This is a genomic window from Almyronema sp. (assembly GCF_052168255.1).
Lineage (GTDB): Bacteria > Cyanobacteriota > Cyanobacteriia > Phormidesmidales > Phormidesmidaceae > Sphaerothrix > Sphaerothrix epifaneia.
Window position 1 is genome coordinate 57,672 of the sequence record NZ_JBQLZL010000031.1, and the last position, 57,671, is coordinate 115,342.

Here is a 57,671-nt window from a genome sequence, read left to right on the forward strand (position 1 = left end):
ACCTCTGTGGAAGCAGTCGTTTTTTGGGTGGTGAAAGTGAGTGAGCCGTGGCTTAAACTCACCTGAATAACAGAGCCTTCGGTAAACGTATTTTCGAGAATCTTGGTAGCAATGGGGTTTTCTAGCTCTCGCTGAATGGCTCGCTTTAGCGGACGGGCACCATAAACCGGGTCGTAACCCACTTCAGCAATATGGTTGAGAGCAGCACTAGACAGCTCTAACGTAATCTTTTGGTCGGCTAGGAGGCGGTGCAAGCGGCGAATTTGAATATTCACGATTTGCCGCAGTTCAGTCCGGCTCAGCGGATGGAAAAGAATCAGATCGTCAACGCGATTGAGAAATTCAGGGCGAAAATGCCCTTGCAAAGCGTTCATGACACGGCGCTGCATTTCGCTGTATTTAGAGTCGTCACCGGCTACATCCAAGATATGCTCGCTGCCAATGTTGCTGGTCATGACAATGACCGTATTGCGAAAGTCTACGGTGCGACCTTGGGAGTCGGTGATGCGGCCATCGTCTAGCACTTGCAGCAGAATGTTAAACACATCCGGGTGGGCTTTTTCGACTTCGTCTAGTAAGACCACTGAGTAAGGCTGGCGACGAACCGCTTCTGATAGCTGACCGCCCTCTTCGTAACCAACATAGCCGGGAGGTGCCCCCACCAAGCGCGAGACGGCATGTTTTTCCATGTACTCAGACATGTCAATGCGGATAATGGCGTCTTCAGCATCAAATAAAAATTCGGCCAAAGCCCTGGCTAACTCGGTTTTACCTACCCCGGTCGGCCCCATAAACATAAAAGAGCCAATTGGGCGACCTGGATCTTTCATTCCGGCACGGGCGCGACGAATAGCCGCTGCAACAGCCGCGATCGCTTCGTCTTGGCCGATCACCCGCTGGTGCAGATGTTTTTCGAGTTGCAGTAGCTTTTGCCGCTCAGATTCCATCAGGCGATTGACGGGAATTCCGGTCCACTTGGCAACGATTTCAGCAATGTCGGCTTCAATTACCTGCTCTCGCAGCAGGGTTTCTCCCCGAGCCTGAATTTCTACTAGCTTGGCTTCTTTAACTTCGCGATCGCGCTGTACGCCTTCTAGCTCACCGTATTTGAGCTGAGCAGCTTTGTTGAGGTCGTAGGCACGCTCGGCTTGCTCAATTTGTACCCGTAGCTGATCTTCTCGTTCTTTGAGCGTATTGATGGCTTCTAGGGTTTGCTTTTCGGTTTGCCACTGAGAATTTAGCTCTTGCTGCTTTTCAGAAAGTTCTGAAATTTCTTGCTTAATGCGCTCTAGACGCTCTTGCGCCGGACGATAGGCAATCCCCGTCGCTTGGCCTTCGCCTTCAAGCGAGAGTTTTTCCATCTCTAGCTGCATCAAACGGCGATCGATGGTTTCTAGCTCAACGGGTTTGGAGGTGATTTCCATTTTGAGCTTGGCAGCAGCTTCATCAACGAGATCAATCGCCTTGTCTGGCAAGAAGCGATCGCTAATATAGCGATCGGAGAGAGTTGCCGCCGCCACCAGCGCTGAGTCTGAAATTTGAACGCCGTGGTGGACTTCATAGCGCTCTTTTAGCCCGCGCAAAATTGAGATACAGTCTTCAACGCTGGGCTGGCCAATATAAACTTGCTGAAAGCGACGTTCTAAGGCCGCATCTTTTTCAATATTTTTGCGATATTCATCTACCGTTGTCGCCCCAATGCAGCGCAGTTCGCCGCGGGCTAGCATCGGTTTGAGCAAGTTGCCCGCATCCATAGTGCCTTGCCCCGCCCCAGTGCCAACTACGGTATGCAGCTCATCAATAAATAGAACAATTTGGCCACCAGAAGCTGTGACTTCTCGCAAAACTGAGCGCAGCCGATCTTCAAACTCACCCCGATACTTGGCACCAGCAATTAGGCCACCAATATCGAGAGAAATCAACTGTCGGTTTTTGAGCGACTCTGGTACGTCGCCATTGATAATGCGCTGAGCCAGTCCTTCGGCGATCGCGGTTTTGCCCACACCGGGTTCTCCAATTAGTACCGGATTGTTCTTTGTGCGGCGTGAAAGTACCTGAATCACCCGACGAATTTCTTCATCGCGGCCAATTACCGGATCGAGTTTGCCATCTCTGGCTTGTTCAGTTAGATCGCGACCATACTTTTCTAAGGCTTCATAGCGAGATTCTGGATTTTGTGTCGTTACTTTTTGACTGCCTCGCACGGTTTTAATGGCCGTCATCATCTCGGCTGACTCAACATTAAAACCTCGGAGCAGCCGCCGCCCGATGCGCTCATCGTCTACAAATCCTAAAAGCAAATGCTCAATCGAAATAAATTTATCTTTCAAGCTCTCTCTGGCAGCATCTGCCTTATCTAAAAGGCGATCGAGGCTTTGCCCAAGATATAAATTGCTATCACCCGTGGCCCTTACCCTAGCCTGCCGCTGAGCAAAAACGGTCAGTTCTCGCAGCATCACGTCTGGGTCAAGCTCAAGTCGCTTCAAAATCGAATGGGCTAGCCCTTCTTGTTCCAGCGAAGCCACAATCACATGTTCGGCTTCTAAATACTGCTGCTTGAATCGACGAGCGACATTTTGAGCTTCAACAATCGCTTCCCATGCTTTGTCAGTAAATTTGTCGGGATCAGTTGGCTGCATGGTCTAGGGTTTAGGTGTAACAGTCAAAAAGAGATTAAAGTTTTGTAAAAATTTGGGGGTCTTTAGTATAGCAATTCACCTCAGGCTCCCCCAAACAAAAATTGGCTATCCCAAGCGATTGATTGCAAGTCCATTGAGAAGTCAGTGACACCTCGATTGCCCAGACTTCTCAGATGTTCTCACAGAGCTAACCAACCACCTGTGAAGTCGCCGTTTGCCGATCACTCACTGTGTTTGGGCCGCTCTTTTGGATTAGCTCTACTTTATAGCCATTAGGATCTTCGACAAAGGCAATCACTGTCGAGCCATGCTTCATCGGGCCAGGTTCGCGAACAACTTTGCCGCCCTTGTTGCGAATGGTTTCGCAAGTGGTGTAAATATCTTCGACACCTATTGCAATGTGTCCATAGGCATCACCGAGTTCGTATTGGTCACGACCCCAGTTGTAGGTAAGTTCTAGCACCGTATGGTCAGCTTCTTCACCATAGCCGACAAAAGCTAATGTAAACTCACCCCCAGGGTAATCCTTCTGGCGCAGTAGTTTCATTCCTAGAACGTCACAGTAGAACCGCAAAGAAGCTTCTAGGTCTTTTACTCGCAACATGGTGTGCAGTAGTCGCATAGTTTATCCAGTAATTGACGATTCGCTACCTCTTCCTATTCTGAGACAAAAGTTAGAAGACAGACAGCTAACCCTGAGCAAACGCGCGGCGATTTGCCGTTCGGCTCGCTGGAGGCTGATAGACCCCTAGTCGAGATCCCAAAGTGTTTTTGAGATTTAGGCTGAATTTATCGCTTCACCTTATGCTTAACTATCGTATTGACTGAATAAGAAAGCCTTTGGGTAAACCTGTTGGAACAGAACTGCGGTTGCTCAGAACAGTGGCTCAAAGTCAGCTACTTAAAGTTCTTGTCCATTAGGTCATCATCCATCAGGCGATCGCCTAGCGTCATGCCGTCAATGAGGAACGAGAGAGATGATTGACACGATTGATACTGCCATTGAAGACATCCGGGCTCGTGAGATTCTAGATTCTCGGGGACGGCCTACGATTGAAGCTGAAGTTTATTTATCTGATGGGTCAGGGGGGTTAGCGCAAGTCCCTAGCGGCGCTTCGACGGGTAGCTTTGAAGCCCATGAACTACGCGATGGCGATAGCAGCCGCTATGGTGGCAAAGGAGTCTTGAAAGCGGTTGAAAATGTCGAAGAAGCGATCGCACCAGAACTGATTGGCCTCAATGCGCTAGAGCAAATGGTGATCGATCAGACCATGATTGATTTAGACGGCTCTGCCAACAAATCTAAGCTAGGCGCTAACGCTGTTCTGGCCGTTTCACTAGCCAACGCTAAAGCCGCAGCGGCAGCATTGGGCATTCCGCTCTACCGCTATCTGGGTGGCCCTTTAGCCAACGTGCTGCCCGTACCGTTGATGAACGTCATCAATGGGGGTGCCCACGCCAGCAACAACGTAGATATCCAAGAATTTATGATCGTGCCGATTGGAGCGTCTTCTTTTCGAGAAGCGCTGCGCTGGGGGGCTGAAGTCTTTGCCACCCTTAGCAAGGTATTGGCCGATCAAAATCTGCTGAGTGGCGTAGGGGATGAAGGGGGATATGCTCCCAATCTAAAGTCGAATCAAGCAGCTTTAGATCTTTTGGTAGCAGCTATCGAGCAGGCTGGTTACAAGCCGGGTGAAGAGGTTGCCCTAGCGCTAGATGTCGCTGCTAGCGAATTTTATCGGGATGGTCAGTACACTTACGACGGCGCAGCCCATTCGCCGGACGAGCTAATTCAGTATCTAGCAGGCTTGGTTGACGCTTATCCTATCATCTCGATTGAAGATGGCCTGCATGAAGATGACTGGCAAAGCTGGCAAAAGCTGACGGCTCAGCTAGGCGACAAAGTCCAACTGGTCGGCGACGACTTGTTTGTTACCAATCCCACCCGTCTGCAAAAGGGAATTGAACTAGGTGCGGGCAATTCTATTTTGATCAAGCTCAATCAGATTGGTTCTCTGACAGAAACCATGCAAACCATTGATTTAGCAACCCGGCGGGGCTATACCTCCGTCATCAGCCACCGCTCAGGAGAAACAGAAGATACCACCATTGCTGACCTGGCCGTCGCTAGCCGTGCCGGACAAATTAAAACGGGTTCTCTCTGCCGCAGTGAGCGAGTCGCAAAATACAATCGGTTGCTGCGGATTGAAGATGAACTGGGTGAACAAGCCGTCTATGCAGGCCAAGTGGGGTTAGGGCCTGGGCAAAGCTAAAGTCAGGATGTCACCATCTATAACAAGTACCCAGGCTTGGCCTGGGTATTTTTTTTGGGGACAGAGACAGCTAGAGCTACCAGGGTTGAGACGCTCAAAGACGGCTAAAGACCAAAGGTTGAGGGCAAAAGGCAAATCAGAGCCACCGTGCCCTCATGGTTACAGATGGGAAACTCTGTTGGGGCAAACGGCTTCTAATACAATAAGGTTAGCCAGAGAGGTAGCGCTGATGAAAGAGAAAAAAGGGAAGAGGCTCTCTTGTAAGACGCTGGCGATCGCTGCCTTAAGCTTGTTTGGTTTACCGTCAGCCCAGGCAAGTTCTCCTAGTCAAGCAATCAGCCCTCAGCTCTACGCAGATATCAACATTTTTTTACCCGGTAGGGTAGAACTTGAACCTGTTCGTGAGGTTGTTGTTGAATTTGTCGCTTTGGGTGATGACTGGGCTTCAATTTATCTCAACGGTCAGCGGGTGATCCGACAGGGCAACTTTAATCGGCGGGAGCAGATAGTTTTGGCAGAAGGAGCCTATTATTTGCAGATTGCCGGGATTACCCGGTTTGATTCTTGGGCTTCAGGCTATTTAGACGTAGGGCGATCGCGATCTAACGTGCTTGTGATTGTTTTTTCCAAAGAGGGCGGCATTCAGTCTATTAGCGATCCGCTGGCCTGGATTCCAGACTTTCCCAACCGTTAGTGTCAGATGGGAAATCCTTACGATTGGATAGCGCGATCGCTTGACACGTTGCATAAAGCTCACTGGCACCGAGCCGTACAAGCAATAGACAACACTGGCCCAGTGATTACACTGGCAGGTCAGCAACTGCTCAATTTTGCCAGCAATGACTATTTAGGGCTAGCAGGCGATCCGCGTTTGGCTGCTGCTGCGATCGCGGCGGTGAAAACCTATGGCACAAGCAGCACTGGTTCTCGCTTGTTGAGCGGCCACCGCCCGCTGCACCAAACTCTTGAACACGCGATCGCCCAACTCAAGCAGACCGAAGACGCTCTCGTCTTTAGCTCTGGCTACTTAGCCAATTTGGGCACAATTGCAGCCCTCGTAGGCAGCAAAGATCTCATTCTTAGCGATCAGTACAATCATTCCAGCTTACGTAACGGCGCAACCCTCAGTGGCGCAACCATTACAGAATATCGCCACTGCGATATGGCCGATTTGAAACAAAAGCTAGCAACCCAGCGCGATCGCTATCGTCGTTGTCTTTTGCTCACCGATAGCGTGTTTAGCATGGATGGTGACCTGTGTCCGCTACCGACGTTGCTGGCGCTAGCTGAACAGTATGAGTGCATGGTGTTAGTAGACGAAGCCCACGCCACTGGCGTGCTTGGAAAAACAGGCGCAGGTTGTGTAGAACATTGGCACTGCACGGGGCGATCGCTAGTACAAATAGGTACGCTCAGCAAAGCCTTGGGCAGTTTAGGGGGCTACGTAGCTGGCTCAGCAGCCTTAATTGATTATCTGCGTAATCGAGCAGCCACCTGGATTTACACCACTGGCCTATCTCCAGCCGATGCCGCCGCCGCCTTAACGGCGATCGCAATTGTTCAAGCAGAACCAGAGCGGCGTCAACGGTTGCAAAAAAATAGCGACTATCTACGTCAACAGCTCGCCGATGGGTTAGGCCATATCGCTGCTCAACACATAGGGGTTAAGCAGCTACCCTCTTGTTCACCGATTGTTTGTTTGCAGGTACAGGATGCAGCCACTGTTCTACACATTGGCAAGCAACTCAAACAAGCAGGCATTTTTGCCGCAGTCGTCCGTCCCCCTACAGTGCCAACTAGTCGGCTACGCTTCACCGTGATGGCCAATCACACATCAAAGCAAATTGAAACCCTGATTACAGCACTCACCCAGATAGAAGGGTAGAGCCAGCAAGAGGGCGTCGATAGCTCCTGATTCTCAACTCAGAAAACTTGAGGGTTGTTTTTAGCCAAGTTCAAACACAACTGAGCGATAAAGATTGACGATCTAGAAACGCACCCTAACCGACAAGTACACAGTGTTATTACTGAACTCTTTTGTGTAACGAATTGAGAGTTTGACAAAGTATTTGGGTAATTTGTAAGCAAATATCGTAATTTTAGTGTTTGCTCAGGAACAGATCCAGGCAAAGCCATAAATTCTAATAGAAATGGAGGATGTTGATCAGTTATTGACGAAGTTAATTATTTCTAATACGGCTGTAGTCGCCAGAATCGAGATACTTGAGTTGCTGCAAGCCTCTTATAAAAAACTTTCATTCTATCTTTTGCCTTCAGCCACAGCTTTTTCTTGTATAGTCATTCAGATTTATGTTGGTGTGACTCGTCGAAAACATTTTTTGAGCGCTTATTCAAAATTTAAGTGGATCAAAAAATATTAAAAGCACATGTTTTTATTACAAAACCTCTTAAACATCTACTCAATAGCAAAGAGCAAAGCTTTTAGATACTCAATAGTCAAAAATATTTTTAGATAGGGCATTGCGAGGTAACCGTATAGTGGCTGGTGGAAGTAACAAAATGCTGATCAAAACGTGGCGTCCGCTATCCAGCTTAGGAGTAGCTGCTTTGTCATGGGTCTGCTTTGCCTCCTCAGCTTTTGCGGAAGGAAGTTATCAAATTAACACTAACTCAAACGGAGGCTATCAGCATTTATATGAATACGAAACCAGGCTCAGCGCGGGGGTTACTAGATTTGCTCCTTATGATCGCCCTCTTTATGTAGATATAAAAACAAGCGGCGAAGTTATTAATGTTTTTATTTGCGCTAGAGACACGACGACGAGTACGGCTGTAGATCGAGTACGGGTACAAATCTATGCGCCTAATAATGGCCCTTTGGTCTACGACTCTAGTGCTGACGTCAGTATTCCAACTCCTTTTTTAGGCAACATTGTTAGCAGTGGCGATGCTGATGGCTGGACTGATAGCAACGGCGGCACGAGTGACTGCGCCACAAATAGCCTGTCTAGTGCCTTAACCAGACCGATTAAATACATAACAACTACCACGGGTGCTTATGAAGTACGTCTGCTAAACGAGACGGACAATAGTACCAACTTAACGGCTGTTAGTGCAGATACGGGTCTAATAACGCTATTTGATATTACTGTCACCCCTAATGTTTTGACCTCACCGAATCCTAGAGAAAATCAGGGTCGTTTGTGGTCTTACAACTGGGGATTTTACAGTGCTTCTTGGGACGATGCCAACGCGACTGACCAAGACTACTACGTGTTAGTTCCGGGTGGTTTTCCAGGAACTAGTTTTGTGTGGCAGCTAGATTTAAACAACTTAGCTGGTGGCATCTATGAACTCTTGGCTAACAATGCTGGTGTTGACTCGCCAACATTGCGCGGTTTGAGCGTTCCCTTTGCTGGAAACACCGTTTCTCCTGAATACAGGCAATACCTGAGTTATCCAACAGGAATAACGATTGTAGAGCCTACGCAAGTCCCCGTAATTACCAATTTTCGCTTCGAAGATGCGGCGGGTGAAGATAATACCATTTCACCTGGAACCACAGTTGGCGTGCAGGATAGTGGATTTTTTAGGTTCACAACCGACACCGATGGCACCTATGCCGTCATTATCGATGTGGATGATGATGGTCTTGCCAGCACGGGCTTTAATCCTGACGGTGTTTATGGCATTGGCGATATTTATCTTCGTGGTGATACCGTTGCCGGGGTGGAGACATCCATTGCGTGGGATGGCAAAACTAATTTAGGGGCTTCTTTACCTGAGGGTCGTTATCAGGCCAGACTACAGGCGATTACGGGTGAATATCACTTTGTTGCGGCTGATGCGGAAAGCAGCGGTGGTAACGAATTGGGATTAACTATTAATCGGGCGACACCGACAGGTAATTCTGCCGTAGAAGTTTATTGGGACGATATCACTGGTTTAGAGCTGGCAACGACTGCTTCGAGCCGACCTTCTAGCAGTTTGATCCCCAGTTATAACAGAGTTGGGGCAAGGCACACTTGGGGCGGTAACCCTGCTGATGGCGGGGGAAACGGAACAACTGGAGCACCGGATAACAGCTCTACCGGATACGGCGGTAATGGGGCTGGTTTTGGGGATGTCAGGTTTTTAGACACTTATGTTTATGGGAAAGTCAGCATTGCTGAAACGCCAGCAATTTTGATTACCAGTGGTAGTAATCCTGATGCGCCGCTGATTGATTTGGGCGATGCACCCGATACCTACAGCACTGACCAAACAGTCAATAACAGTAGTAGTGGTAACGACGGGGTGGGGGCTGGTCATAATTTTGATCCGATTGACCCCAGGCTTTATTTGGGTAGCAACCCGCCTGATGGGGAAAGCCTAAGAAACTCCCCTACCTTAGAAGGCACCGTAGATGATACGAGCGGCGATACGCCGGATGATGAGGATGGCGTTAGCAGCTTTGCACCTTTAACCACAGGTAGCACCAGTTATAGCGTTACGGTTAGTCTTGCTAATACCACGGGGGGCGACGCTTATCTGGCAGGCTGGATTGACTTTAACCAAAATGGTCAGTTCGACACTGCGGAAGGGGTACGTCAGCAGGTTGCTAATGGAGCTACGTCAGCGACGCTAACTTGGACAGGCTTAAGCGGACTCACAGCGGGCAATACTTATGCTCGTTTTCGTTTGACGACTGATACCAATATTGTCAGCGCAACAGCAGCGCTACCTACGGGTATAGCCACTGATGGTGAGGTAGAAGATTACCCAATTGCGATCGCTGCTAGCCCTAACTACCAAGTTTCTCCTTTAGCCGGACAAGTCATTATCAACGAGGTGCTGTACAACGAAACTGGGGCAAGTGCGGTTGAAAATGACGAATTTATTGAACTCTACAATGCTTCTGGTGCAGCCATTGACTTAAGCAACTGGCAGCTAGCAGACGGCAATCTTATCGCTAATGACACTGATGGAATTGGCTCAATTACAGGCAATAGTGCAAATCCGGCCTATATTTTTCCACCAGGGACAAGCTTGGCGGCGGGGGAATATGCCGTTATCTGGATTGGAGACAACACAGCAGACCACCAAGCGCCTGAAGCTGCCATTCAAGTTTGGCTTGGCAGCCCTTCCAAGCTCAACAATGCGGGGGATGATGTTTGGCTCTATGACGACCAGAGCCGCATCGTTGATTACATCGCCTATGGCAGCGGCAGCGCCGTCAATCAAGCCCCCCCGGCAGCGCTCAATCTATGGACAGAGACTTATCAAAGCGACTTGGTAGGGGCTGGCGATGGCCAGTCTATTAGCCTTACCCCCAATGGACAAGACGACAGCACAAGCGCCTGCTGGGAACTGACGACAAGTGGTGACGCCAACGGTCGCTGTGCCGGATTTTTACCCACCCGTGATACCAACCCTAGTAACCGTGTGATCAGTGCGGGGGTCAGCAATAATGGCTTACCCAACGTTACGTTAGTGAAACGAATTACGGCTATCAATGGCGGTGTTTCTACCCTCAATGGCGACCCGCTCAATGAATACGTCAATGACAATAATGATCCAAATGACGATGCCAGCAACACCTGGCCAACCCCGATTGAGAACTATTTGGTGGGTGCCATTGAGGGCGGTCGAGTAATACCAGGGGATGAAATAGAGTACACCATTTACTTTCTGTCGAATGGCGGTACAGATGCGCAGAATGTGTTGCTTTGCGACTACATTCCGACCCATACCACTTTTGTCCCTCATGCTTTTAACAGTAGCCCTGCGGCTGATCCAAGCGGTTTACCAACAGGCGATCGCGGTATTGTCTTAAGCCAGGGAACCAACACAGTGGCTCTGACGAACCTGTCCGATGGCGACAAGGGGTACTATTTCCCCCCAGGGATTGATCCAGCTACTACGTTTCCAGGTATTGACTGTGATGGCGACGGCAATGGCAATAATACCAACACAAACGGCGCAATTGTTGTCAGCCTTGGTACCTTGCCCTATGCCAGCTCAACAGCCCTGCCGCCCGCCTCAAATGCCTATGGTTTTATCCGCTTTCGAGGGCAGGTCAAATAAACCTTAGAGGCTTTCTCAAACAACATCGATACATTGCATTCGAGCCACGAAATGGGAGAATAGAAAACGGCGATCGCAACACAAGACAAAAGACATCATGACTATGCTGAAGCGAATAGCAGCTTTGCTACTGGTGGTAGTTGCCCTTAGCTTACAGGGCTGCATTACGGCAGGCAGCGGACTCAAGAGTTATGTCGATAGTTCGAAGGGTTATCAGTTTCTTTATCCCACAGGCTGGCTAGAAGTGGCGACCAATAGCGCTGACGTGGTCTTTCATGACATTGTCAACGACACTGAAAATGTCAGCGTGGTGATTAGCGATGTGCCAGCAGGGCAGACGCTGCAAGATTTAGGCGATCCAACCGAAGTAGGCTATAAGCTCTCTAAAAGCATCAACACCATCGCAGGGGACGATCGCGATATTCAGCTCATCAGCGCTCAGGAAATTCAATCGAACGACGAAACCTACTACATTTTGGAATATTTAGCCGATTTGCCTTCTGGTCTGCGCCACAACCTCGCCAGCGTCATTGTGCGCCGAAATCAGCTTTTTACCTTTAATGCCTCTACCGACGAAAGCCGCTGGGAGAAAATGAAAACGCTTCTGAAACAGTCAGTGGCTTCGTTTTCGGTCTATTAACCTGCTATGATGCCTCAATTTGTTTTGGCCTCGGCTTCGCCAGCTCGGCGGCAGCTACTGGTAGCAGCTGGCATTCAGCCTTTTGTCTGTCCCAGCCATTTTGATGAAGATCAAATTCAACTGGCTAACCCGGCTGAACTGGTACAAGCCTTAGCCTTGAGTAAGGCAGAAAGCGTAGCACCACAGTTTGCCGATGCGCTGGTTTTAGGCTGTGATTCTGTCTTGGCTTTTGGGGGGCAAGTCTACGGCAAGCCTGAAAGTGCAGCCGCCGCGATCGCCCGCTGGCAAAAGATGCGCGGGCAGGTGGGTGAACTTTACACCGGGCACGTTTTAATTGATACACGCCAGCGGCAGAAACAGGTTCGTTTTCAAGTGTCGCGAGTATTTTTTGCACAGGTTAGCGATCGCCAGATTGAAGCTTATGTCGCTTCTGGCGAACCGCTCAACTGTGCTGGAGCATTTACGATTGATGGCAAGGGGAGTCTTTTTATTGAAAAAATTGAAGGCTGCCACACCAACATTATTGGTCTGAGTATGCCGCTGCTGCGAGAAATGCTAGCAGACCTGGGCTATAGCGCCACAGACTTTTGGTAGCCGTTTGAGCGGTGGTTCAATCCTTCCGCTGCGGTGACTGCCTTTCTTCGGTTTGCCCAGCAACCTAGCTGTCAACTATCAGGCTCAGCCTGACAAAGGCTGCGGAAAATACGGCTCACACGCTGTAAAGAATAACAGCACTAGGTTTTTAGAGTTATGTCGCTATCTCATCGTGTTCCCCACCTGGCTTTGTTAGGTTTGCTGCTGAGCGGACTCAGCCCCCATCTAGCCCAAGCTCAAATTGAAGCAGAGTCATTAACAACCACCTCTGGCAATGTCAGCGCCGAGTTTGTAGCTGAAGCCAGCGACTTTTGTGTTGAAAATCCCCAGTTAACCATTACCCGCGCTGGTAAGACTTACAGCGATGGCTTTTTTCCACCTCAGCTTTTAGAAGATGGTTGGTTTTGTCGGGCTTTTGAACTGGCAGCTAGCGACCTAGATGGCGACGCAGAGCCAGAAGTTCGGCTCGAAATTTATTCGGGGGGCGCACATTGCTGTTCGTCAACGCTGATTTACGACTATGAAGCGACCAGCGATCGCTATCGCTTGGTTGAACATTTTTGGGGCAATGGTGGCTATCAGCTTCAAGATTTAGACGGTGACGGCATTCCCGAATTTCTGAGCCACGACGACAGCTTTGCTTATGCTTTTGCTTCCTATGCGGCTTCGCGCTACCCGGTGCAGTTTTGGCGCTATCGCGCTGGGGTGATGGAAGAGGTAACGCGCGATTTTCCCGATCGCGTTTATAACGATGCCTATGCCCATTGGCAAGAACTACAGCGGCTACGGCAGGGCGAAATTTTTGAGCAGCCTTACAGCAACGAAGATGACTATATTTACGCTGAATACGAAAAGGCAATCTTAGCGGCTTACCTGGCAGATAAATATTTGCTTGATCAAGCAGAAGACGGTTGGCAGCGAGTCAGACAAGCTTATCAAAGAAGCGATCGCGACGAGTTTTTTAGCGATCTGCGCGACTTTCTGCGGCGAACAGGGTACGCACGCGAGTCTTTTACCCAGCGACTGGAGTTTGCCCCAGAAGCCGACAGTACCTACATTAGCGGCGCTTTAGCGACGGGTAAAGAGCATGGCTATCTGGTTAACTTGCCTGCTCAGCGATCGCTGAGCATTGAAATTTTAGCTGGTGCAGTAGAAATCAACTGGGTTTCTCCTGGTGGCAACGTCATTGAGACAATGACGGGCGAGGCCGCTACCTGGACAGGAGAACTGCCCACCCCAGGCGACTACCTGCTGGAGGTGCGCCCGCTGCGCGAAACTCGCTATAGCATCCTGCTGAGTGTTGAGTAAGGGCGGAGCCTATCGCTTGCCTTCAAACTTCTGGTACCAGATAAAGTGGCCCAGCACGGTAATTAACAGGGTAAGGCCGCCGCCGACCCCCACTAGCAGCGGATTGTAGCTGCCACGGCTGAGGTTGGTCATCCACAGGTGGGTTTGCGCCGAACCCACTAGCTGATCGGCTATGACCGGAAACAGGTACATCAACGAAGCGCCAACAATCAGCCAGCCGACCATAGCCATCAGCAAAAAAATCGTTTTGGCGGTGGATTGAGTACCCATAGGCGATCGCACTTTAGAACATCTGCCGCTTGTGTCAGTCTGGAAAAAATTAACGAATTTACGTCATTTTAGCCTACAAGAAACCCAAGATTTTCTCCAGGTTGCGAGAAGAGGGTTATGGGCTAAGGACAGAAGGCAAGCTGTTCTGTCAGCGGCTTTCGGCCAATGAAGTGTCTAAACTTGGGTGGCTACAGCTATACCCTCCGCTTTAGCACTCCATAGCGGCTGCTCAGTCGTTAAAGCAGTTTGAAATATCAACAGGCCACCGCGCCATCGCTGGCCTAAACAGATCCTTTGGGTTTACTCCCTCGTAAAAGAAGGTGACAAAGTTCAGGCGGCGGCAGCGCTAGCGCTGAGCCATACGGGCGATCGCTCGTCACTGCCAGTCTATCAATGTTATCTTTTGTTAAAGATTCTCAACTGACAATGGCCGACTCAGGTTAAGCATTCAACGCTACCCCCCTTCTCAACTTCACCCCAAGGGCACCGTGATGACGCCGTGCCCTTTCCCTTTATGGAGTCAAGCTGAGAGTTCCCCGCAGGAGACAGATATGGTTTTCAAACAGCAGCCTCGCCGCCCTTCTTCACGGTTAGTCGTTCGGGACGGAGAAGTTCCCGATGTGGTTCGTTTAGGCGATCCCCATTCTCAATGGCGCGATCTGTACCATCTGCTGTTGACCATTCCCTGGACAGGTTTTATCGGCCTTTTGAGTCTAATTTATTTGTTGATTAATGCTTTATTTGCGATCGCGTATTTAGCAGGCGGAGATTGCATCGCCAATTCAGACGGGTCGTTTATGCAAGCCTTTTTCTTTAGCGTGCAGACAATGGCTTCTATTGGTTATGGCAGCATGCATCCTGTAACCACCTACGCCAATTTACTGGTGGTTGTCGAAGCCTTTGTGGGTCTGTTGTTTATTGCCATGGCAACAGGTCTAATTTTTACCCGCTTTGCTCTGCCCACAGCCCGCATTTTATTTAGCCACTATGCCGTTATTTCATTGCACAACGGTGTGCCCACTCTGATGTTTCGTACCGCCAATAAACGGCGCAACCGCATTCTCGAAGCTCAGCTTTGGGTCACGCTAGTACGCGACGAAATTACCCTAGAAGGCGAACATCTACGACGGTTTCACGACTTGCATTTGATCCGCTCCCACACCCCCCTGTTTGCCCTAACCTGGACAGCTATGCACCCGATTGACCCTAGCAGTCCACTCTATGGCGAAACACCTGAGTCACTAGCGGCGGCTAATGCGGAGATTGTCGTCGCGTTGACAGGGTTGGATGAAACCGTTTCTCAAACCATTCACGCTCGCCATTCTTTCGTGTCAGAAGAAATTTTGTGGGGCTATCGACTAGCAGATATTCTTCTATGGACAGACGACGGGCGGCGGGCGATTGACTACACCAGCTTCGATCGCGTTGTGCCTGTGTCTTCTCCGCCTGAACTAAGCCGATTAAGCAACAGCGATCGCGCTAGAGATAGTTCAGCGCTGTAGCTGCTTTAGGCTTAGCTCAACTGGACGGCGGCGATGACAGGGGTAAAGAGCGCGATCGCGGAAACTGCTGCATCAACTGTCTGACCTGCTCAGCCTGATAAGAGCTGCGAGTGAGGGGCGAAGCCACTACCTGCAAAAATCCCATTGCCTCGCCCTGTTGCTGCCACTGGGCAAACTGCTCTGGGGTGACAAATGTCTGCACGGGCAAATGCTTGGGGCTAGGTTGTAGATATTGACCAATCGTCAGAATATCGCAATCTACCCGGCGCAAATCAGCCATTACCTGTTGAACTTCGGCAGCCGTTTCACCTAAACCCACCATCAAGCCAGACTTGGTATAAATCCAAGGGGCGATCGCTCGGCTACGCTGCAACAGTTCTAAAGTTCGCGCATAATTGCCCTGAGGGCGCACCCGACGGTAAAGGCGGGCGATCGTTTCAGTATTGTGGTTTAGGACATCTGGCTGAGCGGCCAGAATAGTTTCTAGCGCAGCCCAATTGCCGCAGAGATCCGGAATGAGTACCTCAATCGTCGTTTGCGGCGAAGTCTGACGAATAGCTGCAATACAAGCCACAAACTGAGACGCGCCGCCATCGGTCAAATCATCCCGATTGACCGATGTAATCACCACATGATTTAACCCCAAGCGCTGTACTGCTTCCGCTAAACGTAGCGGTTCACTTGGATCAAGCGCTTTAGGCTTTTTCTCAAAGTCAATATCGCAGTAGGGGCAGGCGCGGGTACAGGCAGGCCCCATAATCAAAAAAGTAGCGGTTCCAGCGTTGAAGCATTCGCCAATGTTGGGACACGAGGCTTCTTCACAAACCGTGTTGAGACCCAAATCTTGCAAAACCGCCTTGACATTGCCAACGCGCTCCCACTGAGGAGCTTTGACCCTGAGCCAGTCTGGTTTAACTGCCACTGAAAATTTGCCCTAAAGCGTCCAAGCCCCATCTTAGCAACTCTTGGCTTACCCTCAACGCTAAGCAGATTAAGCCAGTCTTCTTTTTAGAGGCTTACCATTGCAGGCAAAGACTCAATCGAGACACTCTGAAAATTGAGCTTCATTGGTTTGCAGACTTTTCAGCTTTAGATTGTCTTGAGAGTATGAGCGTGAGCAAGATCAGCGAATGGTTAAAGAGCCGCTGCGACTGAGCAAGTTACGTAAGTTCTTAGATATTTACAAACTGTACCACTCGCTTTAGACATCCTCACCAGTTCCTCAGATTTGCCCCCTATTGTCTAGGGCAAGTGGACATGCAAATGGCGCTGGCAACGAAACGCGATTTTGCGAGAAGCGCCCATTTGGCTCTGTAGATTCAAAGTGAACACTCGAACACAAAAACTGTTTTAACAAATTGAGGCTGCTATGACGTCTTGCCCTTACTGCTCAAGCAATGTGCTCCGCCACATCCGGCACAATAAAGTTTACTGGTTTTGCCAACACTGCTGGCAAGAGGTGCCTGAACTGTCGCAAGCCATAGAAAACAAACGTTGGCAACCCTCGGCAGTTTTAACCACGCACTGCGCTCAATTGGCTTTACCCCAGCGAGTTTCGCTGGCGATATAGGCAGGCAATTTTTAGTTTTTGTTAGCCTTTTAGCAACAGTTCTACGGCATCAATGACGCGCTGAGTCACCCCGGTTAAAAACTGAAAGTCGAGGGTTTCAGCCGTGTCAGTAGGCTGATGATAATGAGGATTACGGAAATTAGCGGTATCGGTGACCAGCACGGCACCGATACCTTTTTGCCATAGTGGGGCGTGGTCACTCCGGAGCAGGTCTGCAGGCAAGCTGGGGCTAAGCGGTATCGGCAATGTAATGGCTGGGGGCAAATTAGCCCGCTCGGTCGCTTGAAAAGCACTCAAAAGCTCTGGATGACCTAAGTCACCAATCACGCCAATAAAGTTACCGCGATCGCTGGGTAAGGCAAAGGGCAGATCGCCGGGATAGCGCTGACAGCCTGCCGTATCACAGCTATAGCCCAGCATTTCCAAAATAATTGCGCCCATTGTCTTGTCCAGGTTGGCCGCATTTTCGGCGTAGGCTAAGCTGCCGAGCAGTCCGCTTTCTTCTTGGTCAAAAAAGACAAGCTGTAGCGATCGCGGATGTGACTGGCGACCAAATAAGCGGGCAATTTCTAACAAAGCAGCAACAGCGCTAGCGTTGTCGTCAGCGCCAGGAGAGTCTTTAACCGTATCAAAATGGGCACCCACTACTAGCCTCCCAGCTTCAGCATCGGTGCCCGGTTTATCAGCAATCAGGTTAGTCCCTTCTGCAAAAGACGCTAGCTGCACCTGCCAACCAAAAGACGTTAACTGTTCAATCAGATAGCCTCTGGCTCGGATACGATCGACTTCATCAAAGCGAGGATAAGCGATCGCTGCGACATGCGCCGCCAAACGATCGGCATCGGCGGTTAGCATTACCTGGGCAAAGCGCTCTGAAGCTTGAGCAACGGTGTGAATAGGTCGCGATCGCAACGCTGGTAGCGAAGCAGTAGAAAAAGGGGTGATGTCGAAAATTGAGATTAGACTCAAAGTTGCGATCGCCACCAAGCCTAGACCAATGATTTTTCTAATTTGATGAGACATCACATCAACTATTTGAAAGGTTGTCGCTAACGTCAGCAGGCCAAAAACAAAAAGTAGAATGAAAGGTTTTCTCTTAGCAGCTTTCAGCAATTTACGGGTTGCGACCCTAGTGGCACAGCGATAACGGTCAAGCAGCCATCACGCCAGCAACGGTAGGTCAAACCATACTGAATATGTCGTTATTTGTGAATTTGTATCAATCTTGTCATAGAGAAAATAAAAACACATTAAAGTTATCGTTTTTTAGCCATTTCGTGTTAAGAAAAGTGGTCTACAATTCATTTTTCTCACTTACTTACGATAGGATTTAAGCGTAAGCAGAAAGCCCTTTTCTGCACCTAGACCCCAAGGCTTTTTACAGGTTTGGATGTTCCTTTTGTCCGGTCATCTCTTTAATTCGAGGTGTTTGCATGAACATTTTTAGAATCATCAACGGTGTGTTTCAGTATTTGCTTGAAGCGATCGGGCGGATCTTCAGTCCCAGTGACGATGCTTACCCAAATACTGGGGTACAGCCGTTTACAGGAGAGCCGCTTTCAGAATGGCTAGATGCTGGCTTCGGTCAATAAGGTACCGTAGATTTTGTCAAGGGTTCTTTAATGATTTAGCTGAAAATGCAGTCTCACTATGGTTAACCTCCAGAGATTCTGGAGGTTTTTTAATTAAAACCCCCAAAAGCGACGGGGACCCGTATCTAAATGCAACAGATTGGGGATTGTACTGTAAATCCCAATGCCACCTGGCCACCAAGACATCACAACATTGGCTAAGCGCCGACCGCTATAGCCTTCGACTTGTAAATCTGCCGCTTTGCCGGTTAAATGGTAGCTCTGAGAAGCGCCGCCGACCGCCCGATTGACGGCAGGTGGACGGTACCAGGAATTTACTTGAAACGGCTGTCCAATTTGCTCTCTAGCCCGCTGTAATTGCCGCGCCAGACCAATAATATTGTTCACAATATTTTCAGTAGGCGGAATGCGAGTTCCGTCTTTAGTCGCCTCACCCCAGGTAAAGCTACCACCCGGAATAATCGGCTGATCGCTATAAAACGTGCTGATATTGCCCGGCAGCTTAAAGCTTCTACCTGTATAGATAGGGGTAGAAGGGGTCGTCGGCTGCGGCAGAGGATAAACAACTTTGCCGTTGCGCTCGACCTGAGCATGTCCTTCATACACATACCAGGTACTTAGCTGCTTGATGTAGTCTTGCTCGTAGCGCAGCGCAAACTTGATGTGATTGTTAAAGTCACCGTTGGCGTCGGCGTAGGCATAAGAATGCAGCTTTAAAACGGTGCCTGCCGGAATTGAGTACGTTTCTTCGCTAGACAATGCCGTAGACTGAAGCGGGCGACGCTTCAGCAGCGTATTTGCGGTAATACGCAGTACAGGTGCATTGGGGTCTTCGGGCGGATAAACAACCTGGCGATCAAATTCAACGTAAGCATGTTTTTCGTAGACAAACCAGGTGTTTAACCCTCGAATATAGTCTTGCTGATAGCGAAAGGTAAACTTAATGTGACTGCTAAAGTCACCCTGGGTATCGGCATAGGCATAAGCCAGCAGCGCATAGCTTTGATTAGGGGCAGCAGCGGCTTTTTCATCTTCAGGCAGCATGGCCGCATCTAGAGGCCGACGCTTGAGCAGGGTGCTACGGGTAATTCTAAGGATAGGAATAGCCGTTTGATCTTCATTGGGATAAACCACCTGTCCATCAAAATCGATTTGAATGTGCAGGCTATAGGCGTACCAGGTATTAAAACCTTGAATCGCTGTATTGGCTAGCGCGAATCGGACATGGCCGTTAAAATCACCCGTAGCGTCTGCATAAGCGTAAGACTGTATTTCAAAGGTTGATCCGGCTGCCACCGCGTACTGTTCCTGTTCGCTGAGCTGAGCAGTCTGCTCAGGTCGCAGCTTAAAAACCGTGTCCTCTATCACCCTAAGAAATTGCTCAGCCATAGCGCCCTGTCCGTACTACTTCTCGCTAGGTTAGCAAAGGATGAAGGCGTTGCGGGGTCAGAAAGAAAGGGAGAACAAATCTGCTGATCTCTCTGGCACAATTTGGGGCAATTTTTAACGGGCGAGGGATGGGGTTCACTCTAAGCGACGGCTACGGGTCAGGTTGAACCGTTGCGAAAAGGCTTTCTTCCGAGCACCCGCAGTATGACCTTGCTCAAACTCGGTTGCTAGGTCGTTGAGCGTTGTGGCTTCGCTGTCTAGGCGGGGCGAGGCGGGCATAGCGCTAAAGGCTTGACTGGCACTGCGTAGGGCGGCACCAGCGCCCGCTAAATCGCCGCTGTCGGCTTTGGCGATCGCTTCTTGTCTAGCTCGGGCTGCCATTAGTAAGGCTACCTGCTCCTGCACCACTGGATTAGCCGGAAAATCGCTCATTTGTTCCGCTCCAACAATAGGCAGTTGCAGCGCCGCCTGGAGGACTTGGCGTCCGCCCTGTTGCGGATCATCCCAGGCCAGACGAACCTGACAAAGGGAAGTTGCTTGCGCTAAGGCGGGTAACCGTAGCCGCGCGACTACCGTGATTGGGTTACCTACTACCAAATTCGGGAGTTTCAACCGTCCATACTCGGTTTTATCAAAGTCGTTGAGGATGTCCATAACGGTGGTACCGGCTTGGGGGGAAAGACCCAAACTGACCTTTTGGCCAACCGTTGCAACCAGTCCCTGTAGTTCAGTTTGAAAGATATGGGGCAGTTGATCTGGCGAGGCAATGTGATAGAAGTTGCCATCCCCACTGCGGGCCATAGCCTCTAGCAAATCTTCGCTATAGTCGTTGCCCACTCCCATGGCAGAGGTACCAATGCCGCGCTGCGACAGGCCATGAACATCTTGAGCGATCGCATCGGGATTGGTTTCGCCCACATTGGCTAAACCATCAGACAGCAAAAGAACTCGATTCAGGTGTTCGGGGTTGAGGTACTGGCTGACCTGCATTCCCCCTTCTACCCAACCCGCATGTAATGCGGTGGAGCTACCAGCCCGAATATCGCGGATAGTTTGCAAAATGCGGTGCTTGTCAGTAGCTAAGGTATTGGCAACAACCGTTTGCACCCGGGTATCAAACAAGACGACGCTGATGCGATCGCTGGGCAAAAGCTGCTCGATGGCATAGCAGGCTGCTTGTTTGGCATAGTCGAGCTTAGGCCCAGCCATTGAACCAGAGCGATCAATCACCAAGCTGAGGTTAAGCGGCGGGCGGGTCACGGTAGCCAGAACTGCTGGCGGCGAAATTTTGATCAACACATCTAGCGTTGTGGAGCGATGGGCAGCGATCGCCCCATGCATCGGAATTAGCTCAAGGGTGGGTAAAGTCATCGTGCAGACCTCTTCTAAGTTAGGGTGCTAAATCAGCCAGTCGTTGAGCAATCAATTGCAGCAGATTCTCGCGTTCTTGCAGACTGACAGGATAGGCAAAGTCTTGGCGAACTTGAATTTCTAAGCCAGACACAATTTCTAGACGGATCCATTGCGTTGGGGCAGCAGAATCTCCCAAGCGCTGAGGCGAACGGGCAACGGCGGGGGCAAAGGCACTGGGCGCAGCGGCGGGCTGCGATCGCTGCTTCACCTGCTGAAGAAACGCTAGCGCCGGATTGGCCGTTTCTACCGTTAGCTGAATACCCCCTTGCAGTAAAGCTTCCAGTTCAGGATTAGGTTTAGTCTCCATTAGGGTTTGCACAGCGCTGGCACTGAGTCCTTCTGCCAGCAGACGACGCACCACCAGTAGTTGCAGCAGATGTCGATAGGTATAGCGGGCTTCGCGTCCCTCCTTTAAGGGTTTATCGATTAGGCTTTGGGTCGTATAGTGACGCACCAGGCGCGGGTTGATCGCCTCGACGCTGCGCCGCGACTCGCTAGCCGGGAGAAACTGGGGCAAAAGGGCATTGGCGATATCGACGAAGGCTTCCAGCGACCACTGCGGGTCACGTTGAGAAATCTGCTGCAATGTACTCATGTCCCCCATGCTAACCCTGACAATTTTCAATGTCAATATCACATCCAAATGTAATTTTTTTGCAAACGCGATCGCTGTTGCCTACTCGCTGGCTCCACATCCACTACGAGGTTGATTTAATTTACAAGCTAGCCGTCTAGGATTTCGGCAATAAGGCGATCGCAGCGCTGCCCGAACAGATCGCCTCCTTAGCTAGATGAGGCCACAGACTTTATGGGCGCAATTCCCCGCGATCGAGCCATCGATAGCACGCTGGCACTGGCCACCGAAGGCTACTGCTTTATTTCTAATCGTTGCGATCGCTATCAATCTGAGATTTTTCAAACCCGGCTTTTGTTCGAAAAAACCATCTGCTTTAGAGGTGAAGCCGCCGCTAAAGTTTTTTATGACACCGAAAAGTTTTCGCGGCAAAATGCTGCCCCCAAACGGGTGCAAAAAACCTTGCTGGGCGAAGGTGGCGTTCAGGGGTTAGATGGAGAAACCCACCGACAGCGCAAACAAATTTTTATGTCGCTGATGACACCCGAACACATGGCTGCGCTAACCGAGCTAACCCGGCAGCAATGGCAGGCAGCCGCCACAGACTGGCAAAAAGAAGACCAAGTCGTCTTGCTCTATGGAGCGCAAACCCTACTGTGTCAGGCCGTCTGCGCTTGGGCAGGTGTCCCCCTAGCAGCAGCAGCAGTCAATCAGCGCACGCAAGATCTAGCCGCCATGATTGATGGTTCCGGAGGCGTCGGCCCGCGTCACTGGCGCGCTCGTTTAGGGCGACAACGCTCAGAACAATGGCTAGAAAGCATTTTGGCAAAAATTCGTACCCATACCTTAGACGTTCCTGAAAATAGCGCTGCTTACGCCTTTGCTTGGCACCGCAACGCCGCTGGTGAACTTCTGGATCAAAAGGTAGCTGCGGTAGACTTGCTGAACGTGCTGCGCCCTACCGTGGCGATCGCCCGCTACATTACCTTTGCCGCCTTAGCGTTGCACAAATATCCGCAATGTCAGCAGGCATTACGCCAAGAACCCGACTACGCCAAACTGTTTACCCAAGAAGTTCGGCGGTTTTATCCTTTTTTTCCTTTTGCCTCAGCCCGCACTCGCCAAGCGTTTGACTGGCAAGATTACCATTTTCCCCAAGGGGTTAAAGTCCTGCTAGACCTCTACGGTACCAACCACGATCCGCACCTGTGGTCAGAACCCGAAGCCTTTCAGCCCGATCGCTTTCGGCAGTGGCCTGAAAACAGCTTTAGCTTTATCCCCCAAGGCGGTGGCGACCATTATATTAATCATCGCTGCGCAGGTGAATGGATTACGATTCGCATTCTGGAAATGTCGCTAGATTTTTTGGTTAATTCGGTCACTTACGCTGTGCCCAACCAAAACCTCAGCATCAACTTGTCAAGAATGCCAGCTTTGCCTAAAAGCGGCTTTGTCATCAGCCGTGTCCAGCCTTTGGATAACTAAAGGCTGGCAAAAGGTTAAAGCTTGGGGCAGAGAGCAGCAGAAGGAAAGCTTTTCTGTCAGCGGCTTGCAGCCGTCGAAGTGGCTCTTGGAGAGTAATAGAAACCACTAGAGCGGAAACGACAAGCTACTGGGCAAACCATGCCGAGGTCTGGTAGCTTCTTTAGATTTGCGACGCGATCGCCAGCTCCGAATAGCCGCCGCCCGTCGCTGAATAGGGGTCAAATAGCTATCCATCGGCGTCAGTTCATCGGTGTCTATCTCCGGATTGGTGCGGGGTTGAGTATTCAGGCAGTCTGACAGACTACTAAAATAAGGTTCCAACTCCAGCGCCCGCTGCACCTCTTCAATTTGCTGATAGCGATCGCGGACATCAGGCTTTAGCATCTTGGTTAAGATTGCCGAAAAATGGGCGCTAAGCTGCACCGATTTTTGCCAGCGCAGTTCTCCTGACTCGGCGTAGGTATCAAATTCAATCGGCGATCGGCCTGTGAGCAAATAGAGACAGGTCACGCCTAACGCGTAAATGTCACTCGCATAAGTGGGTCGAAGCGCTAACTGCTCTGGCGGGGCAAAGCCAATGGTGCCGACAAACTGGGTCGTCGGTGCCCGGTAGCCTGCTTCATCCGCTTCGGCTAGGCATTCTCGCACCGCGCCAAAATCAATCAGCACCAACCGCTGATAGTCACGGCAGCGAATAATGTTAGGCGGCTTAATATCTCGATGAATCACCCGTTGGTGATGAATGTACTGGATGACAGGCAAAATCTCTTTGAGAAACTGCTTGACCTGCAGTTCGCTGTGAATACCAGAGCGTCGTACTTCTCTAGCTAGGGTATCTCCCTGAACAAACTCTTGCACCAGGTAAAATTCACCCTTGATGGTGAAATAGTCGAGCAGCATAGGCACCTGAGAGTGGCTACCTAGCTGAGACAAAATGCGAGCTTCGCGGCGAAAGCGAATTTTGGCTCGTTCTAACGAAAGCGAATTTCTAACTTTGGGCGAAAGCTGTTTAATGACACAGAGCGGCGAACCCGGCAAAGCAGCATCTTGAGCTAAAAAGGTAACGCCAAATCCGCCTCGGCCCAGCACTTTTAAAATGCGGTAGCGATCGCGAAATAGCTGACCAGAGCGACAAAGATTTCTGAGCTGACTGTTCCGGTGAGCAGAAGTCTGAAAATCAGACAGTTGGGATGGAGAAGGTTTCTGCATTGCTACCGATACTCAGATGGCCAAAAAGAATACCCCTTTCAACTATAGCCAAAACCAATAGAATTCTTGGGTAGATGTCTAAAATCTATCGGCTGATAGGCTATATCGCTTTCATCGTTTTCAGTTTGGGTACAGTCGGTAGCCAGAACCGAAACTGACTTCCTTGCCCTAGCTGACTCTCGACGCTAATTTGCCCACCCTGCAATTCCACCAGTCGCTTGCAAATAGCTAAGCCAATGCCCGTGCCCCCTGAATGGCGATCGCGTGAACGATCGGCTCGCCAAAAGCGCTCAAACACATGGGGTAGATCAGCCGCCGCCATCCCCTCACCCGTATCACCAACAGCAATCCAAACTCGGCCTTCTTCTAGCCAACTGCTGACGGTAATTTCACCCTTGGTCGTATAGCGTAATGCATTGCTTAGCAGATTGACCATAATTTGCTCAACCCGTTCTGGATCGGCTTTTACCAAAGGTAAGGTCGCCGGACAGTCAAGGTGTAGACTCAGCGGTTGCTCATCAGAAATCTGATCTGAAAAACGCTGTACCAAATTTTGCAAAAGCGACCCCAGCTTAAACGGTTGAATATGAATCGGCAAATAGCCCGCCTCTAGCTTGGATAGCTCTTGCAAATCGTTCACTAAGCGCTGCAGTCGAATCGTCTCTTGAGTGAGCCGCTGATAGATTTCGCTGGAGGGATCCAACGTCCCATCCGCCAAACCTTCCAAATAGCCCCGCACGATTGTAAGCGGCGTTCGCAATTCGTGGGTTAAGTCACTGACTAAGTCTCGTCGCCGCTGCTCCACCCCTTCAATCTCAGTCGCCATGCGGTTGAAGCTAGCAGCTAAGCGGCTCAGCTCTGGAATATCAGAACTGGGAACTCGCTCGTCAAACTGACCTGCGGCAAACTTTTCAGTCACAGCTTCTAGCTGCAGCAGGGGGCGGACAATCCGACGCGACATCCAATAGCTCAAACCCACAGCGGTCGTTCCGCCCATGACAATAGACCAGAACATCGCTCGTGTCCAAGCAAATTCAAAACCTTTAACCAACTGCGTTTTGATTTGCTGAATCCGAAAGCCCCGGCCTTCAATGCGCTCTAGCGAAACGACAAATAACCGGGGGGCATAAAGCCAGCCTAAGCCCGCCAGGGTAACAATGCCAATACCCATCACCAACAGGTAGGAAAAAAATAAGCGGCCACGGAGACTGAGTTTAGGCATAGAACGCAGGCTGAAACAAACAAAAGCGTGACGATGGCGAGCCTCAGCCACCCCTACCTCGCAGGGATATTACAACTTTTGCCACGCTTGCCCACGATAACCAAAATCAAACAAATCGGGATGAAAAATTTCTGCCAAAATTTCTAGTGAATCAGCTAGACGCGGCCCTGGCCGATTGAAATACTGATTGCCATCGGTCAGGTAAACCCGTTCGCTATTGACAGCTTTGAGGTTGTCCCACTCGGGTGTTTGGGTGAGGGGGGCAAGTTCTTGGCGGGTTTTGACGAGATCGTAGCCGCAGGGCATAACCACAATAATGTCGGGATCAGCCGCCACCAAAGCTGACCATTCTAGCCAGGGAGCCTGTTCGCCAGCGGTGCCAAAGAGGCAACGACCGCCCGCTAGCTCAACTAGTTCCGGCACCCAATTGCCTGCTGCCATTAGCGGCTCAGGCCACTCAATGCAGGCTACCGTCGGTCGCTCGGCAATAAACGCTGTTTTATCCCGGCAGCACTGAACGCGAACCTGCAAGGCGGCGATCGCCTGTTCAGCCTCAGCCGCGGCTGTTTCTCCGCCAATGCATTGAGCAACCCGCCGTATATCTTGCCAAACATCGGCTAAAACCGTCGGTTCTAAAGAAATAACCTGCGGCTGGCTGTGGGTTAGCTCAGCGATCGCCTGCTCCACGTCGGCCAAACTAACCGCGCATACCTCACACTGAGCCTGCGTCAGAATATGGGTCGGTCTTAGTGCCTCTAGGACTTCAACTTTGACGTCATAGACGCTAAGGGCGGTTTGCAGCAATTTCATGACACGGTCGTGAATTTCCTGGCTCGTTCCTATCGGCTGAAACTTAGGCTGAGTACAAACAGGCCGATCTTGAATTGCCGTTGGATAGTCGCACTCATGGGAGCGCCCGACCAGTGCATCGCGCCAGCCTAGCAAGTCAACAATTTCGGTGGCGCTAGGAATCAGCGAAACAATTCGGGGAGTATCAGGCATGGCAATGGCGTTCTCGGTAAGTGTTGCTTCCCAGTAAAGCGAAAATCAGCTTTTTCGACGTCCGATGTTAGGCAGAACTTCAAACTTGATCTTCAAAGGGAATCTTTAAAAACGCGGGCTAGCGTAATTTTGTTAGCCATCTTTGCAACCAACCGCTAGCCTGCCAAGATAGAAACGCACTGACACAGCATACGGCTTTGAATACAGATACGTTGGTTGAACTGGATCTGCTACGCCTGCTTTGGGCTTTAGGGTTGATGGCAGCCGCGATCGCCCTGGCAAGCTGGCAACGGCTAGGGCTGACTAACAACCTGGCGATGGCAACGGCGCGGACGGTGCTACAGCTAGGGGCAGTTGGCTATGTGCTGGCCGTCGTGTTTGAATGGCGCAACCCTTTTGCCGTCTTGCTGGTGTTGCTGGTGATGCTGACGACAGCGACACTGGTGGCTCGCAACCGCATCAGCAAAAAGCTCAGCCGCCTGTTGCCCATTGTGGGGGGCTGCTTACTCACCAGTACCTTGCTGACGCTGAGCTACACCAGTCTAGCCGTCATTCGCCCAGAGACTTGGTATGAGCCGCGATACCTTATTCCGCTGGCAGGTATTGTGCTGGGCAATGCTATGAACGCCGCGGCGATCGCAGGCGATCGCTTGGTCAGCACGATTAAGCAACGGCGACGAGAAATTGAAACCCATTTAAGCTTGGCGGCTACGCCTGATCAGGCGATCGCCCAATACCGCAAAGAAGCGATCAAAGCGGGCTTAATTCCAACTATTAACTCCATGATGGTTGTGGGCATCGTTAAGCTACCCGGCATTATTACTGGACAACTGCTGAGCGGCGTTGATCCGCTAAACGCTGCCCTTTATCAAATGTTGATTATGTTTATGCTGGCTTTTGCCGATTTGCTAACTGCCGTGTTAGTTACCCAGGGGATTGCCCGTCAGTTTTTTAACAAAGCTGCTCAGTTAGTGTTGCCCTAGCAGCCTGTTGAGCTGCGATCGCCCTATCCAGCGTTAGCCCAAGCGGCTAGAAACCAACTTCAACAGCGGTTGTGCCCTAGTGCTTGACGAAGCCGCCTAAGTCAGGACGATAGCGCACAATAAAAGCGCCCTTGCTGTCGTAGATTTCAATTTCTGATTGAGCAGTACGGCTTAGTTCAGCTACTTGCTGTAGCAATTGAGTCGTATTTCGAGCAACTTCTGGGGTCATCTGGGGCGACCCTGCTAAACGCGGATCGCTAAAGGTTTGCTCAATCACATTTGCATAGAGGGCAATCACATGAATGCGGACGCGATCGCCAAGCCGACGGTAGCGACAAATGCGAGACGTCGGACCACAGATTTGATCGAGTTGCTGCTGAATTTTTTGCACACCGACAACGCCTGCTAGCTTCTGCTGAGCTTGTGTGAGCGAGAGCCGATAGGGATCTAGCAACGTTTGGGCATTGGCTGAAAAAGAAGTGTCTGAAGGCACTTGCTGAGCATACTCTAAAGCCTGTCGCCAGTTTTGTACCGCTAAAGTCCACTGATTTTGCCGTTCTAGCTGCTGCGCTCGCTGGGCTGCCTGGGTGGCCTGCGTATAGGCGCGATTGCCAAGTTGTTCGCGGTTGAGGCGATCGCGGGTTTCCATAAAATTGTTGCGATAGGTCGTCAGCAGGTCTTGAGCATCGGCGTAGGCCATCGTTCCCTGAGGAATACGGCGTAGCTGATTCATCGCCGTTTGCCATTCTCGGTGAGCCACCTGCCAGCTTGGCAGCGCCTCAGCCGTTTCCATGTGGTGCAGCCCCAACTGGGCAGACTCAATTGCCTGCTCTAAGGCGGCAGCAGCGGCCTGTTCAGCGGCAACGCGATCGCTGGTTTTTACTAAATTTGCTTCGTATTCTTGCCGCTTCTTTTGGGCAAAAGCATATACCAAATTGTCGGTCGGTACCTGTTCTAGCTGGGCGATCGCCTGCCGCCAGTATTCTTCAACGACCTGCCAGTGAACCACAGCATGGGGCGGATTTTGGCTCTTTTCAGCCGCTAGGGTGGCGCTCTTTTGCGCTGCAATCACCTGCGCTAACACATCAGCCTCTTGCTGATAAACCTCACTAGCAGCCTGGGCGGCTGTGTGATGGCGCGACCAAGGGGGAATGGGCTGCAAAATAGCCACGGCAGACTCTAGCTTGGTATGAGCCTGCAACACATCTGCTGGCGAAGGCTGCACCTTCAGGCTATCTAAGGCTTCTTCACTGAGAACAGCCGCCGTCAAAACTCGGTCACAACGACCCACAACGCAAGGACGAGTAACGCTATAGCCGAATCCCAGTAGCAGCATAGCCCCTGCCACCGTACCCACTAGCCAACCAGGAGGAAGGGGGAAGGGCATAGGCCAGCGCCGCCCCTGAGGAAGTTGCTGATCCGCCACATCCGCCACAGCGTCTGGCGATAGCTCAGAAGCGTAAAACGGCACTAAGGCGGTGTGAGCCGTCAGATCAGATGAGGTGGATGTCTCTTCACCTAGCGCTACCGCTTCAGCCAGCGCCGCCGCTGAAAAATCAGATCTGCGCCAAACTAGCGATCGCGTTAGATAAGGTCGCGTCTCTCCCAGGCGGCGCAGGTACAGGCGGATGGGGATATCATCTGCTGGCAGGTGAGCCGCTAAGGAGGTTTCGGTGCGAGCAATCTGGTCTAGCAGCGATCGCAAAATTTCTGCCGTTGCCGCCAAAGCATCTGCCGCTTCTGGCTCCTCTGTGGCAGCATGTTCTTCTAACACCAGCAAAGCCCCTTGCCGGGTAGAAAGGCGAATGCGCCAGTTTGCCACCATCGGCTGCTGTGCTTGCAAACGTTGGCTAAGCTGGTGAGCCACCTGATCGAGGTTGACTTGATGAGAAGGAGGAGAGGTCAACATTAACTTACTTCACTGAGAAAACCCGCCATCACCCTGAGTAGTATCCGTAGAATCTTAGCGAAGGAATGGTACAACACCAAATAAATCTTGCCTAGTTTGAATTGCCTGGTTCAGCACCTTACCCTAGATCTCAAGACTCATCAGGGTTTTATAAATTTTTTATAGGATGGCACCCTTGAAACCCCAGGCACAACACGCTCAGCATCTATCAGTCACCAGGTAACAGACTATTGGGGAATGCATGGATATCTTAATCGTTGAAGACGAAGCTGAAATCGCTCAGCTCATTAAGCTTTACCTGGAAAAAGAAGGCTTTAGCTGTGAAACTTGCCGAGATGGCAATATTGCCTTGCAGCTTTTTCGCGATCGCCAGCCTGATCTCATTGTGCTGGATCTGATGCTACCTGGCTTAGACGGCCTAGAAGTCTGTGCCCGGATTCGCCAGCAACCTGGCAGCAAAGATCCTTACATCCTCATGTTGACGGCCAAGGGAGAAGAAATCGATCGCATCATTGGCCTTTCTACCGGGGCGGATGACTACATGGTCAAACCCTTTAGTCCGCGAGAACTGGTTGCTCGGGTGCGGGCGCTGCTGCGCCGCAGTTTGCGCCACGGCACTCAAAGTCAGATTTATCGCACTCCCCATTTCACGGTCGATTTAGATCAGCGCACTGCTACCCGCCAAGTGGCAGCAGAAGAGGCCACACTGCTCGATTTGACCCCTTTAGAATTTGACATGCTAGCCACGTTTATGAGCTATCCGGGTCGAGTTTGGAATCGCACCCAGCTAGTTGAAAAACTGTGGGGCGAAGACTTTTTTGGCGATGAACGCGTCGTTGACAGCCACGTTGCTCGACTACGGAAAAAGATTGAGCCAGATCCCTCCCATCCCAGCTTCGTCAAAACCGTCATTGGTGTCGGTTACAAGTTTGAGGACGAATAAGCGGGCTAAGCGGATGTCTAGATTGTTAACAGCGATCGCCACTGAATCAAAGCCCAGATCGCCAGATGCCGCACCGCCTGAGGATGAACATTTGGCGGATCTAGCGGCTCACCAATGTCCTAAGCAACATTGCTGTCGCCACCAGCGTTAAAACCCTTCAGCGGCTGGCAGCCGCTGACAACTAAAGCCGGGTGGGTTTGCCACTAGCAGCGAGGACATAGAAAGTTAGCGTTGTGTCACCGTAGCGTTTTTGGCGAATAATTTCTAGCCCAGCGATCGCCTGTGCGCTCCAGCTCTCAGGTCGATGCTCTACCGCGAGTTCACCCGCAGGTGCAAGCAAGCTTAGCTCTGCGATCGCTGGTAAAACAGAAGCATAAAGCGGGCTAGCATAGGGCGGGTCAAAATAGATCCGATCAAAGCTGCGTCCCCGTAGCTTTAGGATCTGCTGTTGCACATCGCCCCGCCGGATTTCATACTGCTGTTGGGGCTGGGCTAAGCGCTGCCAGTTTTCTCGAATCACCCGGCAAGCAGAGCCAGACTGCTCAACACCTACTACCTCCAATGCGCCTCGCGCTAACGCCTCTGCTCCCATCGCACCGCTCCCTGCACACAGGTCTAACCAGCAGCAGCCAGCCACGTACCCCTGCCAAATGTTAAAAAGTGCCTCCCGAACGCGGGCTGAGGTAGGGCGAGTGGCGGAACCCGGTAGCGTTTTCAGCAGGCGATTGCCATAGATGCGCAAAGGCATGGAACCAATAGGAAATAAAGGGGAAGTTCGTTTTTGGCGGGTGCAGGCGATCGCCGGATGCGATCGAGAGACGACTGAGCGGTTTACCCTAAAAAATTAACTTTCTCAGTCTTGTTGTTTAGGCAAACTTTCACGTCGCTCACCTTTTGCCCAAAGAGTTTAGAACAAGGGCACAGAGAAGCTTTTAATCGGTACTTGGCCTCAAGGTAGGTTTGAATCTCCCCCCCTTCTCTATCTTCTCCGACTCCCAACTAACGCTTTGGCCTCAACCAGTTCTACAAAATTAGACAAAATCTTCAACCCAACACTGGCTGACTTTTCAGGGTGAAACTGAACCGCCATCAGATTATCGCGGGCGATCGCTGCCGTCACTTCTTGACTACCGTGGGTAATGGTAGCAGCGTTGAGACTGGCCTCTACCGGAGCTGCATAGAAGGAATGCACAAAATAAACCCAGTCCCCAGACGTGACCGACTGCCAAAGGGCAATCTCAGGCTGGGTGAGTTGTAGCTGATTCCAGCCCATGTGAGGAATGGTTAAACCCGGCTCTGGGCGAAATCGCTTAATCGTACCTGCAATGATTCCCAACCCTGGCTCGTTGCCCTCTTCGCTAGCTTCAAACAACACCTGAAGCCCCAGACAAATGCCTAAAAAGGGTTTACCACTGGCAATAATTTGCCGAATCGGCTCGACTAAATCGCGCGATCGCAGATGCTGCATTGCTGGATCAAAAGCGCCCACCCCCGGCAACACCACACCATCGGCTGCCGCCAGATCGGCTGCTACATCGGTTACCTGGGTAGTCGCGCCTGCTTTTTCTAGCCCTTTACAGGCAGAATGCAGATTTCCCATGTCATAGTCAATGACTGCGATTACGGCCATTTAAGCCCCCTTATAGACAGCCTACTGACCTATACTAACCCTTGCGATCGCGCTCATGCTGTAGCAATCCGGCTATCCCTTCAAACCAAACGCCGCCATCGCTGAGTCAGAATTTGTCACAATAAAGGGCAGCCAGCTTTGGAACCCTGCCCATGCCAGATCTACTGCCTTACAAAGTTAGCCCAACCCTCCTGCCTAAGCTGAGCAATTTACCCCCCTCCACTCGCCCAAAATCAACAGAGAAACAGCCCCAGTCGGGGCAATCGTCCCAGCCACCGCGATTGCTACTCACCTCTTTTCGACCGTGGCGAGCGCATCAAGTTTCCAACGCTGCTGATGACTTGCTGGTGTGGCTACAGCAGCAAGCTTTGCTACCGGACAATACGGTCTTACTGCGTCAGCTACCCGTTAGCTTTCAACTGGCTCCGGCTGAGGTCATTGCTAAAATTGTTTGGTTCCAGCCTCGCTGTGTGATCTGCTGTGGCATGGCTGAAAATCGCCATCAACTCAGCTTGGAACGGCAGGGAATTTGCAACAATCAACCGCTGCAAACGTCGTTGCATCTGCCGACCCTGCTCCAAGGCACAGGCTTGACTGAAATCAGCGAAGATGCGGGCACTTATGTTTGCAATCATCTTTATTTCCAGGTGTTGCAGTTCCTCAAGCAAAAGTCAGTCAATTGTCAGGCTCTATTCGTTCATGTGCCTCCCTTAAATCAGGCTAATTTATTGACCATTGCTCAGGACTTTTGCCAGATCTTGAGGCAGCTTTCAACTCAGTTAGATCAGTTTCATGAAGCCCTATCAACAAGTACCCATTCGCGATCGCGGCGAACCACTCGTTCCCATTCCGCTTGATGCCTTTGCCATTGTGCAACCGCATCCCTATGAGCAACTAGGTGCCCCTTACCAGGGGCGATCGCCCTATTACCTGCGGCAAACAGTATGCGATCGCTTACTTCAGGCTCAGCAAGCTCTACAGGCTCAGCGAAGCGGCTGGAAAATTCAAATCTTTGATGCTTATCGCCCCGTCGCCGTCCAGCAATTTATGGTTGAACAGACCTATCAACAACTGCTAACCGCCCAAGGCTTGTCTCCCAGCACAGTCAGTCGAACCCAGCAAGCCGCTATCTTGAACCAGGTCTACGAGTTTTGGGCTGTCCCTAGCTCCGATCCAGCAACCCCACCGCCCCACAGCACAGGAGCCGCAATCGATATTACCTTGACCGATAACCAAGGACAGGCCATTAATATGGGTTCACCCATTGACGAACCCTCGGTGCGATCGTATCCTCACCACTTCGCCGATAAGGCTGCGGCACAAGCGCAGCAGTATCACCAAAATCGCCAGCTACTCGCTGCGCTTTTAACCGCTGTTGGCTTTAAACAACATCCTCAAGAATGGTGGCACTTTTCCTACGGCGATCAAATGTGGGCTTGGCAGTCGCGATCGCCCTTTGCTTACTATGGCAAAGCGACCTAGCAAGAAAAGTTCCTTTCTGGATCTAGTTTGGTGGTATGACCGTTGCGCTTGTAGGCATCAGCAGTGGATGCTTCTCCGGCAGCACTCTCTGAAGGCGCTTCAGCAGACGGTTTTTCCTGAAGTTGAGCTTTTTCTAGGTGAGCGGCCAATTCTTGGCTCATCGCCAAAGACGTTTTCATCGACAAACAGTTTTGGCCTTCTCCTACCTTCAAGCGATACTCTACCGTATCCATCAGGCGATGCAAAATTAACCAGCCATAACCACCTTCTTGAAAGTCTTGAGGTTCAGGCGCTAGGTACTGTTCCAGCTCAAATCCTGAACCAGAATCCCAAACTTCCAAAGACAAATCTCGCTCTTTTAGCTCTAAACGAATGAGAACGGGTAGATTCGGCTGATTGCGGTGAGCATGGCGAACCACATTTGAATAGGCTTCAACCAGTACCAAACGCAGACGATTTTCCGTGCGAGGCCAGTCAACTTGACTGCCCAGTTCTGCCTTGAGAGATTCTAGAAGCCAGTTTTCAACAATCGTCAAAAACTTAAGATCGCTAGGTACATGTAGCTCTGTTTTCATGATCTACAGTACCTCCAGAGAAAGAACTGTTTGATCATCTTCTTGAACTGAGTTCAAAGCAGCCACTTGAGCAAGTACCTGGTCTAAATCTAGTGGCCCGGTCTGTTGTTTAAGCATCGACCAAAGCCCAGTTTGCTTAAGCATTGCGTTGCTTCCATTCGTAGAAGAGGCCGAAATTGTGGCCTCAGTAATGCCATCGCTGGTAATCACCAACGCTGAACCCGAGGCTAACACTAGTTCTCCCGCAGCGGCTTGCCACTTGGGCAAAATCCCGATGGGGACGCTACGAGTTTCTAGGTAGACAGGTTCAGGATCAGCCTGAGCTGTCTCACCATTAGACCAAGCCATCGGATACACATGCCCCGCGTTAGCGTAAATTAGCTTTTGTTGAGCCGGAATATAGCGAACCAACACCATCGTAATAAAACAGTTATTGCTCACCAAGTCATCCGAAAGGCTAGTATTTAGATTTTGCATCACCACATTAGGCGGTGGCGGCGACTCTTGCGAGAGTTCACGCCGCAGCACTGAAATGGCGCTGGCCATAAACAGCGCTGCCGGGACTCCTTTGCCAGAGACATCGCCTACAGCCAGCCAAATATCTCCTTGAGGGTGAACAAATACCTCAAAAAAATCGCCGCCGACTTCTCGTGCTGGAATACAGCGAGCCTGAATTCGCACCCCTTCAATATCAGGCCAGCTTTGGCGTAGCAGGTTCGTTTGAATCTGGCGGGCAACGGCCAGTTCTGCTCGCATTTGCTCAGTTTGTAGCTGAGTCCGCTGATAGAGCATAGCCTGGGAAATAGCCAGCGCTACTTGTTCAGAAACACTATTGATTAAATTGATCGTTTCTTCTGGCCAAGCATGAGGCTGACCAATGCGATGCAAATAGGCGATCGCAAGGCAATCTTTTTGGTAAATGAAAGGTACCACCAGACTGGTGAGTGAGCGCTCATCCGCTAGCTGAACCACCTGCTGCTGCATCGGATTGCTGCTGCTGAGAGTTTTAAGATCTAAAGATTGCTCCAGCGATTCAATCGCAGTTAAAACGGCGTCATCTCCAGCCTCTGCGTTGGCCGCAGTATAGACAAATCGTTTAGTCGAAGTCTGAGCCTGATACGGCGTATTCAACACTTCGAGATCGACCGGAATCAACGTCGAGCAGTAGGCTTCAAACGTACTGCCTAAAGTTTCTGCGATCGTCTGTAGCATACTGTTGTAGTCGAGCGATTCGCGAATTGCTCGCATCACTTCGTTAAACAGCGACTCTCGACTCAGCGCTCGGCTGAGTTCTAAGGTTCTTTGTTTTAAGACTCGATAAGTCTCTGCTGCCTGAAGAACTACGTTTTTGAGCTGATCTGGGTTCCAAGGCTTCGTAATATATTTGAAGACCTGACCTGAGTTAATCGCTTCAACAAGGTCTTCAACGTCTGTATAGCCTGTTAAAACAATGCGAATAGTATCGGGAAAGCACTCAACTGTACGGCTGAGAAATTCGGTACCATTCATACGTGGCATCCGCTGGTCGGAGATAATGATAGCCATTTCCCCTTCACGTTCCAGCAATTCCAAAGCGGCAAATCCATTCTCAGCTTTGAAAACGCGGAAATCACGGCGAAAGGTGCGATAGAGCAGATCTAGGTTGTCTGGCTCATCATCTACGACCAGCAATTTAAGTTGTTGATTCCAGCTCGAATCCATCCAAGACTCTGTTTGTTTGAAGTTTGCTGCGCGAGGAGCAACGCGACTGGTGTCAATCATTTTTGTTATTTAGGCTCAATAGCGCAAAGCTCAGCTCAGAACAATCGGTTCATCGGCAAGAGACTGTGTCTGTGAGAAAGTACCTTTAAATTCAATATGCCCAAAGACAAGACTCGATTAAGCTGTTGGCTAGTTTCAGCTCCCTGGGTAGACTCAATTACCTGTCTGTAAACTGTTTGCGCTTATTTGAAAGCCTCAGCTTGTACTAAGCCACAGAAAACAGGGTAGATGATGTTTTTTTGGCTTGAGGTGTGCGGTAAACTCTGAAGCACAATGCCACAAAAAGTTTATCCCACCTTTAAGCAGATTGAGCGATGAAATTGTCAACGGTCATTACGGGTTTAAGTGCGATCGCACTTAGCAGCTTCATGTCTGCGGCTAAGGCTCAAACGATTCCGGCTAGTCGGCTTCAGCAAGAACTCCAGCTAGCCGTCTGTTTGAATGCCTGGGACTATGCTCTTGACCTGAGTGATCCCCTGATTGCATCGAGTGAAATTTCGCCTAGCGATCGCGCCCAGCTTATCCAACTGCGTCGCCAACTGCAAAACTATCAGGCCAGAGGCACCGTGGTTGCCAACCAGCCCAATTGCGAAGCTGTCTTAGCGCAGACCATCACCGCTGCCGAAGTTAGCCTGCCGGAACGTCCGGTGGAATGGGCTAGGGCTTATGAAGCGCTGTTTGCTAGCCTTTATTATCGACCGGGGCAAGGAAGAAACCAATCGTTTCGCCCTATCTTACCGCTGGCCGGGGTGAGCCTGCGTAGCCAGATTGACATACCAGCTTTGTCTCCCGAAACGCCTATTGACACCCGCAATGGCTCAGGCGTAGTCGCCGGAGAGGTTAGCACCTATCATCAGGTTTATAGTTTTGTCGCTGGTTTGGGCGATCGCGTCACTATTGCGGTTGATGTCACTGAGATTTTACCGGGCACCCTTTACCAAGACGACGACTCGCAATTGTTTTTGTTTAACAGCGAAGGGCAGCTCTTAGCCGAAAATGACGATTTAGGCAGATTGCAGTCTCAGATTACGGATTTTTTAGTTCCTCGCACGGGTCTCTACTATGTCGTCGTCACCACCTATGACAACGATCCAGTTTTAGACCGCGAACAACGCGTTATTGGCTGGGAAAATAACGGTGGTAGCGCCATTGAATACACGCTCACCCTTGCTGGCGTTACACCAACCGCCGTGCTGATGCGGCCAACGCTAAGCAATGAGCCAGATCAATAAGCGGGCTGTCAAGTCCGGCAACCCAACCACTCTTTACCAAATTCCTTGCGTACGGGAATACCACCGCAGTAAAACTCGCGCTAAGCGATGCGGATCGTGGCGAATAGAACCGCTTTTTTCATCTATTTTCATCACGTTGGCTAGCACTATGCGCCGCCCTGAGGCGATGATCGTGTCTCGGTCAAACACAACCGGGGTAGCTCCTTCTTGGGCATAGTGCTTTAACACATCTCCTGCGGGCGATCGCCGTTGCACCAGCACCGCGTCAAAAAGCGGTCGTCCACAGGTTTGATCGATAGCTCGAATGTGATCCGAGACACTATAGCCATCGGTTTCTCCTGGTTCCGTCATAATGTTGCAAACATAAATGCGCGGCACATTCTGCTGAGCGATCGCAGCGGCAATTTCCGGTACCAGTAAGTTAGGGGCAATGCTGGTGTACAGACTTCCTGGCCCAATCACAATATAATCAGCTTCGTCAATCGCCTTGAGCGCTTTGGGTAGGGCGGGTGGATTGCTCGGTGTACAGCCAATCCGAACAATTTGCCCTTTAGCCTCTGTAATACGAGATTCCCCTTCAATCCGACGGCCATCCTGCAGTTCAGCCCACAGCCGTACATCGCTTAGAGTAGCTGGCAACACCTGCCCTCGTACAGCCAACACTTGAGAGCTAGCAGCGATCGCCTGTTCTACATCACCCGTAATATCATTCATGGCGGTCAGAAACAAATTTCCAAAGCTGTGACCCGACAGCCCACTACCCGCGCTAAAGCGATATTGAAACAGTTCCGTTAGCAGCTTCTCTTCATCCGCCAAAGCTGTCAGGCAATTGCGAATGTCACCAGGGGGCAAAATCCCCATTTCTCGACGCAGCCGCCCAGAAGATCCACCATCGTCAGCTACCGTGACAATTGCTGTGATGTTAGCGCTGTAACTCTTTAGCCCTCGCAACAGCGTCGAAAGCCCGGTACCCCCCCCAATCACCACAATTTTAGGGCCTCGGTAAAGCCGCCGCTGATTCATTAAAACGTCAACTAGGTCGTCTTCATTACCGGGCATCAACACTTCAGTGATGGCTCCCAACGTTCGGGTCTGGCCCCACAGAATGAGCAAAAAACCCAGCAAAATCCCCAGCGGCCCGCTAATGTAGCTAGGGATGATGGTGCTAATCAGCCGCAAAACCACCCCTAAAAACTGCACCGTGTAAAACACAGGCGTCAGCTTCAGCCAAATCGCTACGCCTATGCCCACAAGCAAAACGCCAATCGTACTGAGAAACAGCCAGCGCTTTACCAAAAGTCCGGGCGCTAACCACTTGACCCAACGATTAATCCGAGGTGGCGTGGCGTAGGTTGTCTCTCGTAAGAGAAACCGAAAAGACTTGCGTAGCCTTCGTTTTAAAGAACTAAAGGGCATAGATAAAAATCAAGCGCACAATCAAAACAATGAGCAAACCTGTCCACTCAGTCACGGATGGCATAATGGGAATCTATCAGCACTTGAAATCTCAAACCACGCCCCGATGCTATCAAGCATTTGATAGAGTCTATGCAGAGCAAGGGAGATCGTCCAATCCACCTCGCCTCTGCTTAGTGTGCCATCCCTAAGCATCTGTTCTGCATAAATTTCGGATTAACTATGTACGAGCTAGAGAATGAGCGCCAGCAGAATTGTGTAGAGGAACCCTTAGTTGAACTGAAAGGTATTCGTAAAATTTTTGGCTCTAACCGCGTCCTTGACGATGTTAATCTTTCTATCAACCGGGGCGAAGCACTTGCCATTATTGGCCCTTCTGGCACCGGAAAGTCTACTATTTTGAGAATCATTGCGGGCTTGCTAGCACCAGATCAAGGCGACATTTACGTCGCTGGGCAGCAGCGAGTCGGTCTGATCGATGATTCGCCTGATCCAATCCGGATTGGCATGGTGTTTCAGCAAGCAGCCTTGTTCGATTCGCTCTCGGTTGACGAGAATGTGGGCTTCTTTCTTTATCAACATTCACGGCTCGCTCGCTCAGAAATTCGTCAGCTCGTTGATGAAGCGCTAGAAATGGTTGGTTTACCTGGAATTGCCGATCGTTACCCTGCCGAGTTGTCGGGAGGCATGCGTAAGCGAGTCAGCTTCGCCAGAGCGGTAATTGCCAACCCCGAAAATCCTCACGATCGCCCTGACTTACTCCTGTATGATGAGCCTACAGCCGGCCTTGATCCCATTGCCTCTACTGTGATTGAAGATTTGATCCGGGAGATGCAGCAAGGGCAAGCCTGTAGTTCTTACGTCATGGTGACTCACCAAGACAGTACGATTCGCCGCACTGCTGATAGGGTTTCATTTCTTCATCAAGGTAAAATTCAGTGGAGCGGCTCTGTCGCAGATATTGACGAAACTGACAATGCCCTTGTGCGTCAGTTTTTTAGTGGCAATGTTGAAGGCCCTATCCACGTGGTTGGCTAGGCAGCAGTGACTCAGGAGAAACTATGCGGGCACGCACCATTCGAGAAGGATCAGTAGGTTTACTGATCTTAGTAGGAGTCGGTTTGTTTGGCGTGTTGGTACTTTGGCTGAGGGGGCTTAATCCGGGACAACGCAGCTATCGAGTCCTCACTGATTTAGAAAACGCAGAGGAAATTCAGATTGGAACGGTCGTTTTTTATCGCGGAGTTCCGGTTGGACGCATTATAGAAATCGATCCGGGCACGAATGCCGTCGATATAGAAATTGAAATTACCAAGCCTGATTTTATTATTCCGAGTGAATCGGTCGTAGAAACTAACCAGTCTGGACTCATTGGTGAAACAACAGTAGCCATTATTCCGCAAGAAAGACTGCCTGAGTCGGCTTTAGCGATGAGTCCGTTTGGCAATCAGTGCGACAGTAGCATCATTGTTTGTGATGGCGATCGCTTACCAAGTGCCCCAGGTCTGAGCTACGACACGTTAATTCGCTCGGCTGATGAGATTGCGTCTGCTTTATCTGATCCAGAACTGATTGAAGAAGTTAAAGTTCTGGTGCGCAACACATCGGTTATTACGCGTAACGTGGTTGACCTGAGCGATGAGCTAACTGAATTAACCCGTGAAGTTAGACGAGAGGTGGCTCCGGTTACAGCCACGACTCGGCAAACGCTGCTGACGGCCAGTGCCGCCGCCGCCGCCGCTGGAGAAGCCGCACGCCAAGTGCAGCTAACGGCTGCTGAGGCCAATAGCTTGCTGATTGCTAATCGAGCCAGTGTGGTGACCACGCTCAATAACCTCAGTGCCAGCAGCGATCGCCTCTTAAGTGTGGTCAATAGCGTGGCTCCTACCGTTGAAGAAGGAGAATTAATCAGCAATTTAGAAATTCTCTCAAGTAATGCCGCTGCCGCCTCGGACAACCTGAGAAGCATTAGTCAGGCTTTTAATACACCTGAAAACTTGGTGATGTTGCAGCAAACTCTAGAGTCTGCCCGCAATGTTTTTCAAAGTGCCGAAAAAATTATGGCCGACGTTGACGAACTCACAGGTGATCCCGATTTTCGCAACAACATTCGTAACCTGGTCAATGGTTTAAGTGGGCTGGTTTCTTCTACTAACACGCTTCAGGAACAAACTCAGCTAGCGCAGGTCTTAGAACCCGCGAGTCAAGACTCGACCCCAGCCGTTACCTTTGCCTTGCAACCGCTTTCGCAAGATGTTGTGAATGAATCTCTCAAATCTACCTCACTGCCTATTATTGTCCGCGATGGCCAGCCTTACGTGCTCAGAGCCATCTACCCATCTACACCCAAAGCTCAACCCAACAGAACTCCTTAGCGTACCCAACGGTTACCTGAAAAAGGCAGCCCGACCCGCAAGCTACGCTGCTTTTGTCGTAGCATGAAGCCTCGCTAAAGCTGTTCTAGTTCCCTAGGGTAAAATTCGATCCGCACTTTAAACTGTCTGTCAGCGTTTATGAGAGATCTCTACGCCTCAGCCAGAATACTTTATACTCGAAATAATGGGTGTTCGCTACTTTGCTCAATTGACTCAGCGTTGGTGTCTTCAGCATCATTGCTGAATTTTCAGTTAATATTTTTTCTTCCTTAGGTCTCGGCATAATCGGCAAGAAAAACTAGAAGCCAGATGAGCTGTGGCTGACTTTCATGACAATTGTTACAGTTGCGATTCCCACTTTTAACGGCGAACAGCGTCTACCCCAAGTCTTAGAGTGCCTACTACGACAGGTCAACTTAGAAAAGATTGTTTGGGAAGTTTTAGTTGTTGACAACAACAGCACAGACGCAACTGCCAAAATTACTCGCCACTACCAGCAAACCTGGCCTAGTGACAGCAGCTTACAATATTGTTTTGCAGCTAAACAAGGCGCTGCCTTTGCGCGGCAAAAAGCTATTGAAGTTGCCCAGGGAGATATTGTTGCTTTTCTAGATGACGACAACTTACCAGCGGAAAACTGGGTAGAACAAGTTGCTCAATTTGCAATAGCTCATCCCCAAGCAGGAGCCTTTGGTAGTCGAATCTATGGATGTTTTGAAGTTGAACCGCCGCAGCAAATTGCTGAAAAGATTGCCCCTTTCTTAGCAATTGTTAATCGGGGTGAAGAACCCCATCAATACTACGCCAATCAAAGAGTTTTGCCACCCGGTGCAGGACTGGCTGTTCGTAAGCAAGCTTGGGTAGAATCGGTGCCTGCCAACCTCTTTCTCAACTATTTGGGACAGTGTGCCAATGCCAATACGGCGAGTGAAGATTTGGAGGTTTTGATTCATATTCAAAAAGTTGGCTGGCAAATTTGGCATAATCCAGCGATGGTGGTCTATCACCAAATTGCTAAAGAACGTTTGCAAGAACGAAATGTACTAATGCTGCTGCGGCGAATTGGCCTTAGCCGCTTTCACATTCGGATGCTACGCTATCCGCTTTGGCAAAGACCGTTATTAAGTGTTTTACATTTTTTATTAGACTGTGCCAAGCTTCTGGTTTACTACTTTTCGTTACCTTTTGATCAACAGCGATCGCACTTTGATCATCTTTGCCAAAGAGAGTATTTGTGGAGTAGCTTGCTGAGTCCATTTTTCCTAATTAGGAAATATCAGCTAGAGCGTAAGATTGCTCAAAAACGCCAAAAAAACACGCCTGACCATGAATTTTGGCTGAGCAAAATTTCCACAGCCTTTGAAAAACAACTGTTCTGCCTATTTGTTCAACCAATAAAGTCTTTAGATGCGCTCAACCAAGAACCTTGCTTAGTAGAAGTTTTACTCAGACTCCAGGTTGATGGCAACGGTATTAGCACCTTTTGTGCGAATGATTTTATGCCAACTGCGGTTTCGTTTAGCTTGACTCAGGTGATCGACCGCTGGGTAATTGAAGAAGTCGTCAGACTAATTTCTACCCAGCCTGTCAAGTGGTCAGGTCAGCATCGTCAAACAGAACCGCTTTATTTTGTGAATCTCTCAGAAAATTCTCTAAAAGACGAACACTTTGCTAAATTTTTAGCAAAGCTACTCAGGTACTACCCTTACCTAACTCACCGCATCTGTTTCGAAATACCTGAATCAGTTTTGTTGGCAGATATCAATCAGTCTACTCAATTTATTCGAGAGATCCGAGGGTTAGGGTTTGCCATAGCCATCGACAAGGTGAGTCATTTTTCTGGCTTGAAAAAGCTTTTACAACACACCCCAGTCGATTATTTGAAGGTCGATGTCCACCAGTTAGAAGAGTCCTATCGAGATTTAATCTTGTTGCAACGTTACCCTACAAATGAAGGTTTTTGTCCCAAGCTCATAGCTATCCAGGTAGAAAATGCCGCTTTGGTGGAAAAAGTTCAAGACTTAGGCATCGATTATGCTCAGGGCTATGCTATTGGAGTACCCCACTCACTCAAGATTCTCGACTTAGTAGCTTGAGGATGACTTAAGTCTAGGGTTGCGTGCAAAAATATTCAGTTGAGGGGGCAATCTAACTAATAATGAGTGGGGTGGCGGGTTAGGAGTTGATGGACACCCAAACTGTAGAAATTGACGTAACAGTAGCTATTCGAGCTTACAACAGTGCCACCTGCTTACCCGAAATCTTAAGACGGCTGAAGCAACAACAAAACACCTCAGCGCTGAGGTGGGAAGTCATCGTTGTCGATAACAACAGTACTGACAGCACGCCTGCTATTGTGCAAGCATTTCAGGAAAATTGGCCCCCAGCTTTTCCGCTGCGCTACTTTGTAGAAAAGAAACAAGGCGCTACGTTTGCCCGCTGGCGAGCCATTCAAGAAGCTAGCGGCAGGCTCATCGGTTTTTTAGACGATGACAACTTACCTGGCGATCGCTGGGTAGCTGCTGTCTTTGAGTTTGGGCAAGCTTATCCCCAGGCAGGCGCTTACGGAAGCCGCATTGTCGGTAAGTTTGAGTCTGTGCCGCCGCCTCATTTTGAACGCATTCAATCTTTCTTAGCCATCAAAGAACGCGGCGATCAGCCCAATCAGTACCGCCCGCAAGTTCTGAGTTTGCCCGCAGGGGCAGGTCTCGTTGTCCGCAAACAAGTTTGGCTCGATTGTGTGCCTCAAACCCAGAAACTACAAGGCCCTATCAGTCAATCGTTGGCGGCAAAAGGAGAAGATTTTGAAGCACTCTTATACATTGCCCAAGCAGGATGGGAAATTTGGTACAACCCCAACATGCAAATTGAGCATTGGATTTCAAGCCAGCGATTAGAGCGACAATATTTAATTTCCCTCATTTGGGCTGTCGGGTTAAATATTTATTATTTACGAACGATTAACGCTTCCAAAGCCCAAAAGCCTCTGATTGCAGCTCGACTTGTGGCAGGAAATTTTCGGCGATTAGTCTTTCACATTGGACGCTATCGATTTGACGTTTTTAGCGATACTGTAGCCGCTTGTGAACTGTTTTTTTTCCTGAGTGCTTTGGTAAGTCCCTTTTGGTCTATCCTTCCAAAAGGCGAAAGACTATGAAAATTTTGATGATAGCTAAATTAGGGCCAGAAAGTGCATATTTGAGGCTGTTCAAAAAAAACTTGGCGCTCCATAACGTAGAAATAGATTTCTTTAATTATTATCAGCGAAAGCAAATTTTTCCTATATTTTTGCAGGTATTTTGGTCTACTTCAAAATACGATGTTGTTCATTTTCACTGGACACATCCTTACATATTGGCTAATAGCTTTGCTGTGACACTGCTGTATTCTTGTCAGTTTTTGGTTGATGCATTTTTACTGCGTTTATCTGGCGCTAAAATCGTTTGGACAATACATAACCATCTTTCTCACGATGGCCGATTTAAAAATTTAGATAGATTAGTCAGTCAGCTTTTAGCTCGAATGGCTAATAAAATTGTTTTACTAAACCAGACAACCGCTGATATGTTGAGCCAAAGCTATTCTTTCCCGCTCACTAAAGCAGTTATCATTCCTCACGGAAACTATAAAAACTATTACGGGTCTGCTATTCAGCAAGCTGACGCTAGAAAAACGCTTGATTTACCGTTACAAGGAAAAATTTATTTGAGCTTAGGGCTGATAAAAGCCTACAAAGGGTTAGAAAATTTAATTAATGTTTGGACAAGTTGCTCAGCCCTAAACCCGGATGATTATCTGCTAATCGTCGGTAAGGTAGCCAGTGAAAACTATGCCAAAGTGATTCAAGAAAAGGTTTCTCAAACCCCTAATATCATCTTAAAAGCTGGCTTTGTCAAAGACGACAAGATTCACTTATTTTATAGCGCAGCCGACATTGCTATTTTTCCCTTTAAAGAAGTTCTAAACTCAGGCAGTTTAATTTTGGCTATGACTTATAGCAAGCCTGTTATTGCGCCCAACTTTGAGAGCATTGCTGAAGTATTAGACCACGCTACCCATTTGCTATACAACCCAGAAGATCCAGAGGGGTTAGTAAACGCGCTGATTAAAAGTAAAGAAGTAGATTTGAATCAGCTAACCTTGTTAACCGACGAGGCGTGTGACAAGCTTGACTGGGAAAATATCTCGCAGTTAACGCTAGATCTTTATCAAACCGTTTAGCTTAAGTCTGTAGGAACGCTACTATGGGTGCAACTATAAAATCTCGTATTTTTTTGGTAGGTTGCCCTCGCTCAGGAACGACGCTACTGCAAAGTTTATTAGCAGCCCATTCAGATATTCAGTCTTTCCCCGAAACCCATTTCTTTAGCCATTTGTACCCAGCAACCCAATCAAAGCGAAGAAAGCTCGGATTAGCAGCTCCTGCTGTTAAAGAACACTTAAAAAAAACTTTGCAAACTATGGGAAAGAGTGACCTAATTCAATTAGTTTCTCCCGCAAGTTTTTTCTGCTTTCAGTACATCAATGCTTATATAAAAATTTTAGACCAAATCACCTTGCAAAGCAAAAAGTCTTTCTGGTTAGAGAAAACTCCAAAACATCTTCACTATGTAAACCAAATTGAAAGTGCTGTTCCGAACTGTAAATTTCTTCATATTGTCAGAGATGGAGTTGACGTTATTAAATCTCTTTACGCGGTAACCCGTCAGTTTCCTCAAAGTTGGGATGGCCCGTGGACTTTAGAAAAATGTACTGACCGATGGATAAACGATTATCGCTTAACTATGCGTTGTGCAACAAGCGATCGCCATTTAATCGTTCACTATCAAAACTTAGTTGAAGATACGGTTTTAGCTTTGGAAAAAATTTTTGAGTTTATTGAAGTCCCGTTTGAAGTTGGGGTTTTGGAAGATTATAGAAAAGTTTGCTCTAGCCTAATTTTGACAGAAGAGGTATGGAAAAATCAGGTTCAAAGCAACATCGAGAACATTCCTAAACGCAAAGCTTACACCTTAAGCAAAGAAGAAGAAGATTATGTCGTCAGAAGACTTAAAAGCCTAACTTTAGACAATTAGCAAAGTGGTTTATAGATATGTTTTCAAAAGTTCAAAAGCTTTTTAGAGTTGCTTCGTCTCAGTCTGAGCAGTTCGCAAAAGATAAAGTAAAAATCATTTCAACAGATACCTTTTTGGTTTCGTATCCAAAATCAGGTAATACCTGGTTACGATTTTTAGTGGCTAACTTAAAATCTCAAGCTGATGTTGATGTTTCTTTTGCCAATATAGAAAGTTTAGTTCCCGATATTTATCGTAATTCTAATCAACAGCTTTTGTCTTTACCACAGCCCAGAATTTTAAAAAGTCACGAGTGTTATCAAGCCCGTTATCCCCGCGTCATCTATATCGTTAGAGATCCTAGAGACGTCGCTATTTCTTATTATCATCATCTGGTTAAAGCTCGTAAGCTAGAACAATCAGACATGATTGAAGCGTGGCTACCCGATTTTATTGCTGGTAAATTTCATCCCCAGTTTGGAACTTGGGCTACGCATGTAGAGAGTTGGAGAAAAGGAACCCTCGGGGCTTCTAACTTTTTACTGGTTAAGTATGAGGATTTACTGGAAAATCCGGTAGAAGTGTTAGGGGAGGTGGCTCAATTTTTGTCTATACCCCCTGATCAGGCTCGGCTTGAAAAAGCGATTGAATTGAGCCGCGCAGATAGAATGCGACAGCTAGAAATTGAAGAAAATTGGCAGCCTTTTGCAGGCAATATGCGCCAGGATATGCGTTTTGTGCGGGCTGCTATAGCGGGAGATTGGCAAAATCACCTTTCAACGATCGCTGTTGAAACAATAGAAACAGCTTGGCGATCGCCAATGAATGCCTTAGGCTATCTCTAAAAGATTTTGTCAATCATCTGTACTGCCCTCTTCAAAAGCCCATATGCTTAAGCTTGCTCATATTGTGAATCCGGTCGTAGTTAAACCTACTTCCGATTTGTATGTAGCCCAACCCATTGCTTTTGAGTCTATGCAGATTGCTCAGGCGATCGCAGCCACTCATAGCCTTGAAGTTCAACTGTATTCAGCCCAGTTTAGCGAAGACGAAGCGTTTGCTAAGCAGTACTTTCAAACGACGCCTAATTTAGAACGCTCCGTCTTAGACTTCGGCGAATTTAAGCAGCCGCGCAAACTGCCTTTATTACAAGATATTTTGAACCGTCTGCTTGTAGCCGCCTCAGATGCAGACTACCTGATCTATACCAATGCAGATATTACGCTGATGCCTCACTTTTATCTTACAGTGGCTCAGTTAATTCAGCAGGGTTACGATGCCTTTGTGATCAATCGCCGCACAATTTCTTCTACTTATCAAACCCCAACTGAACTCCCCCTGATGTACGCAGAGGTGGGTAAAGCCCATCCGGGGCACGATTGCTTTATTTTCAAACGCGAGGCGGGCGCTAACTATCAGCTTGATCACGTTTGTATTGGCATTAGTTTGGTCGGTAAAGCGCTTTTGATCAATTTAATTAGCCACGCCCAGCGGTTCGCTGAATTTCGCCATTTTCACCTGACCTTTCATCTGGGAAATGACACCATTTGGCAATCTGAAAAGCTAGACGACTATACTCGCCACAACTTACAAAGCGTCAACCAAATTTTAGCGGCGTATGAAAGCGAAGGAGGGCTAGTACAGCATCCACTCATCCAAAAGATCATCCACAACCGCAACATAGAATTCTGGACGAATCGCCAAGCATCTACCCAACCCCAAAGCTGGAAAAACAAACTACGCGATCGCTTCTCCCGCTGGTTGAACCCGTGATAACGGGTTAAGGCACCGCTACTCTAAAGCGCAAAAAGCCAGCGGCACCCGCGTTGACATTAAAAGGCCCTACAATCACAGCGCCATTGGGATTGTTGCTAGGCGGCAAGCAAGGGGGAACGTCAATCGGGGTTAGAGGATTGCTAAAAACACTGGTGTCAGGCTGGTTTGCTAACGGATTGGTCGAATCGTTTAGGGCTGTGCTGTTGGCAACATAGCTTGTACCCGTAGGGATTTGATCGCAAATTTCCACGTCCGTAGCTGCAGCATTACCGCCATTGGCAAAATAAACGGTGTATTCAACCACATCACCACTTTGCAACTGGGGTTCACCATTTGCCGGGTCGATATCAATTTGCCCAATAGGAGCAATACCCGCCGCTTGAACCGCTGCTACGTCTGGATCACTACTGTCTTCGACGGCGTCAAAAAAGCCAGCCGGAAAAACGCTCGACCCTGTGACATTGGTAATTCGCTTGATAATACTGAGATCTGCGCCAAAGTTAATTGGGGTTGGGTCGTTGTTGTTCGTAGGATCTTGATCGGCGTCGGGATCAACCGCCAAACCATCTTGGGAGGTGTCTTGAACGGGAGTACCCGGATTAGCTGGATCGGTGCCAACGGCGGTGACCGTATTGGCATACTGTAAATTACTGCCCGGATCGACCTGAACGGTAAAAGTAACCTCTACAAAATCGCCGGGTTCCAGATTGGTGCCAGCAGATAGTAAGTTGACGTCATTGGTAACGCTCAGGCCGCCATCAAAATTAGGGTTAATGCCAGAAACCGTACCTTGCAAAGCTCCACCTGCTGTATTTCCAGTAGTGGCGATCGCAGGCGCATTAGGCCCGGTCGTCACTAGTTGAGCACTGGTAGCAGGCGGCGTATTGGGAGGATCGGCTAGAAAGGCATTTTGTAGATTTTCGTTGAGTTCTACATTGGTAAGCGAAACGTTACCAAAGTTTTCAACCCGAACCGTAAAATCAACCTCGAACAAATTACCGCCAATATTTCTAGGCGTACCTGCTTGCTTAGCCACGCCAATTTCAGGGTTGCGTCTCACCTGCAAAGGCGTAGGGTCAGGAAAGGCATTAGGAGTATCAGGAAAATCAGAAACACCCAAAACCGTAACGCTGGTTCCCCCGGCTTGTCCGGTTAGCTCGGCCTGGTTAAAGAGTCGATCGGTCGGATCCCCCGGATTAGAGGCGGGCGTGCTGGCAGGCACCCGAACGTCAATGCGAATCACACTGGTCGATCGCGCTGGAATGGTAATGTTGGAGATTTGCAGGGTATTGGTATTGGCAAAGTTGTTGACGGTTGAGCCAACAAAGGGATTCACCAAGCTGCCTGCAACAAATACCCGGCCATCGTTGACAAAATTTTGTCCGGTGGAGTCCGTTCCTAAAATATCTGAAAACGTAACGTTGTTAGTTTGAACGCTGGTGTTGTTAATAATGGTGTATTCGTAAGTGACGGTTCCCCCAGCATCCACAATGGCAGGACTCACTGTTTTCTGGATCGTTGGCGTGTAGGGACAGGCCGCCCCATCATTTTGGGTTGAGTTTCGGGCAGAGCCTAGAGACGACAACGAAGGCGACGTTGTAACGTCGGTAATTCGCAACAGTTCACCGTTGTTGGCGCTGTTACCCACAAAGTTTTTGTAGAGATAAAGGGTACCTTCGGCGTCAAAAAAGACCGCTCCGAAAGGCTCCGTATCAGCTGGGCTAAGCACGGGTACACCGGGAACTACCGTCAGCGTGGGGGGATCTTGCGTGGCATCAAAACGCTTGAGGCGACCATCTTCGCGATCGACCCCATAAAACAAACCATCAACGGGGTTAAAGGCAATATCAGGAATAAACGGAATGAAAGGCGAAGCTAAGCTGTTGTCTCGAATATCCGTATCGCCTATAATCGTCGCTCCGGTAGCGCCACCCCCGCTTTCATCGCCAATCAAATCAAATTGAATTAGGTCGCCGCCATTACTCAAGACAAAGTAACGACCAGCATCATTAAAGCCACCCGCAAACAGTCTGCGTCTGTTGGGGTCGCTGGTGTCGTCAATTTGAGCCGATAAATCTAGGGTTGTAATAGAAGTAATACCAGCCGTTGTAATTTCGTAAAGCGTATAGTTTGCCTGAGATCCGACGATGGTGGGATCGCGATCGAAGGCATAGAAGCGACCATTTTGCACATTGAAGCCCAAAGCATTGAAGTTAATTCCAGAGGTATCTACTTCTAGCAGGGGGTTGAAGTTTGGGTCAGTGGTAGATGGATTAGCCGTATTAATGCGATTGAGATCGATGTTGGCGGGGACATCTGTTCCCTGGCTGAGAAAGAAGAAAGGTTCACAGCTAAAAGCCGTTTGTGCCGAAACGTCAGGCGTGTAGCCCAAACCAAAGGCGAAAAGCGTCGCTATGCCGATAAACGGTCGCGACCCGCGTTTGATTGAGTCGATAAGGGGGCGGGCGATCGCTGGGCAAATGGCGGCTTGCGGCTTGTCCATAATTTTTGAGCGACGAAGATTCAGCATTCTAAAAGTTTTTGATGAATCAGCCTACTCTGGCTGGAGGTCGGTTTCTTGCGATTCAAAAATGATGTCGAGACCGCGCGTGTCTTCAAAGATGAACTCAACGCGGCGATCGCGGGCGTAATCAATGCGACTACTGCCCGTTGTGGCTCGCTGACTTTCACCGAGAGGCACAATGCGCATCCGCTCAGCCGCAACCCCCTGACGCAACAAATAGTCACGCGCTGATTTGGCTCGGCGATCGCTGAGTGCCTGGTTATAAGCCACGCTCGCTCTTGGATCGGTGTGCCCCTGAATTTCAACCGTCAAAAAAGGATATTCCAGCAATACGGCTGCAATGCGGCTTAGCACCTCAGCACTGGCGGTGCTGATATCAGCACGGTCGAGGGCAAAGTGAATGTTACGAGGCACCCGCAAACGAATCGGCTCAGGGGGTTCAACCAGCGGTGGCTGCTGCACAACAGGCGGTAAACAGCTCGGCGCATTGACAGGTTGAGAAAGCAAAACAGGCACGCTACCGTCAGCCGCAGCCACCGTTGCTAGCGCACTCGGTTCAGAGGTGCCATAGCGAGGGTCAGTAGCGATCGCGCTGATCGCAGTCCCTGCTGGCAGAGCCACCACCGCGCTAAACGTTCCTTGCTCAGTCACCGGAACAGTCGTCAGCAGCTTTGCCAGCGGACGGTAGCTACCCGCTGCTGACACCTGGTAAAGATCAACTTCTGAACCGGGATCCGCCCGACCATTGAGGCTGACCTGGTCACCCACCAGCGCAAAAGTAGAAGCATTAAACTGAGGCGCGTTGATAGCGGCATTGCCCGTATCCTCGCGGCGGTAGCGCGAGTTGCGGGGAGGATTAGGGCCATCGCCCTGTTGAAAATCCTGCACCTGCACATTGTGAGCATAGTTGAGGTCAATGCTTAAGCCGTCTAGCGCTGCAAAGCGATTGTTGCGAATAATATTGCGATCGCTCAGCGGAAAAGCAGTCACCGCTACCCCTGCCCCAGGCTGATAGCCAATAAAGTTATCGGTAATCTGGTGAGCCTGCCCCATGACGTAAACGGCGGCTCGTTCAAAGCGGCGACCGTTAAATTGAATGATGTTGTCGCGAATGGTAGCCGCTCCCGTTGGCTTGAACATAAAGATGCCACTGCCGTCATTACCACACAGCAGGTTATCAACAATGGCGGCATCGGTGATCTCACCTTCTAGCCGAATTGCGTCTGGCATACCCGCTAAACCGTTGCTCAAAATCGTGTTTTGCGTCACCTGTAATCCTTGAGCCCGGACGCTGGTAATAATGCCGCTGCCTTCGTGATACTCAATGCGGTTCTGACGAATCAGCGGATTAACGGCATTAAACACCGACACGCCAAAGGTCGAAGTTTGATCCGGAATTTCACCCGTCGGCGGTAGTCCTAGCCAGTTTTGTTCAATACGGACGTCTGCCGGAGCTAGTTCAGCCTCATAGTCAAAAAAACGAACGGGGGGAGATAGCGGGCTAGCATCAGCCGGGGGAGGTGCGTTGCTGATAAAGATGTCGGCAGGGGGCGTCGTTTGCGTGGCACGGCTAGCAGCAGAAAAACCGTAAATGCTGAGTCCGCGAACAGTGACGCGATCGCCGCTAATCATCAGTCCCCGAAAAACCTCTGCTCCCGCCGCAGGCGTCAGGCTGACAATGGGGGTCGGCACCGCAACGTGGGCAGGAGGCGCAACCGATGGGTCGTAACCCGCTTGCGTGGTGCCGTCAATCGTCACATCTGCAGCCGTTACCGCTGGCAACAGTTCGCTTAGAGCAATAGTCGTTTCACCAGGGGGCAAATCAAAGCCAATTTGCGTGCCGCCAGCCGCAGAGGGACGTACCAGTGCTTGCTCGGCTGGACTGAGCGATTCGTAAGTTAGGGTACCGTTGGCTAAGGCGATCGCTTCTCTAAGAGTGAGGGCGGTGTCGGGCTGTTGCTCATCAAGGTTGCTATTGACCGTAATTTGATAGCCAGATTCAACCGGAATTTGAGCCTGAGCGATCGCGCTGACGCCCAGCAAAGCGATCGGAGCCAGAAAAAGTGAACGCATTAGATTTCGCCTCCCTCAGACATCACCGGATTCGCCTCTGCTGCGGCTGAATCGACATAAGATTCTTGCTGTTGCGGCGGTGACACCATCTGCAAGCCAAAATCATTAAACAATTCGTTGACCTTAAACGTAATGCCTAAATAAGGGCCGCTCTGAGAACGGTAGCCCCCACCGCCTACAAACGAGTTGTCATTGGCTTCGCCAAAGCTGTAGCCCACCCCCAAGCGCAAATTAGGCGTCAAATAGTAGCCAAGCTCTGCGGCAAAGCCGACTTCGTTGTAGCTAACGCGGGGTTGCCCAATCCAGCGAGCCTCACCTGTGATGTCCCAACGATAGGCAAAACGATAAGTTGCTCGCATTTGCGCTAGATGAATGGCGTTGGCATACTCAAAATCATCTGCCAGGGTAGCGGCGCTATAGCGCAAAGCGTATTTACCGTAAAACTCCCAGCGCCAATCGGGTGCGTAGATGCCCTCCAGCGCTAGCGTATGGTCTTTTGAATCATCGCCAGCCCCAAACAAAATAGTGTTTGGCGTGGTTGCTGGGTTGCGACGGTATTCGTAACTCAGCAGGCCGTTAAAAACATCGCTCACCGGGTTGCGGTAAGCTAGCCCTAATTTGAGGCTGACAGAATCATCTAAATCGTCTGTAATTAACTGGTTGGCGTAGTTGGCCTGACGGTAACGAAACAGCGTCGTCAGCGCGGGCGTCACCCGCCCACCAACGGCAGCCGTCAGCACGGTATTGCTACCGCCACCGTCATCAGCGCTGCGGTGTTCTAGGCGGGCACTGGCCTGAAAATCAGGGTTGTCCGTATATTCCAGTCCGGCGCTAAAGGCGGTACTTGACTGTAGCCCCAGCGCCGTGTTGTTTTGACCAACGGCAAAGGGTTGGGCAAACTGACGGCCAGCCCCGGTGAGGTTAAAGGCATCTCCATAGATCCGCTCAAAGCCTAGGGTAGCCCGCAACCCTGGTGCCAAAATCAGGCGGTGATTAAGGCCAATGGCTCCTTGCCCGGTAATGCCATTAAAGCCACCGAGCAAAGAATAGCGCTGGGTTAGAGAGGTGTTGTCGTCTAGTTCGTAGTTGGCGTTGGTGTCTAAGCGGGTAATAGAGCGCGGTTCATCCCCGCTAAAGGCAAACTGCTGCGACAGGGTCATGGTAACGCCCGGTTGAACCTGCCACTCTAAGCCTACTCGGGTACGGTCAGGGTAGAGCGGGTCTTCGTCATCCGCTAGATTCAGTTCTCCCTGAGCTAAAAATCGCAGCGTATTGGTAATGGGCAAGGTAAAGCGAGAAACCAGCTGATTGCTGACTGCATCAGTATTGGCCAGGTTGTCTTCGCGATCGCGGTGCAGCCAGTCAAAGCCCAAGACGGCGCTGCCCAACTGCTGCTGGATGCCAGCGCGAAAGGTAGTGAGGCGATTGTCAACGCGATCGCCCAAAACAGTTTCGCGTCCCGGTGAAAACAAGTCATTGACGGTAGTCAAAACCTGCGGGGCCTGTCCCTCGTTATCTTCTTGGTCAAACTGAAAGGCAAAAACGGTCGTTGGCCCCAACCGTGCGGCTAGCTCTCCTCCCCAGCGGGTTTGCCCCGGTCGAAAACTGGTGGTAGCGGTGTTAGTAAAGCCGCTATCGGCAGCCGTTAGATAAGCCCGCCCACGAATACCGCTGGTGATATTGCCCACCGCTTCAAAACGATAAGCATTGCCTGATGTTTCAGTGCTACCCACGTCAAAGTTAGAACGGGCCACTTCTGCCACCAGTTCCCCCGTTTCACCCAGTGGCAAAAGGGCATCAAAGCCAAACAAGGTAAAGTCGCGCACGCCTTGATCTTCAATCAAAGCCGTAGCACCAATCCAGCTATCCTCAGCGCTTAGCCCATTGTTGAAGGTGTATTGTAGACGACCTGCATAAAGGTTGCCGTCACCACCGTTGGGATTATCTACCTGGTAGGTAACGACAATGCGGCGTACCAGCAAATCGCCCAGCGGATTCACTTCAGTGGCGTAAATCGGCTGGCGAAAGAGCAACGTACCGCGATCGTAATCAATCTCGTAGTCTGCACCGCGATAGAGGGGTCGCCGCTCTAGCACTGTGCCGGGACGATTGAACTCTTCAATTTCTAAAAATACGTTTTCACTGCCCCGTAACACTAAGCGGCGAGACAGAAAATAAAAGCCACTGGTGCCATCTGGTGCCAGCGTATCTCGCTGAAAGGCACGAATATTGTTGGCGTAGAGCGCCGTTAGCTGAAAGCCATTGCCAAACGTGTAATTTCCCTTAAATCCATGTAGCTGGCGGGTCACCCCGGTAAAAGTTTGGGAAGGGCGATTGAGTTCTTGGGTGCTGAAGTCACCCCACATGAAGTAGTCAGGCTCAGCCCCCGGCACCACTGAGTCTCGCTGAAAGCGAACATAAAAGCTATCGATCGAAGGCGTGAGGAAGTCGTTAGTGGAGCTATCGCCATAGACTGGGTAGGTCTGTTCACAAAACTGAACGTCTCGAAACAAGCTATTGCTGCCGTCGCAGCGTTCATTGAGCGGTCGATCAGCGTTGAAAGCGCCAGTAAATTGCCATTCACCAAAACTGCCAATGGCAAACAGCGAGGCATCTAGATCAACTTCAAAGTCATCGTCGATGTCGCCAGGGTTAAGAAAATCACGAAAACTGCCCCAAAAGTTAGTCGCTCCTGGCCCTATGCGCAGGTCTATCACCCCCGATACCAAAGACGGTCTGAGGTCGGTAGTGAATTGAACGTAGGCGTAGGTCGTTATCTCTGGATAAGACTGATCAACCGCGTCGGCCTCAAGTCCTCTCGCGGCTAAGCCACTAACCGCAGCTCGCAACTGCACCTGCTGCGCTTCTAGCGTCGATCGCAATTGCGCTTGAAATTGCCCCCGACGCGCTAAAACCTGAAAGCCAGCGCGATCGCGGTCATAGTCTGCCCCCGCAAACTCGCCAGCACTGGCCGTTAGCGTGACGACCACATCGCGATCGATAGGTTGACCCGCTGCCCCTAAAATTTGGCCTTCTAAAGGCAGCAGCGATCGCCCATTGGCTGGTACGGTCGGCCTTTCGGTAGCCCTCAGCGTAATTTGAAATTCAGCTTCAGCTTCGAGCAGCGGCGATGGAAACTGATCAACCTCATCCACAAAAACGTCCTCAACCCCTGGATCATTAAAAATGACCGGATCAACAGCTTCCGCAGCCTTTTGATCAACCGGATCTGTTGAAGTTGTGGCTGGGGTTTGGGCGGTTGCTGGCGCAGACTCCAAGCTGACATTCGGCAATGCCTGCCCTGTTAGGGACAAGTCCGTTTCGGCAGCGATAGGCGCTTGCGTCAGCGCGGCCGCGTTTACCTCATAATCAGCCGCTGAGAGATCCGCAACCGTTACAGCCGTCTCAACTGTTCCAGCTTCAGCAACCGTCGCCGCTGGCAGGTCTTCTGAGGTAGCCGCAGCCGTCATCGTCTGCGCCGCTGCAGGAGCCGCTAGGCTTAAAGCACCCAAAAGTGTCGTCAGTGCGGTGGCAGAAAAACCGTCAGATACTTTAACTTGCCGCATCATCATGATTCTCCCTCTCCAAACGTCGGCGTGACGGCAAAGTTCATGCGAGCCAGTCCTCCAGGGGCCAAACGAACTAAGCGAGATTGGCTGTTGTTTTCAATGCGATAAAGATTGGGCGCTAAGGTATATCCCGGTAGACTGCTCAAATCCAAAGTGCCGACTCGATTGCCCGAAACCACATTGACAACTGAAAACAAGCCTTCCGGATCGGTAATGATGCGATTGCCATCATCCATAAAGATGACAGCGTTAGGCACGCCTGCCTCACCAGGCTGTTGCTCACCGTCAAAGTTTTTATCCACAAAGACACGACCAATAATCGTGCCGCAGTCCGACAAGATACCCGCTCTAATAGTGAGCTGAAACACTGCCGCCGCTGGTGGAATACCCGGTGCCGAAACCTGAGCCACGTTTTGCCCCGAACCGCGAATTGCATCAGGCGTTAGCAGAGCCGCATAGACAACTTCTAGCCGCTGAGTTGGCGATAGCGATAGCCCATCAAACTGGAAGACAACGCGGTTGCCATCAGGCGTGACCGCGCTGGGCGTCACCGAGACTCCTTCAACCGCCGCCCGCACAGAATTGTTAACGTACGTTAAGCCAAAGGGCAGTTGGTCTGCGATCGTGATGGGCGCAGCAACAGCGGCCCCTGTGTTTTGAATCAACAGGCGGTAGAGGACGACATCGCCTGGTTCAGCCGCTGCTCGATCAGCCGTTTTGGTAATGCTAAGCGCTGCCTGCCCGGGTATCTGAAACGTTGTTTCATTAGAACTGAGGGGAGTTCGATCTGGGCCAAAGGCTGCACCTGCCTGGTTAGTGACCATTGTTTGCGCTTGGCTAACGGGCACAGGCTGCCCTAAATAGCTCAGCAAATAGCTGACTAAAATTGCAATCAAAAACAGTAAGCCACATCGCAGGCCTTTTATAAGCCGTTTTTGCATTTCAAACACACGCTGCTAGGTAGCTGGAACGCAATCAAAACCTGCACCCCAAGGATCATCTTGATTGAGTGGCACAACGCTGGCAGAAAATAGCTTTTCCACCGCGTTCAGGCAGTTGTAAATTGCTTTGACACAAATTCAGGCTCTTACAAAGCGCTGTACCCGCTCATGCAAAATAAAACCTGATGCCAAAACCGCTGAGCGAGGGGTCAAACCCCTCAGTAGCCTATCCTGACGCCGTCCCACAGTTAGGCGATATATCCGTAAAAAGACGGGCAATCAGCCTTCTTTTCTAGCCAAATAGAATACCAAAGATATCTCAGTATTCAGCTAGAAAAGCCTACTGCGGTAGGCTCTGAGGATAGTTAAAAATCCTACGGCTCAGAGTATTCCATGACCATTTACCTTTTGCAAGACCTAGCGCGTTCAAATTGAAATTAATTTGCGCTGGCTGCGGCGTAAAGCCGGAATAGCCGCAGATTACCGCAGAGTTAAATTTTCTATAAATTCTGGTTTTTGCGCTTGACTTATCCCGCTTGTAGTCCAAAAGCGCAAAATGCGGTCGTTAGTCAACTGTGCCTGCTGAGAGAGCCGCTTTGAGCTGTTGGCAAAATGTTTCGATCGCCGCTAGCCCAGCTTCTGGGTCTGTGGCAAGTCGCTTGACAAAGGCGCTGCCCACGATGACGGCATCGGCTCCCCAGTTTTTTAGCTGCTGGGCT

At 50.1% G+C, this 57,671-nt stretch carries 45 protein-coding genes and 1 pseudogene (2 of these 46 cut by a window edge); 24 read left to right on the forward strand and 22 right to left on the reverse strand.

Features of this window, described 5'->3' with window-relative positions; translation table 11 throughout:
• On the reverse strand, positions 1 to 2,639 hold the 5' portion of the coding sequence (gene clpB, locus ACTS3T_RS05960; protein ID WP_462934851.1) for an ATP-dependent chaperone ClpB. 34 nt of this gene lie to the left of the window's left edge; the window shows 2,639 of its 2,673 coding nt (coding positions 1–2,639); the start codon lies at positions 2,637 to 2,639; the stop codon falls past the left edge of the window.
• Between the two features lie 187 nt (positions 2,640 to 2,826).
• Entirely contained in the window at positions 2,827 to 3,261 is a 435-nt protein-coding gene (gloA, locus tag ACTS3T_RS05965; protein WP_377962594.1) for a lactoylglutathione lyase, read from the reverse strand.
• A gap of 355 nt (positions 3,262 to 3,616) precedes the next feature.
• Between gloA and eno the strand changes: the two genes are divergently transcribed.
• From eno to ACTS3T_RS06000, 7 genes are all read left to right on the forward strand, one after another.
• Positions 3,617 to 4,912: a phosphopyruvate hydratase gene (gene eno, locus ACTS3T_RS05970; RefSeq protein ID WP_377962597.1), complete on the forward strand. Its 1,296-nt coding sequence runs from the start codon at positions 3,617 to 3,619 to the stop codon at positions 4,910 to 4,912.
• Positions 4,913 to 5,141: 229 nt separating this feature from the next.
• A complete protein-coding gene (locus tag ACTS3T_RS05975; protein WP_377962599.1) occupies positions 5,142 to 5,606 on the forward strand; it encodes a hypothetical protein in 465 nt (154 codons plus the stop codon).
• Between the two features lie 6 nt (positions 5,607 to 5,612).
• Positions 5,613 to 6,797 (forward strand): 8-amino-7-oxononanoate synthase, encoded by a 1,185-nt coding sequence (bioF, locus tag ACTS3T_RS05980; protein WP_377962602.1) that lies wholly within the window; start codon positions 5,613 to 5,615, stop codon positions 6,795 to 6,797.
• 635 nt (positions 6,798 to 7,432) lie between these two features.
• Positions 7,433 to 10,939 carry a lamin tail domain-containing protein gene (locus tag ACTS3T_RS05985; RefSeq protein ID WP_377962605.1) on the forward strand — a complete coding sequence of 1,169 codons (3,507 nt, stop codon included), beginning with the start codon at positions 7,433 to 7,435 and terminating at the stop codon, positions 10,937 to 10,939.
• A 103-nt stretch (positions 10,940 to 11,042) separates the two neighbouring features.
• Positions 11,043 to 11,579, forward strand: a complete 537-nt coding sequence (psbP, locus tag ACTS3T_RS05990) for a photosystem II reaction center PsbP (protein ID WP_377962608.1) — start codon at positions 11,043 to 11,045, stop codon at positions 11,577 to 11,579.
• Between the two features lie 6 nt (positions 11,580 to 11,585).
• A complete protein-coding gene (locus ACTS3T_RS05995; RefSeq protein WP_377962611.1) occupies positions 11,586 to 12,173 on the forward strand; it encodes a Maf family protein in 588 nt (195 codons plus the stop codon).
• Positions 12,174 to 12,329: 156 nt separating this feature from the next.
• On the forward strand, positions 12,330 to 13,481 hold the full coding sequence (locus ACTS3T_RS06000) for a hypothetical protein (RefSeq protein WP_377962614.1): 1,152 nt from the start codon (positions 12,330 to 12,332) through the stop codon (positions 13,479 to 13,481).
• A gap of 9 nt (positions 13,482 to 13,490) precedes the next feature.
• On the opposite strand, the gene ACTS3T_RS06005 is transcribed toward ACTS3T_RS06000, so the two are convergent.
• On the reverse strand, positions 13,491 to 13,751 hold the full coding sequence (locus tag ACTS3T_RS06005; protein ID WP_377962617.1) for a hypothetical protein: 261 nt from the start codon (positions 13,749 to 13,751) through the stop codon (positions 13,491 to 13,493).
• A 551-nt stretch (positions 13,752 to 14,302) separates the two neighbouring features.
• Here ACTS3T_RS06005 and ACTS3T_RS06010 point away from each other — a divergent pair.
• Complete coding sequence (locus ACTS3T_RS06010; protein ID WP_377962620.1) at positions 14,303 to 15,253, forward strand: ion channel; 951 nt, start codon at positions 14,303 to 14,305, stop codon at positions 15,251 to 15,253.
• Between the two features lie 16 nt (positions 15,254 to 15,269).
• Here the strand turns inward: ACTS3T_RS06010 and lipA are convergent, their stop codons facing one another.
• Positions 15,270 to 16,175 carry a lipoyl synthase gene (gene lipA / locus ACTS3T_RS06015; protein ID WP_377962622.1) on the reverse strand — a complete coding sequence of 302 codons (906 nt, stop codon included), beginning with the start codon at positions 16,173 to 16,175 and terminating at the stop codon, positions 15,270 to 15,272.
• Between the two features lie 669 nt (positions 16,176 to 16,844).
• Complete coding sequence (locus ACTS3T_RS06020) at positions 16,845 to 17,846, reverse strand: M20/M25/M40 family metallo-hydrolase (protein ID WP_377962628.1); 1,002 nt, start codon at positions 17,844 to 17,846, stop codon at positions 16,845 to 16,847.
• Between the two features lie 410 nt (positions 17,847 to 18,256).
• On the opposite strand from ACTS3T_RS06020, the gene ACTS3T_RS06025 reads away from it, so the two are divergent.
• Positions 18,257 to 18,415 carry a hypothetical protein gene (locus ACTS3T_RS06025; protein ID WP_377962631.1) on the forward strand — a complete coding sequence of 53 codons (159 nt, stop codon included), beginning with the start codon at positions 18,257 to 18,259 and terminating at the stop codon, positions 18,413 to 18,415.
• Positions 18,416 to 18,508: 93 nt separating this feature from the next.
• Here ACTS3T_RS06025 and ACTS3T_RS06030 read toward each other — a convergent pair whose 3' ends face one another.
• The 3 genes from ACTS3T_RS06030 to ACTS3T_RS06040 form a co-directional block, all read right to left on the reverse strand.
• Complete coding sequence (locus ACTS3T_RS06030) at positions 18,509 to 19,804, reverse strand: YcbK family protein (protein WP_377962634.1); 1,296 nt, start codon at positions 19,802 to 19,804, stop codon at positions 18,509 to 18,511.
• Between the two features lie 135 nt (positions 19,805 to 19,939).
• Positions 19,940 to 21,175, reverse strand: a complete 1,236-nt coding sequence (locus ACTS3T_RS06035) for a vWA domain-containing protein (protein ID WP_377962637.1) — start codon at positions 21,173 to 21,175, stop codon at positions 19,940 to 19,942.
• 19 nt (positions 21,176 to 21,194) lie between these two features.
• Positions 21,195 to 21,812: a MerR family transcriptional regulator gene (locus ACTS3T_RS06040; protein ID WP_377962639.1), complete on the reverse strand. Its 618-nt coding sequence runs from the start codon at positions 21,810 to 21,812 to the stop codon at positions 21,195 to 21,197.
• A 213-nt stretch (positions 21,813 to 22,025) separates the two neighbouring features.
• Here ACTS3T_RS06040 and ACTS3T_RS06045 point away from each other — a divergent pair, with 213 nt between their 5' ends.
• Entirely contained in the window at positions 22,026 to 23,276 is a 1,251-nt protein-coding gene (locus ACTS3T_RS06045; RefSeq protein WP_377962642.1) for a cytochrome P450, read from the forward strand.
• Between the two features lie 105 nt (positions 23,277 to 23,381).
• On the opposite strand, the gene ACTS3T_RS06050 is transcribed toward ACTS3T_RS06045, so the two are convergent.
• From ACTS3T_RS06050 to ACTS3T_RS06060, 3 genes are all read right to left on the reverse strand, one after another.
• The gene (locus ACTS3T_RS06050; RefSeq protein WP_377962645.1) at positions 23,382 to 24,485 is read right to left on the reverse strand and encodes a protein kinase domain-containing protein; all 1,104 of its coding nucleotides are present in this window, start codon (positions 24,483 to 24,485) and stop codon (positions 23,382 to 23,384) included.
• Positions 24,486 to 24,585: 100 nt separating this feature from the next.
• Positions 24,586 to 25,707, reverse strand: coding sequence for a sensor histidine kinase (locus ACTS3T_RS06055; protein ID WP_377962648.1), 1,122 nt, complete (start codon positions 25,705 to 25,707; stop codon positions 24,586 to 24,588).
• A gap of 69 nt (positions 25,708 to 25,776) precedes the next feature.
• Positions 25,777 to 26,709, reverse strand: a complete 933-nt coding sequence (locus ACTS3T_RS06060; protein ID WP_377962651.1) for a cobalamin-binding protein — start codon at positions 26,707 to 26,709, stop codon at positions 25,777 to 25,779.
• 197 nt (positions 26,710 to 26,906) lie between these two features.
• On the opposite strand from ACTS3T_RS06060, the gene ACTS3T_RS06065 reads away from it, so the two are divergent.
• On the forward strand, positions 26,907 to 27,692 hold the full coding sequence (locus tag ACTS3T_RS06065; protein WP_377962654.1) for an ABC transporter permease: 786 nt from the start codon (positions 26,907 to 26,909) through the stop codon (positions 27,690 to 27,692).
• Positions 27,693 to 27,768: 76 nt separating this feature from the next.
• On the opposite strand, the gene ACTS3T_RS06070 is transcribed toward ACTS3T_RS06065, so the two are convergent.
• Positions 27,769 to 29,601, reverse strand: coding sequence for a hypothetical protein (locus tag ACTS3T_RS06070; protein ID WP_377962657.1), 1,833 nt, complete (start codon positions 29,599 to 29,601; stop codon positions 27,769 to 27,771).
• A gap of 241 nt (positions 29,602 to 29,842) precedes the next feature.
• On the opposite strand from ACTS3T_RS06070, the gene ACTS3T_RS06075 reads away from it, so the two are divergent.
• A complete protein-coding gene (locus ACTS3T_RS06075; RefSeq protein WP_377962660.1) occupies positions 29,843 to 30,544 on the forward strand; it encodes a response regulator in 702 nt (233 codons plus the stop codon).
• A gap of 13 nt (positions 30,545 to 30,557) precedes the next feature.
• Positions 30,558 to 30,695 (forward strand): hypothetical protein, encoded by a 138-nt coding sequence (locus ACTS3T_RS06080; protein ID WP_377962663.1) that lies wholly within the window; start codon positions 30,558 to 30,560, stop codon positions 30,693 to 30,695.
• 30 nt (positions 30,696 to 30,725) lie between these two features.
• Here the strand turns inward: ACTS3T_RS06080 and rsmD are convergent, their stop codons facing one another.
• Complete coding sequence (gene rsmD, locus ACTS3T_RS06085) at positions 30,726 to 31,292, reverse strand: 16S rRNA (guanine(966)-N(2))-methyltransferase RsmD (protein WP_377962666.1); 567 nt, start codon at positions 31,290 to 31,292, stop codon at positions 30,726 to 30,728.
• Between the two features lie 231 nt (positions 31,293 to 31,523).
• Complete coding sequence (gene hisH / locus ACTS3T_RS06090; protein ID WP_377962668.1) at positions 31,524 to 32,174, reverse strand: imidazole glycerol phosphate synthase subunit HisH; 651 nt, start codon at positions 32,172 to 32,174, stop codon at positions 31,524 to 31,526.
• Positions 32,175 to 32,326: 152 nt separating this feature from the next.
• Here hisH and ACTS3T_RS06095 point away from each other — a divergent pair, with 152 nt between their 5' ends.
• Both ACTS3T_RS06095 and ACTS3T_RS06100 read left to right on the forward strand, forming a co-directional pair.
• Positions 32,327 to 33,031: a pyroglutamyl-peptidase I family protein gene (locus tag ACTS3T_RS06095; protein ID WP_377962671.1), complete on the forward strand. Its 705-nt coding sequence runs from the start codon at positions 32,327 to 32,329 to the stop codon at positions 33,029 to 33,031.
• The gene (locus ACTS3T_RS06100; RefSeq protein WP_377962674.1) at positions 32,967 to 33,656 is read left to right on the forward strand and encodes a M15 family metallopeptidase; all 690 of its coding nucleotides are present in this window, start codon (positions 32,967 to 32,969) and stop codon (positions 33,654 to 33,656) included. Before ACTS3T_RS06095 ends, ACTS3T_RS06100 begins: the two co-directional genes overlap by 65 nt.
• Positions 33,657 to 33,820: 164 nt before the next feature.
• Here the strand turns inward: ACTS3T_RS06100 and ACTS3T_RS06105 are convergent.
• Positions 33,821 to 34,231 (reverse strand): annotated as a pseudogene (locus tag ACTS3T_RS06105) (ATP-binding protein); the annotation flags it as partial.
• Between the two features lie 3 nt (positions 34,232 to 34,234).
• Entirely contained in the window at positions 34,235 to 35,932 is a 1,698-nt protein-coding gene (locus ACTS3T_RS06110; RefSeq protein WP_377962867.1) for a SpoIIE family protein phosphatase, read from the reverse strand.
• Between the two features lie 374 nt (positions 35,933 to 36,306).
• Here ACTS3T_RS06110 and ACTS3T_RS06115 point away from each other — a divergent pair, with 374 nt between their 5' ends.
• Positions 36,307 to 37,224, forward strand: a complete 918-nt coding sequence (locus tag ACTS3T_RS06115) for a DVUA0089 family protein (protein WP_377962677.1) — start codon at positions 36,307 to 36,309, stop codon at positions 37,222 to 37,224.
• A 33-nt stretch (positions 37,225 to 37,257) separates the two neighbouring features.
• On the opposite strand, the gene ACTS3T_RS06120 is transcribed toward ACTS3T_RS06115, so the two are convergent.
• Positions 37,258 to 38,640, reverse strand: a complete 1,383-nt coding sequence (locus ACTS3T_RS06120; RefSeq protein ID WP_377962680.1) for a gluconeogenesis factor YvcK family protein — start codon at positions 38,638 to 38,640, stop codon at positions 37,258 to 37,260.
• Positions 38,641 to 38,862: 222 nt separating this feature from the next.
• Here ACTS3T_RS06120 and ACTS3T_RS06125 point away from each other — a divergent pair, with 222 nt between their 5' ends.
• The 8 genes from ACTS3T_RS06125 to ACTS3T_RS06160 all read left to right on the forward strand — a co-directional run bounded on the left by ACTS3T_RS06125 (position 38,863) and on the right by ACTS3T_RS06160 (position 47,842).
• Positions 38,863 to 39,678, forward strand: coding sequence for an ABC transporter ATP-binding protein (locus tag ACTS3T_RS06125; protein WP_377962683.1), 816 nt, complete (start codon positions 38,863 to 38,865; stop codon positions 39,676 to 39,678).
• Between the two features lie 23 nt (positions 39,679 to 39,701).
• Entirely contained in the window at positions 39,702 to 41,015 is a 1,314-nt protein-coding gene (locus tag ACTS3T_RS06130; RefSeq protein ID WP_377962685.1) for an MlaD family protein, read from the forward strand.
• A gap of 329 nt (positions 41,016 to 41,344) precedes the next feature.
• Positions 41,345 to 43,111 (forward strand): hormogonium polysaccharide biosynthesis glycosyltransferase HpsE, encoded by a 1,767-nt coding sequence (gene hpsE, locus ACTS3T_RS06135; RefSeq protein WP_462934852.1) that lies wholly within the window; start codon positions 41,345 to 41,347, stop codon positions 43,109 to 43,111.
• 89 nt (positions 43,112 to 43,200) lie between these two features.
• The gene (hpsE, locus tag ACTS3T_RS06140) at positions 43,201 to 44,172 is read left to right on the forward strand and encodes a hormogonium polysaccharide biosynthesis glycosyltransferase HpsE (RefSeq protein WP_377962691.1); all 972 of its coding nucleotides are present in this window, start codon (positions 43,201 to 43,203) and stop codon (positions 44,170 to 44,172) included.
• Entirely contained in the window at positions 44,169 to 45,236 is a 1,068-nt protein-coding gene (locus ACTS3T_RS06145; protein ID WP_377962694.1) for a glycosyltransferase, read from the forward strand. Before hpsE (ACTS3T_RS06140) ends, ACTS3T_RS06145 begins: the two co-directional genes overlap by 4 nt.
• A 23-nt stretch (positions 45,237 to 45,259) precedes the next feature.
• On the forward strand, positions 45,260 to 46,090 hold the full coding sequence (locus tag ACTS3T_RS06150; RefSeq protein WP_377962697.1) for a sulfotransferase family protein: 831 nt from the start codon (positions 45,260 to 45,262) through the stop codon (positions 46,088 to 46,090).
• Positions 46,091 to 46,203: 113 nt separating this feature from the next.
• Complete coding sequence (locus tag ACTS3T_RS06155) at positions 46,204 to 46,914, forward strand: sulfotransferase domain-containing protein (protein WP_462934853.1); 711 nt, start codon at positions 46,204 to 46,206, stop codon at positions 46,912 to 46,914.
• Between the two features lie 43 nt (positions 46,915 to 46,957).
• A complete protein-coding gene (locus ACTS3T_RS06160) occupies positions 46,958 to 47,842 on the forward strand; it encodes a hypothetical protein (protein WP_462934854.1) in 885 nt (294 codons plus the stop codon).
• Between the two features lie 7 nt (positions 47,843 to 47,849).
• Here ACTS3T_RS06160 and ACTS3T_RS06165 read toward each other — a convergent pair whose 3' ends face one another.
• From ACTS3T_RS06165 to trpA, 5 genes are all read right to left on the reverse strand, one after another.
• Positions 47,850 to 50,348: a hypothetical protein gene (locus ACTS3T_RS06165; RefSeq protein ID WP_377962706.1), complete on the reverse strand. Its 2,499-nt coding sequence runs from the start codon at positions 50,346 to 50,348 to the stop codon at positions 47,850 to 47,852.
• A gap of 51 nt (positions 50,349 to 50,399) precedes the next feature.
• A complete protein-coding gene (locus ACTS3T_RS06170; protein ID WP_377962709.1) occupies positions 50,400 to 52,442 on the reverse strand; it encodes an OmpA family protein in 2,043 nt (680 codons plus the stop codon).
• The gene (locus ACTS3T_RS06175; RefSeq protein WP_462934855.1) at positions 52,442 to 56,014 is read right to left on the reverse strand and encodes a TonB-dependent receptor; all 3,573 of its coding nucleotides are present in this window, start codon (positions 56,012 to 56,014) and stop codon (positions 52,442 to 52,444) included. Before ACTS3T_RS06175 ends, ACTS3T_RS06170 begins: the two co-directional genes overlap by 1 nt.
• Entirely contained in the window at positions 56,011 to 56,907 is an 897-nt protein-coding gene (locus tag ACTS3T_RS06180) for a DUF11 domain-containing protein (protein ID WP_377962715.1), read from the reverse strand. Before ACTS3T_RS06180 ends, ACTS3T_RS06175 begins: the two co-directional genes overlap by 4 nt.
• A gap of 610 nt (positions 56,908 to 57,517) precedes the next feature.
• On the reverse strand, positions 57,518 to 57,671 hold the 3' end of the coding sequence (trpA, locus tag ACTS3T_RS06185; protein WP_377962718.1) for a tryptophan synthase subunit alpha. The gene runs 653 nt beyond the window's last position; only the last 154 of its 807 coding nucleotides appear in the window; the start codon falls outside the window, past its right edge; the stop codon is at positions 57,518 to 57,520.

Excerpts from the sequence above, each read along its gene's own strand:
- gloA (WP_377962594.1), bottom strand. The coding sequence starts at position 3,261 with ATGCGACTACTGCACACCATGTTGCGAGTAAAAGACCTAGAAGCTTCT.
- eno (WP_377962597.1), top strand. The coding sequence starts at position 3,617 with ATGATTGACACGATTGATACTGCCATTGAAGACATCCGGGCTCGTGAG.
- ACTS3T_RS05975 (WP_377962599.1), top strand. The coding sequence starts at position 5,142 with ATGAAAGAGAAAAAAGGGAAGAGGCTCTCTTGTAAGACGCTGGCGATC.
- bioF (WP_377962602.1), top strand. The coding sequence starts at position 5,613 with ATGGGAAATCCTTACGATTGGATAGCGCGATCGCTTGACACGTTGCAT.
- ACTS3T_RS05985 (WP_377962605.1), top strand. The coding sequence starts at position 7,433 with ATGCTGATCAAAACGTGGCGTCCGCTATCCAGCTTAGGAGTAGCTGCT.
- psbP (WP_377962608.1), top strand. The coding sequence starts at position 11,043 with ATGCTGAAGCGAATAGCAGCTTTGCTACTGGTGGTAGTTGCCCTTAGC.
- ACTS3T_RS05995 (WP_377962611.1), top strand. The coding sequence starts at position 11,586 with ATGATGCCTCAATTTGTTTTGGCCTCGGCTTCGCCAGCTCGGCGGCAG.
- ACTS3T_RS06000 (WP_377962614.1), top strand. The coding sequence starts at position 12,330 with ATGTCGCTATCTCATCGTGTTCCCCACCTGGCTTTGTTAGGTTTGCTG.
- ACTS3T_RS06005 (WP_377962617.1), bottom strand. The coding sequence starts at position 13,751 with ATGGGTACTCAATCCACCGCCAAAACGATTTTTTTGCTGATGGCTATG.
- ACTS3T_RS06010 (WP_377962620.1), top strand. The coding sequence starts at position 14,303 with ATGGTTTTCAAACAGCAGCCTCGCCGCCCTTCTTCACGGTTAGTCGTT.
- ACTS3T_RS06020 (WP_377962628.1), bottom strand. The coding sequence starts at position 17,846 with ATGTCTCATCAAATTAGAAAAATCATTGGTCTAGGCTTGGTGGCGATC.
- ACTS3T_RS06025 (WP_377962631.1), top strand. The coding sequence starts at position 18,257 with ATGAACATTTTTAGAATCATCAACGGTGTGTTTCAGTATTTGCTTGAA.
- ACTS3T_RS06030 (WP_377962634.1), bottom strand. The coding sequence starts at position 19,804 with ATGGCTGAGCAATTTCTTAGGGTGATAGAGGACACGGTTTTTAAGCTG.
- ACTS3T_RS06035 (WP_377962637.1), bottom strand. The coding sequence starts at position 21,175 with ATGACTTTACCCACCCTTGAGCTAATTCCGATGCATGGGGCGATCGCT.
- ACTS3T_RS06040 (WP_377962639.1), bottom strand. The coding sequence starts at position 21,812 with ATGAGTACATTGCAGCAGATTTCTCAACGTGACCCGCAGTGGTCGCTG.
- ACTS3T_RS06045 (WP_377962642.1), top strand. The coding sequence starts at position 22,026 with ATGGGCGCAATTCCCCGCGATCGAGCCATCGATAGCACGCTGGCACTG.
- ACTS3T_RS06050 (WP_377962645.1), bottom strand. The coding sequence starts at position 24,485 with ATGCAGAAACCTTCTCCATCCCAACTGTCTGATTTTCAGACTTCTGCT.
- ACTS3T_RS06055 (WP_377962648.1), bottom strand. The coding sequence starts at position 25,707 with ATGCCTAAACTCAGTCTCCGTGGCCGCTTATTTTTTTCCTACCTGTTG.
- ACTS3T_RS06060 (WP_377962651.1), bottom strand. The coding sequence starts at position 26,709 with ATGCCTGATACTCCCCGAATTGTTTCGCTGATTCCTAGCGCCACCGAA.
- ACTS3T_RS06070 (WP_377962657.1), bottom strand. The coding sequence starts at position 29,601 with ATGTTGACCTCTCCTCCTTCTCATCAAGTCAACCTCGATCAGGTGGCT.
- ACTS3T_RS06075 (WP_377962660.1), top strand. The coding sequence starts at position 29,843 with ATGGATATCTTAATCGTTGAAGACGAAGCTGAAATCGCTCAGCTCATT.
- ACTS3T_RS06080 (WP_377962663.1), top strand. The coding sequence starts at position 30,558 with ATGTCTAGATTGTTAACAGCGATCGCCACTGAATCAAAGCCCAGATCG.
- rsmD (WP_377962666.1), bottom strand. The coding sequence starts at position 31,292 with ATGCCTTTGCGCATCTATGGCAATCGCCTGCTGAAAACGCTACCGGGT.
- hisH (WP_377962668.1), bottom strand. The coding sequence starts at position 32,174 with ATGGCCGTAATCGCAGTCATTGACTATGACATGGGAAATCTGCATTCT.
- ACTS3T_RS06095 (WP_377962671.1), top strand. The coding sequence starts at position 32,327 with ATGCCAGATCTACTGCCTTACAAAGTTAGCCCAACCCTCCTGCCTAAG.
- ACTS3T_RS06100 (WP_377962674.1), top strand. The coding sequence starts at position 32,967 with ATGAAGCCCTATCAACAAGTACCCATTCGCGATCGCGGCGAACCACTC.
- ACTS3T_RS06110 (WP_377962867.1), bottom strand. The coding sequence starts at position 35,932 with ATGGATTCGAGCTGGAATCAACAACTTAAATTGCTGGTCGTAGATGAT.
- ACTS3T_RS06115 (WP_377962677.1), top strand. The coding sequence starts at position 36,307 with ATGAAATTGTCAACGGTCATTACGGGTTTAAGTGCGATCGCACTTAGC.
- ACTS3T_RS06120 (WP_377962680.1), bottom strand. The coding sequence starts at position 38,640 with ATGCCCTTTAGTTCTTTAAAACGAAGGCTACGCAAGTCTTTTCGGTTT.
- ACTS3T_RS06125 (WP_377962683.1), top strand. The coding sequence starts at position 38,863 with ATGTACGAGCTAGAGAATGAGCGCCAGCAGAATTGTGTAGAGGAACCC.
- ACTS3T_RS06130 (WP_377962685.1), top strand. The coding sequence starts at position 39,702 with ATGCGGGCACGCACCATTCGAGAAGGATCAGTAGGTTTACTGATCTTA.
- hpsE (WP_462934852.1), top strand. The coding sequence starts at position 41,345 with ATGACAATTGTTACAGTTGCGATTCCCACTTTTAACGGCGAACAGCGT.
- hpsE (WP_377962691.1), top strand. The coding sequence starts at position 43,201 with ATGGACACCCAAACTGTAGAAATTGACGTAACAGTAGCTATTCGAGCT.
- ACTS3T_RS06145 (WP_377962694.1), top strand. The coding sequence starts at position 44,169 with ATGAAAATTTTGATGATAGCTAAATTAGGGCCAGAAAGTGCATATTTG.
- ACTS3T_RS06150 (WP_377962697.1), top strand. The coding sequence starts at position 45,260 with ATGGGTGCAACTATAAAATCTCGTATTTTTTTGGTAGGTTGCCCTCGC.
- ACTS3T_RS06160 (WP_462934854.1), top strand. The coding sequence starts at position 46,958 with ATGCTTAAGCTTGCTCATATTGTGAATCCGGTCGTAGTTAAACCTACT.
- ACTS3T_RS06165 (WP_377962706.1), bottom strand. The coding sequence starts at position 50,348 with ATGGACAAGCCGCAAGCCGCCATTTGCCCAGCGATCGCCCGCCCCCTT.
- ACTS3T_RS06170 (WP_377962709.1), bottom strand. The coding sequence starts at position 52,442 with ATGCGTTCACTTTTTCTGGCTCCGATCGCTTTGCTGGGCGTCAGCGCG.
- ACTS3T_RS06175 (WP_462934855.1), bottom strand. The coding sequence starts at position 56,014 with ATGATGATGCGGCAAGTTAAAGTATCTGACGGTTTTTCTGCCACCGCA.